The sequence below is a fragment of the Bacillus sp. YBWC18 genome, assembly GCF_002998775.1.
Classification (GTDB): Bacteria; Bacillota; Bacilli; order Bacillales; family Bacillaceae; genus Bacillus.
Genome location: NZ_PVRI01000009.1, coordinates 1 through 55,190 on the forward strand (window position 1 = coordinate 1; position 55,190 = coordinate 55,190).

Consider the following 55,190-nt stretch of genomic DNA (forward strand, 5'->3'; position numbering starts at 1 on the left):
AGGTTACCCACGTGTTACTCACCCGTCCGCCGCTAACATCCGGGAGCAAGCTCCCTTCTGTCCGCTCGACTTGCATGTATTAGGCACGCCGCCAGCGTTCGTCCTGAGCCAGGATCAAACTCTCCGAAAAAGTACAAAACCGAAGTTTTGTTTTTCGCCAGTTTGACTGACTACCTATGATGTTTCATAGGATTTTTTTATAAAAACTCGAATTAACAGGTACGTTTTGTCTTGTTTAGTTTTCAAAGATCATCTTCGCCGTTCTTAGCGGCTTTAATAATATAACATTTCGCTTCATCTTATGTCAACAACTTTTTTCAAGTTTATTTCCCGAAGCGTTTTGTGTTTGTCACTGTGTGTCAGCGACGATTAATAATATATCACGAAAATATTCTATCGGTCAACGCCTTTTCAAAACTTTTTTAAAAATAGTTTTATTGTGCATCTCAAACCCTTGTCCTGCATACAATCAAGTAACAATCTTGGACAAGGCAGGAGTGTTTGAATTGAGTCGACTATATGTGTTGCCTATTAAACGGCTGAAGCAAATTGTCATTATTCTTGTAGCAGCCCTTGCAGCTGCAACCTTTTTTTATGTACAAAAGGCACCGCCGCTGTCGGTATTTAAAACAGAACACGGACCCCGAGCCATTTATAAAGGCGAGACTTCCTCAAAACATGTCTCCCTCACTTTTAATATTGGCTGGGGAGATGAGAAGGCAGTCCCTATTTTAAATGTCCTTCGAGAGTACGATATAAAGAACGCTACTTTCTTTCTGTCTGCTTCTTGGGCCGAGCGTCATCCTGATATCGTCAAACAAATTAGAGAGGACGGTCACCAAATCGGCAGCCTTGGCTATGCTTATAAAAATTATAGCCAGCTTGAAGACAGTGAAATCAAGCGAGATCTTGTCCGGGCACAAAATTCATTTCAAAAGCTTGGACTAGATGACATTCAACTATTAAGACCGCCAACTGGGCAATTTAACGAAAAAGCATTGAAAATTGCCACACAGTACGGTTATACAGTTGTCCATTACAGCGTCAATTCACAGGATTGGCTGAATCCGGGCGTCGACCAGATTGTTCAGAATGTAAATGATCGAATGAAAAGCGGAGACATTGTTCTTCTGCACGCCTCAGATTCAGCAACCCAAACCGCTCAAGCCTTACCAGCTATTTTGAAACAAATCAAAGAAAAGAATTTAAAAAATGTGACGGTTGGCGAACTGATCTCCAATACCAAAACAAAGTCATCGGAAGTTAAGTAGCTTTCGCCTTTGAAAAACGCGGCATAGCTAATAACTGAAACGCATTACAGCCTAATAGCGGAAATAGCATTAAATACAGCCAGTCCTCTTCATTGACTCTGAGCGCCGGGAACCATTCTAACGACGTGATGACGACCATGAGAAACATTGCGGAAACAAATGTTTTCTTAGAGGACTGCTGCTGTTTAAAGTAAGCCACGATCAATGCGAACACACCGATAAAGACGGGCAGCCATAGGTATGGAAGAAATGATTCATTCTCCCCGAAAAACAAAAACCGCAAGTAAGCTAAATCAAACAGCACAAAGATCACTAGAAACAATTGAATGGTATTCCATAAAGAATGAGACCGGAATATCTCTAGCGCAAACCGGTGCACCGTCAAAAAGACAACAAACCCCATCTGGCTAATGACACTAAAAATCATCCCCACACCAATGAACCAAAACAATACAGATGCGATCTCTAGAATTTCAAACGATATAAAAAGCTTCTGATATTTCCCCCACTCCAGCGCAAAGCCTACTACGCTTGTAATGACCGCTCCAACAGCTAGCACAGAGAAGAAAAAACGAACTAAATCCCGACTTTTCATTGAATTGATCCAACCCCTATTTTTGTTATGTATAAATTTACGTGAAACATTCATATTAAAAGTAAGACATGTAACGAAAGGAGCCACAGTATGTCAAAAGGCATCTTGCGTATAATGAGCTGTTTTCTTCTTTTATCTCTAACAGCTTGTGCTCCCAAAACCCAATCCTCATCTAATATGGACTATGACGAAACAAAGAAAATGGTCGTCGATATATTGAAGACAGATGACGGTAAAAAGGCCATTCAACAGTTATTAAATGACGAGGCAATGAATGAAGCTTTGGTAATGGATGAACAAACTGTGAAAAAAACGATAGAGAAAACACTGACTTCTGATAAAGGCAAAGAGTTCTGGAAGAAGGTCTTTGAGGATTCTAAATTTGCCGAGACTTTCGCTAAATCCATGCAGCAACAGCATGAAAAGATGTTAAAACAGTTAATGAAGGACCCTGACTATCAACAGCTGATGATGGATATTCTCAAGGATCCTGAAATGGAAAAGAAATACGGTGAACTGGTGAAAAGCAAAGAGTTCAGAAAGCACTTAGAAAAAGTCATTACAGAAACATTAAGCAGTCCTCTTTATAAGAAGAAATTCGAAGATGAGCTCAAAAAAGCAGCATCTGAAAGCAGTGATTCCGGTTCAAAAGGCAGCGAAGAAAGCGGCAGTTAAATATCACCCGAGTGGAACTACATCCACTCGGGCTTTCATTATGCTTTTACTGCTAACTGTTCAATGACTTTATTCGCAATGTGTTGATACACTTCTCCTGTTGGATGGCTCGCATCATAGACGGATGGAGCAAAATCATCTTCATTCCAATCAGGCTGCCTTAGAGGAATTTGACCAAGGACCGATACTCGCAGCTCTTCCGCCAGCTTATCCCCGCCTCCTTTTCCAAAGACATATTCTTTCTCACCTGTTTTTTTGCTTTCATAATAGCTCATATTCTCAACGACACCCAGCACCTCGTGATCTGTTTGCAGTGCCATTGCGCCCGCTCTAGCAGCAACGAAAGCAGCTGTTGGATGCGGTGTTGTGACAATGATTTCTTTACAGCTTGGAAGCATTGTATGAATATCAAGCGCCACATCTCCCGTTCCAGGCGGAAGGTCTAATAGTAAGTAATCTAATTCTCCCCACTCGACTTCGTGGAAGAAGTTATTCAGCATTTTACCAAGCATCGGTCCTCTCCAAATGACCGGTGCATTTTCTTCAACAAAAAAGCCCATTGAAATCACTTTGACACCAAAGCGTTCCACAGGAATAATTTTTTCCCCTTTAACAGTTGGTCTGACGGTGATTCCCATCATATCCGGTACACTAAAGCCATAAATATCTGCATCAATCAGTCCGACTTTTTTCCCTAGACGAGCCAGTGCTACAGCAAGGTTAACAGACACGGTGGATTTACCAACGCCGCCCTTTCCACTCGCAATCGCTAAGAACTCAGGCGGATTTTTAGAGTTGAGCAAATTTTCTTCCTCATCTTGTGAAGGCATAAACCTTTCAAGTGTTTCCTGAGGCAATTCTTCAAAACGTAGCCCTACTGTGTTAGCGCCAGCTGCTTTCAGGGCTTGTACGATGTCTTGCTGCAGCTTCATCTGCTCAGCAGTACCCGTTTTGGCAATGGCCACCTTTAAGCTCACATGCTCTTTTTCAGGCTTTAGGCTAATTTCCTTGATGGCATCCAGCTCACCAAGCGGTATATGAAGGAAAGGTTCGTCCATCTTCCCAATTAATTTTCTCACATCGTCTTGTCCGATCATAGCAGAACCTCACCCTTTATTGAATTCGTTTACAATCCAAGTATATCATACATATCCTTACAATGTCTGTCCTGTTTGCTTGCGATCAAAAGGAAAAAGCCCCTTATTCAGGCGGCTCTTTTTGCTCTGTTAAATATCTGAGAATGCCTTTATAAATGGAGGCAGCAATTTGATCCTGATATTTAGGTGTTGCCAGCTGTCCTGCCTCTTTCGGGTTGGAGAGAAAGCCAATTTCCACAAGGGCTCCTGGCTTTGTGACATTTTGCATTAAATAAATGCCATTGATCCGTTTCGCCTTTCGATCTGTGTTTTCAAGATTCCTGCGTAATTCATCTTGGATGAACTTCGCTGCCTTTTCATTCTCTTCATACTTTCCGTAAAAAAACGTCTGCGCTCCGCTCCATTTGTTCGATGGGATCGCATTTAAATGAATACTTAAGTAGAAATCCGCTTCAGACTCATTAATGACTTTTACGCGGTTCCTCAAATCCTCCGCTTTCTTCCGGGCATATCCCTTTGTATTCTTTGATGATAAATCAGAATCATCCTCTCGGGTCATAAGAACAAGCGCTCCCTGCTCCTGTAAATAGTCACGTATCTTCATGGATACATCCAGTGCAATCTCTTTTTCAAGCAGCTCTCCTCCTACGGCCCCGCCATCTGGACCACCATGACCCGGATCTAGATAGATGATCTTCCCGCTTAGAGGCAAATTCCACGATTTCCACGAATCATCATTTAGAAATTGAAACCTGAATAAGAATAAGAGGACAATAAACCCGATTAAAAACCCTGTCCATTTCAGCTTTCTTTTCATCCCTGTCCCTCCCATACACCATTATTTTATAGATATGGGACAAGGGCTGGAAATATGCTTAGTGCAGCCGAAGCTTATGCCTTTTTTCTGATTCTCGAAAGCCTTCCTGCCACCACATGCTTAAAAAATCCCTCGCAAATGGATAAAAACATGACATCTCCCGCTCCATTCGGAACATATTTCCCCACGATTGCAAACACCCTGCCAGCTCTTCAATCAGCTCAGCTTCCTCCTGGGAGGACCGCTTCTTGATATCGTCGAACGATTCGCCGTATTTACTCGACTCACCGTATCTCCCGCCAGCTAAAAAAGCTTCAATGGCGAAATCGATGCAGCCATCACTCATAATACCCGCTGGATCATCTGCAAATGGAAACAGCTTCTTTGTGAATTTCTCGGAAGCGACCGTCACTTGTTGAAGAGACAATGTACGCAACAGCTTCTTTTCAAGCGTGACATCTCGTTTTGTTTTCAGTTGATAAAATGAAAGAACTTCTGCCATGGACTGAACTCCTTTTTTCTTTGTATTGTTCGTTGGTTTGAACAAAACATGCAGTTCAGTAAATGGAAATCAATGATCTATCGTAATGGAAAATTGTGATAAAATAAACACTTATATAGAAAGAATGGAAAAGGGGCAAAATCAATGAAGAAATGGATGTATATCCTGCTGCTATTAACAGTCGTCCTATCTGCATGCAGCAGTCAAGCTACCGAGCAGAAGAGCGACATGAAAGGAATAGAAGACATATCCTTAAAACAGCTTTCCAAGCATAAAAGCACGTATCTAGGTAACAACTCAGCCATTCGTGACATCTTATCAGAGCTTCCTGGAGGCATGATTCGAGAATTTGAAATCGTTGATGGGAAATCATTAGACGTCACGTACGGCGTAAAAGAAAATGCCGGCTACACAGAAGAACAATTTGACGCCTTCTGGTTTGATCAAAAGGACACGATTGAGAAAACGTATTTATACAACGCAATTGCACTTTTTATCCTTGTCGATAACGTAGAGCAAGTGACACTTAACATGAGCTCTAAAGACGAGCCATCCGTCACGTTTAAAAGACAACTGCTAGAAAAGAAGCTGCCTCACTCTTTTAAAGAGCACAAAGATGATGCAGTTCTTTGGCAAAAGGAGATTGTAGATGGAGTTGTGAAGTCAAAAGAAAAACGCCAAGATGTATACAAAGCGTTTCCCATGCAGAATTAATAAAACAGAGGGGTGTCTCCCTCTGTTTTTTTGATGATTATTTAGTAAAAGCTTGAATCAATCTTTGTCGGAAGTTTTGATCCACTGCTGCAGTAAGCATAAATTCATTGAATGCTCCCCCAATCCAATGAGAATTGTTAACTTTCGGATCATTGATAAAAAGAGAGATGGACATAGATGATGTATCTGTTTTTCGATATAAAGCAGCTGTGAAAACAAACAATGTTGAACCGCCTTTATACCAAATATATTGGTCTTTTTCCGTCTTCAATGTTTCTCCCAGTACGATTTGGCTAAAAAGACGCTTTTCTTCTTTTGTTAACAGCTCATCCTGCAGACGTTTCATAAAATGTGCATATTCATTGGTTGTAGACTTTGTCATCTTTTGCGTCAGTAATGATTGAATACGAAAGCTTAATAAGTTCTTTTTCGTCATTTTTTCTTCTAACGCCTTTTTATGCTCTGGGTCATTTTTCATGATATTGAAAATCTCATTCATCAAAGATTTGTATTGTTTATCGGATACACCACTCATTTGCTTGAATGCATCCCGCCGATGATCAGATACATAAGCGGACCACAATAGCATTGGCGTCAGCGGCATGAGTTCATCATGTTCTGTAAGACCTGCTTGTTTCATCCGATCATTGAGCTTTTCTAAGCCCAGCCGGTCAATCAAATAATCAGTACAAGCATTCGAACTGACTTGCATCATCCCTATGGCAACATCTAATAAAGTCGCATGCTCAGAAAAATCGTTGACCTCGAGCCAGTACGTGTGTGCACCACCGTCTGTTCTATCAATATAAAACCGCTCTATATCAGACAATGCCACTTTTTCATCTAGCTTGATGCCGCCGCTGGATACAGCTTTAACAAAATGAAATAAAACCACTAATTTCACCGTACTCGCAAGTGGTGTTTTTTGATCACCATTCCAATCTAACACCACGTCATCATTTTCAATGATTGTCACTGATACGTCCTTTTTGTTTTTTGCGACAAATGTCAAAAGATCTTCCTTCGTTTTCTTCATATCTCTTTTATACAGCAAGATTTGAACCACCACGTAAAGTATGGCTACACCAATAACAACGAGACCGATTTTGAGTAACATGTTTCTCCTTTCCAAATAACAGAGGATTTACATATTCAATATAACAAATATTTCAAATAAAGGCGCAAAAAAGCAGAGGTTCGCGAATCCCTCCACTTCTTGATGTTCTTATTGATGGGGCAGATGCAGTTTCATCCCATCATGCGTAGCTTCAAACCCTAATTTTTCATAAAAACGGTGTGCATCTGGTCTCTGTTTGTCTGTTGTTAGCTGAATCATATGACAGCCGCGGTCGCTTGCGTGTTGAATAGCCCTTTTTATCAACATCGTGCCAATTCCTTTTCCTCTATGAGTCGAGGCTGTACGAACTCCTTCTATTGAAGCTCTCCATCCTCCTTGATGTGTAAGAAATGGCGTCATGGTTAATTGAAGAACACCGACAGCTTCTTCCTGATCACACGCAACAATGAGTTCAATATTTGGATTAGCATCTATTGAATGAAAGGCTTCAATATAGCATTCTAATAATGGTTGCATGTAACGCTCTCTTTTTTGACCTAACATGTCATCCGCGAGCATGAAGACGATTTTGTCGAGATCATCCAGCTTGGCTTCTCTGAATGTCAGTTGACTGAATCCCATTGAACACACACCTCCTATGAAATTATTGACCAAAATACCATTGATGTGCGTTCTTATATAAGATGTGATCAGCAGCTTTTTCATCAAAAAGCTGTTGAATCAACTCAACATCACCGTATTCAAATGGACGCTTTGCCCTTGTAGATGGAAGGTCTGTACCAAACATCAGTGCATCAGGGTTCGTTTGATAAATAGACGTCAGCGCATGTTCGACGTTTAAATCAACACGTCCAAAACCTGTTGCTTTCACACGAACCCCTTTTTCAACCAGCTTTAGCAAATGCGGCAAGCCTTCTTCCGATAAGCCTAAATGGTCAATTGAAACGGCCGGCAGCTTTTCAAGCATAGATGAGATGTCAGGGAGATGCTTAGCGTCTATGTAGAGCTCACTATGCCAGCCTGCCAGCTCATACACCCTTCTCGCAAAATAATCGAGCTTCGAAATATCCTCCGAACCGCCCCGCTTCACATTAAAACGTAAAGCCTTCACCCCATGTTGATCCAAATGAACAATTTCATCATCAGTTGCCGTAAAAGGTAATTGAGTTACGCCGCAAAAAGCTGGGCCCAGTTCATCTAGCGCTTTCAACAAATAGCCTTGGTCAAAGCCTTGAAATGATCCTGACACGATTGTCCCACCTAAAATCCCAAAATCAGCCGTCTCTCTCCTATAATCATTCACCACATAACTATGCGGTGTATATCCTTGGTTTTCTTGAATGGGAAAATCAAAATCAATGATATGAAAATGTGCATCAAAGATCCTCATGCCCGCGCCCCTCTTCTGCTTATTTGATCTGATTATATCAATAGCGAAAGCGAAGGGATATTTGGAATGACGAATTACTTCATATCATGAAAACTTATCAAGTCTTCTTCATGAACCATTCATTTTGTAAAATGGCATAGTAAAACTCATCCCACCACTCGTTTCCTTGTGGTATACACTTTTTAAAATACCCTTCTCTTCTCATCCCCATTTTCTCCATCACTCTCCACGATGGCACATTTTCAGGCTGACAAGTGGCAATGATTCGATGTAAATTCATTGTGTGAAAGCCATAATTTAGTACAGCATAAGCCGCTTCTGATGCATAGCCTTTGTTTTGATATGCAGGATTGAAGACCCACCCAATTTCATATGTGTGCTCACCAAAGTACGGATGAAACGCGATATGCCCAATGCATGTATGATCTTCTTTTAATAGGACAGCGACATACTTAGCATTTTCATGACGATTATTTTTGATAAATTCCTTCGCATCTTCTTTAGAAAATACATCTTCCGGAATATACTTCATCACTGCCGGATCAGATGTATATGCATAAACATCCTGCCAATCATCATCAGTAAATGGTCGAATGAGACACCTTTCTGTCGTTAGATTCATAGGACAACCTCCATAAATAATCTTCTTTTAAACAGAAAACTTTCTATACTCATATTTTATACGTATCCAAAAGGAAGTGACCAGTCATTATTTATTAAATAAAAAGCACAAAAAAAAGCACCAGCAGGATGCTGATGCTTTTAATATATGGTTTGTCTGTAACAAACCTTTGTAAAACGTCCATACAATATAAAATTGATTAACGTTTTGAGAACTGAGGAGCTCTACGTGCGCCTTTAAGACCGTATTTCTTACGCTCTTTCATACGAGGGTCACGAGTAAGAAGTCCAGCACGTTTAAGTGATGTACGGTACTCAGGATCTACTTCTAGAAGAGCACGAGAGATACCGTGACGAATTGCTCCAGCTTGACCAGAGAATCCACCACCGTGAACAGTTACAAGAACATCGTAGCTGTTAGCTGTTTCTGTGATGTTCAAAGGCTGTTTCACGTCTTCGATTAAAGCAGCGAATGGAATGTATTCAGTAATTTCACGATTATTAACGACGATACGGCCTTCACCTGGAACTAAGCGAACGCGCGCTACAGAACTTTTACGACGACCTGTACCGTAATATTGAACCTGTGCCAAATTGTTAACCTCCCTTATAATTAACCGCGAAGTTCGTAAACTTCAGGTTGTTGTGCTTGATGTGGATGCTCAGAACCACGGTACACATTTAATTTTTTGAACATTTGACGGCCTAATGGACCCTTTGGAAGCATACCTTTGATAGCAAGCTCCAACATTTTTTCAGGGTAGTTTGTACGCATCTCAAGAGCAGTTCTTTGTTTCAAACCACCTGGGTGCATTGTGTGACGGTAGTAAATTTTGTCCGTCAATTTCTTACCTGTTAATTCGATTTTCTCAGCATTGATGATGATGACGTGATCACCTGTATCAACGTGTGGTGTATAAGTTGGTTTGTGCTTACCGCGCAAAAGTGATGCTACTTCAGTAGAAAGACGACCTAGAGTCTTGCCTGCCGCATCAACAACTAGCCATTTGCGCTCAATTGTGCTTGCGTTCGCCATTGGTGTTGTACGCATGAGTTTCCCTCCTAAATAAATCAATGATTTTTCCTTGAATCAAATGCTACGTTCTATTTCAAAACACAAGATAAGTCTTCCGGGGCTTATTTGTGGGGTTGAAATACATACCATATGATATCTTATAACTTTCTGCTTCCTGTGTCAAGAACATGTTACACCTGGTTTAGTTGTCATAGAAAACTTCCCATAAATACAGTCCGTGACTAGGCGCAGTCTTGCCTGCCGCTTCGCGATTTCGGGCGGCAAGCATGGCTTTTATCTCCTCAGGGTGAAATTTCCCAGATCCGATTTCAAGTAACGTTCCAGCGATAATTCGCACCATGTTGTATAAAAAGCCATTTCCTCTCACACGCATTTCAAGCCCGTCTGAGACGTTTTCCCACTCAAGGGTGTAAATATCCCTCACCTTGTCCTGAACCTCTGTATTGGCCGCACAAAAGCTTGTGAAATCATGTGTGCCAATGAGGTGCCCAGCGGCTTCTCTCATTTTGCCTGCATCCAGCCGGTAAGGAAAGTGGCAGGCATACTGTCTCGTGAACACATTTTGGTGCGTTTCCGTTGAGACCTTATAACGGTACTCCTTCGAAACGACACTAAAACGTGCATGAAACGACTCATCCACTTCCTCAGCCTTTAGAACCCGGATATCATCCGGCAGGAGACTGTTGAGGGCAAAAGGCCATCTCTCCATCGGGATCGAGAGCGGGGTATCAAAATGGATGACCTGCCCTTTCGCATGCACACCGCTGTCCGTGCGGCCAGAAGCCACGATCGGAATCAGTTCATCCTGTTTGTGCATTCTTGCAAGAGCCGACTCGATCTCCGTCTGAACAGTCCGCTGCCCAGGCTGCACCTGATAGCCTTTAAAATGTGTCCCATCGTAGGAGACGGTACATTTGACCTTCATCTAGGAATCACCTAATTTCTCAGAAGCACAAGGAGTGCTGTTAACAGGATGAATAGGAGCAGCGTGAACGTGTCTTTCATGCCCCAGACAAGCTGACGGTATTTCGTCCGCCCTTCTCCACCGCGGTAGCCTCTCGCTTCCATTGCTGTCGCCAGTTCCTCTGCACGCTTAAACGCACTGACGAAAAGCGGAACAAGCAAAGGAACAATTGCTTTCATGCGGTCCTTTAGAGGTCCGCTTGTAAAATCAACACCTCTTGCCATTTGTGCCTTCATGATTTTGTCCGTCTCTTCTAGTAAAGTTGGAATAAACCGAAGAGAGATGGACATCATGAGAGCAAGCTCGTGAACAGGCAGTTTGATTTTACGGAATGGATGAAGCAATTTTTCCATACCGTCTGTCACTTCTATAGGCGTTGTGGTTAACGTCAGAAGTGTCGTCATCATGATGAGATAGACAAAACGGAGTGAAATGAAAATCCCCTGCTTTAGACCTTCTTCATAAATATTTAAAAAACCAAAGTGAAATAGCAAGGCGCCATCCTTTGTCATGAAGATATGCAGAATAAAGGTAAACAGGACAATCCATAGGATCGGCTTCATTCCTTTGAGAATAAAGTATAGCGGCACCTGAGAAACCATCACCACAAGGAGGGTAAAGACACCTAAAAGTCCGTAAGTGATGTAATTATTAGCAAAAAAGACAATAAAGACAAAAAAGAAAATTGATAACAGCTTTGTCCTTGGATCAAGACGATGGACAAAGGATGAACCTGGCACATATTTGCCGATAATCATACTATCCATCATGATGTCGTGTCCTCCTGATAAAGAGCTGTTAAGGCTTCTGCCATTTCATCCATGGTCAGAAGCGGCCTTGGAAACGTAATGCCCAGCTTTTCTTCTACAGTCTGCTGGAATTTAATCGTTTCTGGGAGGTCGAGACCAAATGAAGACATGTCTGTACGATTGGCAAACAATTCTCTCGGCGTACCTGTCGCCTTCACTGTTCCTTTATGCATCACAATCATTTGATCCGCATAATGAGCGGCGTCCTCCATACTGTGTGTAACCAGAATCGTGGTGAGGTTTGCCTTTTGATGAAGTTCATAGAACATGTCCATGATTTCCTTCCGTCCGCGTGGATCTAACCCTGCAGTCGGTTCATCCAGCACAAGCACTTCTGGCTCCATCGCTAGAACACCTGCAATCGCCACACGTCTCATTTGACCGCCGCTTAGTTCAAAGGGAGATCGAGATAATAGAGATTCAGGAAGACCAACCAGCTTCAGCATTTCCTTTGCCTTCGCTTCTGCCTTCTCCTGAGGAACGCCAAAATTCATCGGACCAAAGCAGATATCCTTTAGGATCGTTTCTTCAAAGAGCTGATGCTCAGGAAACTGAAACACGATGCCTACTTTTTTCCGGAGGGATTTTAAATCCTTCTGCTTTTTATTGGCTTGTAAGACGGTATCTCCAAGCGCAATGCTCCCCTTCGTTGGTTTGAGCAATCCATTTAAGTGCTGCAGCAATGTGGACTTGCCTGAGCCTGTATGACCAATGACAGCGACATAGCTGCCCTCTTGGATGGAAGCATTGACATCATACAAAGCGAGACGCTCAAACGGCGTTTTCATTTGATAACGATGCTCTAGTTCTTTGATCGTAATGTCCATAGCTCTTTCACCAATCCTTCTTGTGTCAAATGGGCATTTGCAAGCGGCACACCTTGCTGCTTCAATTGTTTGCTCAACCGATAGGAGAATGGCAGATCAAGTCCAATCTGAACCAGCTGTTCATCTAGTTCAAATACTTCCTCTGGGGTTCCCTCAGCAAATTTTTTCCCGCCATTCATGACAATGACCCGGTCTGCCTTAGCGGCCTCGTCTAAATCATGTGTGATGGAAATGACTGTGACCGTTCCTTGTTCCTTCAATAGTCTCACAGTCTCTAACACTTCTTCACGGCCAATCGGATCAAGCATCGATGTTGCTTCATCCAAGATCATGATGTCAGGGCTTGCGGCAAGTACACCTGCAATGGCGACTCTCTGCTTTTGCCCGCCTGATAGATGGTGCGGCTCTTGATCAAGAAACTCCTGCATATTGACCTGTTTGACAGCCCAATCTACACGCTCTATCATCAATTCCCGCTCAACCCCGTTATTTTCTAAACCAAAAGCCACATCATCACGAACCGTTGAGCCAACGAATTGGTTATCTGGGTTTTGAAAGACCATTCCGATCTTTTTGCGAATATCCCAAACGCTCTCTTCTTTGAGCTCAATCTCTCCAACCTTGACCGTTCCAGCATCCGGTAAAATGAGCCCATTCAGTACACGGGCAAGTGTGGATTTACCTGAACCGTTATGACCAACAATGGCGAGCCATTCATTTTGATTCACATGCAATGACACTTGATCTAAAGCGGGCTTGTCCGCATCCTTGTGATAACGAAATACAATGTCCTTTACGTCAATTAATGTCTTCCCCATCTCTACCGGACCTCCTCTCAGCTCAATCTCTTCTTTGCTTATTGCTAAAAAGCCGTAGTATCTAAAAAAGGGCATAGATCCAGTTATGAACTGTCCCGCCCTTTCTTAGATACACGCTATGTGATTAAACTAATTCAATGACAGCCATTGGTGCGCCATCGCCGCGACGAGGTCCAAGCTTCATGATACGAGTGTATCCACCTTGGCGATCTTCGTAGCGAGTTGCAACGTCAGCGAATAATTTTTGAAGTGCATCTTGGTTTGTTTCAGCATTAGCTACTTCATTACGAATGTAAGCTGCAGCTTGACGGCGAGCATGAAGATCTCCGCGTTTGCCAAGAGTGATCATTTTTTCAACTACAGAGCGAAGTTCTTTCGCACGTGTTTCAGTTGTTTCGATGCGTTCGTTGATGATCAAATCAGTCGTTAGGTCACGAAGCATTGCTTTACGTTGTGCACTAGTGCGTCCTAGCTTTCTGTATGCCATGTGATGTCCCCTCCTTAGTTAGAGATGCTGTATGAATAAAAAACACACGAAAATCCTAGTTCACAATGAAACTAGTCAATCGTCTTTACGAAGACCCAGTCCAAGTTCTTCTAGTTTCGCTTTCACTTCTTCAAGAGATTTACGTCCAAGGTTACGAACTTTCATCATATCCTCTTCTGTCTTGTTAGCAAGCTCTTGAACAGTGTTAATACCCGCACGCTTCAAACAGTTGTAAGAACGAACAGAAAGATCAAGCTCTTCAATTGTCATTTCAAGCACTTTTTCTTTTTGGTCTTCTTCTTTCTCAACCATGATTTCAGCATGCTGAGCTTCGTCAGTTAACCCAACGAAAATATTCAGGTGTTCAGTTAAAATCTTAGAACCTAGAGCGATCGCTTCTTTCGGTCCTGTGCTTCCATCAGTCCATACATCTAGTGTTAATTTATCATAGTTTGTGATTTGCCCAACACGGGTGTTCTCCACTTGATAAGTCACACGAGATACAGGTGTATAGATTGAGTCGATCGGAATCACACCGATTGGCTGATCGTCTCTTTTGTTTGCATCAGCAGGATTATACCCGCGACCTCTTTGTGCAGTTAAGCGAACACGGAAGCTCGCATTCTTGCCAAGAGTTGCGATGTGGAGATCTGGATTTAAGATTTCAATATCGCTGTCGTGTGTAATATCAGCAGCTGTTACAGTACCTTCATCTTGTACATCAATTTCAAGCGTCTTCTCTTCTTCAGAGTAGATTTTGAGTGCAAGCTTTTTAATGTTTAAGATAATCGTTGTAACATCTTCAACCACGCCTTCGATCGTTGAGAATTCGTGTAAGACACCATCTATCTGGATCGATGTTACAGCTGCACCAGGAAGTGAGGATAAAAGGATACGACGAAGGGAGTTCCCTAAAGTGGTACCATATCCACGCTCAAGTGGCTCTACGACAAACTTGCCATACTTGGCATCGTCGCTGATTTCAACCGTTTCGATTTTTGGTTTTTCAATTTCGATCATCTAATAAAACCCTCCTTCAAAACGTCGAAACCTCGAATAGAATCATATGAGATTCCATCCGAAATTCCTCATTGTTTAGTCCCGTATGTGCTCAGGCAACGAGTCGTGTATTCGTCTCATAAATAACTGTATCATAACCCATTATTGACAGGGACACAAAATCTATACAAACAAATTACACGCGGCGACGTTTTGGTGGACGGCATCCGTTATGAGGAACTGGAGTTACGTCTCTGATTGCAGTAACTTCAAGACCTGCAGCTTGAAGCGCACGAATTGCAGCTTCACGACCAGAACCAGGACCTTTAACAGTTACTTCAAGTGTTTTAAGACCATGTTCGATAGAACCTTTAGCAGCAGTTTCAGCAGCCATTTGTGCAGCGAAAGGAGTAGATTTACGAGAACCTCTGAATCCTAATGCACCAGCACTTGACCAAGAAATTGCGTTTCCATGAACATCAGTAATCGTTACAATCGTGTTGTTGAAAGTGGAACGGATATGAGCGATTCCAGCTTCAATATTCTTTTTCACGCGACGTTTACGCGTATTTGATTTACGAGCAGCAGCCATTCTTTAACTACCTCCTTTACTTATTTTTTCTTGTTAGCTACAGTACGACGCGGACCTTTACGAGTACGCGCGTTGTTTTTTGTGTTTTGTCCACGAACAGGAAGTCCTCTACGATGACGGATTCCGCGGTAGCTTCCGATTTCAATTAGACGCTTAATGTTAAGTGAAACTTCACGACGAAGGTCACCTTCTACTTTAAGTTTGTCAATGATATCACGGATTTTACCAAGTTCGTCTTCAGTTAGATCGCGAACGCGAGTGTCTTCAGAAACACCTGCTTCTTTAAGGACTTGTTGCGCAGTCGTACGACCAATTCCAAAAACATATGTTAAAGAAATGACAACACGTTTATCACGTGGAATATCTACACCAGCAATACGAGCCATGATTTGGGCACCTCCTTGTTATTAGCCTTGTTTTTGTTTATGTTTTGGGTTTTCACAGATCACCATTACTTTTCCTTTTCTGCGAATCACTTTACATTTTTCACAGATAGGTTTAACAGATGGTCTCACTTTCATGTGTTTCCAACCTCCTTCTTCCGGAGTTGCTTTATTTGTAACGGTACGTAATTCTACCACGAGTTAAGTCATATGGAGATAATTCTACCGTAACTTTGTCTCCAGGTAAAATGCGAATGAAGTGCATACGGATTTTTCCTGATACATGAGCCAAAACTGTATGACCATTCTCTAGTTCAACTTTGAACATTGCATTTGGCAAAGTTTCTGCTACAGTACCTTCCACTTCAATTACATCGTCTTTCGCCATTCAAGTGTTCTCCCTTCTTCAAATCAGTAACTTGCTCTCTGACAAATGTCCAAATGAGTTCATCTCAATTGTCCATCTATCACCCGACCTGTTTTGAATATACTGTTCTGAACTTCCGGAGATACGCAACCATAAAAGGTTATATGATTGATATTTTTTCTTAGGAGAATGAAATTAACGCTTTTCTCCGTCTGCGATTAGTACATGGCAGCCACCGAACATGCCGATGACACCTGTATACTGATCTTGTTCTTTCCTTTGGACTATACAGACAACCTGCCCGATTTGGGCCTGAAAGGCTTCAGTGAAGACCTAAATCTTAGTCAGTATATCAAAACCTGTATCTGTAATCGCAATCGTATGCTCAAAGTGAGCACACTTTTTCCCATCAACCGTTACAACCGTCCAGTTATCAGCCAATGTTTTCACATATCGGCTGCCTGCGTTCACCATCGGTTCGATGGCCAACACCATTCCAGGTTTTAGCCGCGGGCCTTTGTTGGGCGGACCATAATGAGGAATTTGAGGGTCCTCATGAAGATCCTGTCCGACCCCATGTCCAACATATTCTCTAACAACTGAGAAATTCTCGTTTTCTACATACGTTTGTATGGCATGGGAAATGTTCGACAGACGTTCGCCTGGCTTTGCTTCCTGTAAGCCTTTATATAGAGATTCCTCTGTGACTTCCAGTAGTTTGCGGTCTTCATCACTGATTACCCCAACTGGATAAGTCCAAGCAGAGTCACCATGATAGCCATTTAACTTTGCACCAATATCGATACTAATGATGTCGCCATCACGTAAAACCCGTTTACCAGGAATACCGTGAACGAGTTCTTCATTCACCGAAACGCAAATGCTCCCGCGAAAACCATTATACCCTTTAAAAGATGGGATTGCACCCTGCTTTGTAATAAAACGTTCGGCAATTTGATCCAATTCTTTTGTCGAAATACCTGGTTTTATGTGTTTCTTCAGCTCTTCATGAGTCAGTGCGACAATGCGTCCAGCTTCTCTCATAATCTCAAGCTCGCGAGGAGTTTTACAGATAATCATTTATTTAATCCCCCAAGCAGGTTCTTGATATCTGCATATACATCGTTAATGTGCTTCGCACCATCAATGTTTGCAAGATACCCTTTTTCTGAATAGAAGTTCAGTAAAGGTTCAGTCTGCTTTAAGTTTACTTCAAGTCTAGTCGAAACGGTTTCTGCATTATCATCTGCACGTTGATAAAGCTCGCCTCCACACTTATCGCAAACATTTTCTTTCGCAGGTGGATTGAATACTAAATGATATGTCGCTCCGCAATTTTTGCAAATTCTTCGGCCAGTCAGACGCTCCATCAAAGCATCTTTATCGACTTTAATATTAATGACATAATCAATCGTTCTGCCAAGGTCCTTTAGAATGTTTTCTAAAGCTTCAGCCTGAGCGACTGTTCGCGGAAATCCGTCCAGAAGAAAACCTTGTTCACAATCATTTTTGCCAAGTCTTTCTCTAACAATACCGATTGTGACCTCATCAGGAACAAGCTCTCCTTTATCGATAAAGGATTTTGCTTCGAGCCCAAGTTGTGTCTCCTCTTTCATAGCAGCGCGGAACATATCTCCTGTTGAGATATGAGGGATCCCATAATCATCAACAATTCGTTCTGCCTGAGTGCCTTTACCAGCACCCGGAAGCCCCATTAAGACTAAGTTCATTTCGGATTTCCCCTTCCTTACTTAGAGAGGTTGGGCAGGAGCCCAGCCCTCTGTTTTATTTCATAAATCCACGGTAGTTTCGTTTCACTAATTGGCTTTCAAGCTGTTTCATTGTTTCAAGTGCAACACCTACAACAATGAGAAGACTTGTGCCGCCAATTTGTGCAGCGGAAGGTAATCCAGCGAATTGAATGAAAAAGATAGGAAGTATTGAAATCACGGCTAAGAAAATGGCGCCCACAAACGTGAGTCGGTACAAAATGCTCGTAATTCTATCTTGAGTCATTTTCCCTGGACGAACTCCCGGGATATAGCCACCCTGCTTTTGCAGATTTTCAGCCATTTGTTCAGGATTCACTTGGACAAAGGCATAAAAATATGTGAAAGCAACAATCAGTGCTACATAAATCGTCATACCGATTGGCTTAGTATAGTCAAAGTTGTTGGTTATCCAAGTTGTCACATTATTGGTTCCGAAGAACGATGCAACCGTCTGCGGAGTAATAATGAAAGAAACGGCAAAGATGACTGGAATCACCCCTGCTGGATTCACTTTCAATGGAAGGTGCGTTGCTTGACTAGCAGACATTTGTGCACGGCCAGTTCCTTTTGAATATTGAATCGCAATCTTTCTCACTGCCATTTGAATGTAAATAACACCGATAACAATGACAAGGATAGCAATAACAATAAGGGCTATTTTCAGGATTTGCATGAACAGCTGTCCATCTCCACCCACAAATTGCTGAGCGTACACTTGTTTTAATGTTTGAGGGATACCTGCGATGATACCGGCAAAGATAATAATCGAAATACCGTTACCAACACCGTGAGCAGTAATCTGCTCTCCTAGCCACATTAAAAATGCTGTTCCCGCAGTGAGTACGACCGCAATTAAGAGGTACGTTGAAACACCTGGGTTTTCAATCAGCATGCCTCCTGCCATATTGTTGAATCCATATGACATTCCTAACGCCTGGATAAAACCTAGAACAATTGTAAAATACCTTGTGAATTGTGCTAATTTTCGGCGGCCAACCTCTCCTTGCTTTGACCACTCAGTGAACTTCGGAACAACATCCATCTGCAAGAGCTGAATGATGATCGAAGCAGTGATATACGGCATAATCCCCATTGCAAGAATGGAGAATTGGAAAAGTGCCCCGCCCCCAAACGTGTTGAGGATCCCGAAAACACTCATTTGATCCTGTGCCTGGAGAACTTCGGCGTTCACATTAGGCACAGGGATGAAAGCACCTATACGAAAGACGATTAACATTAAAAGAGTGAATATAATCTTATTCCGTATATCTTTCACGCGCATAAAATTGGAGATTGTCTTAAACAAGTTAGATCACCTCGGCTGTACCGCCAGCAGCTTCAATAGCTTCTTTCGCAGAAGCAGAGAATTTATTGGCTTTTACAGTTAATTTTTTTTCTAATTTACCGTTGCCAAGAATTTTTACTCCTGCTTTTAACTTGCTTATTGCACCAGTCTCTAGAAGAAGTTCAGGAGTTACTTCCGTTCCTTCGTCAAAACTGTTTAATCTGTCTAAGTTGATAACCGCGTAATCTTTACGGTTGATGTTTGTAAAACCACGTTTTGGAAGACGTTGGAATAAAGGCATTTGACCACCTTCGAAACCAGGGCGTACACCGCCGCCAGAACGAGCGTTTTGACCTTTATGACCTTTACCAGAAGTTTTACCGTTACCTGATCCAATACCACGACCAACACGGTTGCGTACTTTACGTGAACCTTCTGAAGGCTTCAATTCATGAAGTTTCATTTGGGCACCTCCTTATCGATTAAAAATGTTTTATTGTTCTTTAACAGAAACTAAATGAGACACCTTGTTAATCATGCCGCGGATCGCTGCATTGTCTTCATGTACGACTGTTTGGTTTGTTTTCTTAAGACCAAGAGTACGAACAGTGACACGCTGATCTTCTGGGCGACCGATTACACTGCGTTTGAGGGTAATTTCTAATTTATTTGCCATTAATGTTCCCTCCTTATCCTAACAGGTCTTCTACAGATTTTCCACGAAGCTTCGCAACGTCTTCAGCACGTTTAAGTTCACTTAAACCCTGAAGTGTTGCGCGGATCATGTTGATCGGTGTATTAGAACCTAGAGATTTAGAAAGGATATCAGCTAGACCAGCAAGCTCAAGAACCGCACGCACTGGGCCTCCAGCGATAACTCCTGTACCTTCTGAAGCAGGCTTCAATAGAACGTTTCCTGCACCGAATCGACCGATGATTTCATGTGGAATTGTAGTTCCAACCATTGGTACTTCAATTAAATTCTTTTTCGCATCTTCAACAGCTTTGCGGATCGCTTCTGGTACTTCTTGTGCTTTACCAGTACCGAAACCTACATGACCGTTTTTGTCACCGACAACAACTAAAGCTGCAAAACGGAAACGACGTCCACCTTTAACAACTTTCGCTACGCGGTTAACCGTAACTAAGCGTTCTTCTAACTCTAATTTGCTTTGGTCAATACGACTCATTCGGATGTGTCCCTCCTTCTTTTATTAAAATTTAAGTCCAGCCTCACGAGCAGCTTCAGCTAGAGCTTTTACACGTCCATGATATAAGTATCCTCCGCGGTCAAATACCACGTTAGAGATTCCTTTTTCAACAGCACGTTTTGCAACAAGTTCGCCAACTTTAGTAGCAGCTGCAGCGTCAGAACTATTCTCGATCTTTAACTCTTTATCAAGAGTAGAAGCACTTACAAGTGTTACACCGTTAACATCATCAATTACTTGAGCGTAGATGTTCTTGTTAGAACGGAAAACGTTAAGGCGAGGTCTTTCAGCAGTACCTGAAAGTTTCGCACGAACACGAGCGTGTCTTTTAAGACGAGTAGCGTTTTTGCTAGTTTTCGTAATCATCCGAGTCACTCCTTTCTTCACATTAAGCGATCTTACTTACCAGTTTTTCCTTCTTTACGGCGAACGAATTCACCTTCGTAACGAATTCCTTTACCTTTGTAAGGCTCTGGAGAACGGACAGCGCGGATGTTAGAAGCTAGAGCTCCCACACGCTCTTTATCGATACCTTTTATGACTACTTTCGTTTGAGATGGAACTTCGACTTCAACTCCAGCCTCAGGAACGATTTCAACTGGATGAGAGTATCCAACGTTAAGAACAAGTTTGTTTCCAGATTTAGCTGCACGGTAACCGACACCGATAAGTTCTAAACCTCTTTCGAAACCTTTAGATACACCTTCAACCATGTTTGCAATTAAGCTACGTGTTGTACCATGTAAAGCACGGTGTTCTTTATGATCAGACGGACGGCTTACAGTTAAGACGCTGTCCTCAATTTTAATTTCCATATCAGGGTGAAATGTACGAGTTAGTTCACCTTTTGGTCCCTTTACTGTCACTGTGTTATCGTTGTTTGTCACAGTAACTCCTGAAGGGATCTCGATTAGTTTTTTACCTATACGAGACATACCAAGCACCTCCATTCATCTTAAACTTTTTTTACCATACGTAAGCAAGTACTTCTCCACCAGCTTGTTTAGCACGGGCTTCTTTGTCCGATAAAACACCTTGTGATGTAGAAATAATTGCGATTCCAAGTCCGTTAAGTACACGTGGTACTTCATTTGATTTCGCATATACACGTAAACCAGGTTTACTGATTCTTTTTAGACCAGTGATAACACGCTCGTTGTTTTGGCCATATTTAAGGAACATACGGATAATTCCTTGTTTGCTGTCTTCAACATATTCAACGTCACGGATAAAACCTTCACGCTTTAAGATTTCAGCAATTTCTCTTTTGATTTTTGAAGCCGGTACTTCTAGCTTCTCATGACGTACCATGTTCGCATTGCGAATACGAGTCAGCAAATCTGCAATCGGATCTGTCATAACCATTATTTAATAACCTCCTTCCCATTTATGGGGATTACCAGCTGGCTTTTTTAACGCCAGGAATTTGTCCTTTATATGCAAGTTCGCGGAAACAAATACGGCAAAGTTTAAACTTGCGAATTACTGAATGTGGACGTCCACAACGTTCGCAGCGCGTATACTCTTGAACTTTAAACTTTTGTTTGCGTTGTTGTTTCGCAATCATAGACTTTTTAGCCACGATTTCGCCTCCCTTTCATTGATTATTTCTGGAACGGCATACCTACTTGAGTTAATAACTCACGTGCTTCTTCGTCCGTATTGGCAGTCGTAACGATAACGATATCCATACCGCGGACTTTTGTTACTTTATCGTAATCAATTTCTGGGAAGATTAACTGTTCTTTAATACCAAGCGTGTAGTTTCCACGACCGTCGAAAGATTTCTTAGAAATCCCGCGGAAGTCACGTACACGTGGTAAAGATACAGAAATAAGTTTATCAAGGAAATCGTACATGCGCTCTCCGCGAAGTGTTACTTTCGCACCGATTGGCATTCCTTCACGTAGACGGAATCCAGCAATAGACTTCTTCGCACGAGTAACCACAGGTTTTTGACCAGCGATAAACGTTAATTCTTCAACAGCAGTATCGATTGCTTTAGCGTTTTGAACGGCGTCACCAACACCCATGTTGATCACGATTTTTTCGATTTTTGGCACTTGCATTACTGATTTGTATTCAAACTTAGAAACTAATGCAGGTGTAATTTCTTTTACATACTTTTCTTTAAGGCGGTTCATGAGAAAGACCTCCCTTCCTTATTTACTATTTATCTAGAACTTGCCCAGATTTTTTCGCTACACGGACTTTCTTTCCGTCCTCAACTTTATACCCAACACGTGTCACTTCACCCGTTTTAGGATCAAGCGGCATTACGTTTGATACGTGGATCGGCGCTTCTTGTTCAGAAATTCCGCCCTGAGGGTTAGCTTGGGTTGGTTTAGAGTGTTTTTTCACAAGGTTAATACCTTCTACTAAAACACGGTCATTCTTAGGGAAAGCAGCAAGGATGACTCCTTGTTTACCTTTATCTTTACCAGAGATAACCACTACTTTATCGCCCTTTTTAACATGCATTTAATCGCACCTCCTTGAGTCGCGGATTGTATTCATTAAAGTACTTCTGGTGCTAGAGAAACAATTTTCATATAGTTGTTTTCACGAAGTTCACGTGCTACTGGTCCGAAGATACGAGTTCCACGCGGGCTCTTGTCGTCACGGATAATGACACATGCATTTTCATCGAAACTGATGTAAGATCCATCGTTTCTGCGAGCTCCGCTCTTTGTACGAACGATAACTGCTTTCACAACTTCACCTTTTTTGACAACGCCTCCTGGTGTTGCTTGTTTAACCGTACAAACAATGACATCACCGATGTTAGCCGTCTTACGTCCAGAGCCACCAAGAACTTTAATCGTTAGTACTTCGCGTGCGCCAGAGTTGTCAGCTACTTTTAAACGAGTCTCCTGTTGAATCATTAATGTTACCTCCTTTCGGAAAAAGAAATCCGAACTTTATTAGATAATAACGGCTTCTTCGACAACTTCAACTAGACGAAAGCGTTTAGTCGCAGATAAAGGACGAGTTTCCATGACCTTTACGATGTCTCCGATTTTTGCTTGGTTGTTTTCATCATGTGCTTTGAACTTCTTAGAGTATCTTACACGTTTGCCATAAAGTGAATGCTTTTTGTATGTTTCAACTACAACAGTGATGGTTTTATCCATTTTGTCAGAAACAACACGACCTTGATACACTTTACGTTGGTTACGTTCGCTCATGTTTGCGGGGCCTCCCCTCTAATTATTATTTATTAGCAGCGATTTCTCTTTGACGAATCACAGTTTTCATGCGTGCGATTGATTTACGCACTTCACGAATGCGAGCAGTGTTTTCAAGCTGCCCAGTCGCTAATTGGAAACGAAGATTGAAAAGTTCTTCTTTAAGAGACTTTACTTTTTGTTCAATTTCAGCAGTGGTAAGGTCACGAATTTCATTAGCTTTCATTTGATTCACCACCAATTTCTTCACGTTTTACGAACTTCGTTTTAATTGGCAATTTGTGAGATGCAAGACGAAGAGCTTCACGAGCAACTTCTTCAGACACACCAGAAATTTCAAATAAAACTTTGCCCGGTTTTACTACAGCTACCCATCCTTCTGGAGCACCTTTACCGGAACCCATGCGGACTTCTAGAGGTTTAGCTGTGTATGGCTTAGAAGGGAAAATTTTAATCCAAACTTTACCGCCACGTTTCATGTAACGAGTCATAGCAATACGAGCAGCTTCGATTTGACGGTTCGTGATCCAAGAAGCTTCAAGAGCTTGGATACCGTACTCACCGAAATGTACTTCAGTGCCACCTTTTGCACGACCACGCATTTTCCCACGATGTTCTCTGCGATACTTCACGCGTTTTGGCAATAACATATTATTTTCCTCCTTCCGCAGTATTCTTCTTAGTTGGAAGGACTTCTCCACGATAGATCCATACTTTTACGCCAAGCTTACCATAAGTAGTGTCAGCTTCAGCAGTAGCATAGTCGATGTCAGCACGAAGTGTGTGCAACGGAACAGTACCTTCACTGTAATATTCAGAACGAGCAATATCTGCACCGCCAAGACGACCAGAAACCATTGTTTTGATTCCTTGTGCTCCAGCACGCATTGTGCGTTGGATTGTTTGTTTTTGTGCACGACGGAATGAAATACGATTTTCAAGTTGACGAGCGATGTTTTCAGCAACTAGCTGAGCATCAAGATCTGCTCTCTTGATTTCAAGAATGTTGATGTGTACACGTTTGCCAGTTAGGCTGTTAAGAGCTTTACGAAGTGCTTCAACTTCAGATCCGCCTTTACCAATTACCATACCTGGTTTAGCCGTGTGGATTGTGATATTTACGCGGTTTGCAGCACGTTCGATTTCTACTTTAGAAACAGACGCGTCAGACAAACGCTTGCTGATGAATTCACGGATTTTCAAGTCTTCATGTAAGAAGTCAGCGTAATCTTTTCCTGCGAACCATTTAGATTCCCAATCACGAATGACGCCAATACGAAGACCTACTGGATTTACCTTTTGACCCACGGATTATCCCTCCTTCTTTTCTGATACAACGATTGTAATGTGGCTAGTACGTTTGTTAATTGCGCTCGCACGACCCATAGCACGTGGACGGAATCTCTTAAGTGTTGGACCTTCGTCAACGAATGCTTGAGTAATCACTAGGCTGTTAGCGTCCAACTCGTAGTTGTGCTCAGCGTTTGCGATAGCAGATTTTAATACTTTTTCAATAATTGGTGAAGCAGCCTTAGGTGTAAGGTTTAAGATAGAAACTGCTTCTCCTACTTGCTTACCTCGGATCAGGTCCATTACTAGACGTGCTTTACGAGGAGCAATACGGACTGTTCTTGCGACAGCTTTAGCTTGCATTTAAAAGCCTCCTCTCATTAGCGTCTTGTTTTTTTATCGTCACTAGCATGACCTTTGTAAGTACGGCTTGGTGCGAATTCGCCCAATTTGTGACCTACCATATCTTCAGAAATGAAAACAGGTACATGTTTGCGTCCGTCATAGACAGCGATTGTGTGACCGATGAATTGTGGGAAAATTGTAGAACGACGAGACCAAGTTTTTACGACTTGCTTTTTGTCAGTTTCATTCAATTTCTCGACTTTAGCCATCAAATGATCATCAACAAATGGTCCTTTTTTTAAGCTGCGAGCCATTGTGGAACCTCCCTTCGTGATTGAACTACGGTCCTAAATGAACCGTAGACAACCCCGTTACTTGTTTTTACGACGACGTACAATGAATTTATCAGACTTGTTGGTTTTCTTACGAGTCTTGAATCCAAGAGTCGGTTTACCCCATGGAGACATTGGTGATTTACGTCCGATTGGAGCGCGTCCTTCACCACCACCGTGTGGGTGATCGTTAGGGTTCATTACAGAACCACGAACTGTTGGGCGTACGCCTTTCCAGCGAGAACGTCCAGCTTTACCGATGTTAATTAATTCGTGTTGCTCGTTTCCAACTTGACCGATAGTCGCACGGCAAGCAGAAAGAATCATGCGAACTTCTCCTGAGTTCAAACGTACAAGAACGTATTTACCTTCTTTACCAAGAACTTGAGCAGAAGTACCAGCAGAACGAACTAATTGTCCACCTTTACCTGGTTTTAATTCAATGTTATGCACAACTGTACCAACTGGGATGTTGATAAGTGGAAGAGCATTACCTGGTTTGATGTCAGCTTCTGATCCAGAAGTAACTTCAGTACCAACTTGGATTCCTTTCGGAGCAAGAATGTAACGTTTCTCACCATCTGCATAGTTTACAAGAGCGATGTTCGCTGAACGGTTTGGATCATACTCGATTGTAGCAACGCGTCCAGGTATACCGTCTTTATCACGCTTAAAGTCGATGATACGGTATTGACGTTTATGACCGCCACCTTGATGACGAACAGTCAATCTACCTTGGTTGTTACGTCCGCCTTTTCTGTGAAGCGGTGCAAGCAACGATTTTTCTGGTTTGTCAGTCGTGATTTCAGCAAAATCTGAAGTAGTCATGCCACGACGACCATTACTGGTTGGTTTATACTTTTTAATCGCCATTTTGAATTTCCCTCCTTCTTTTTAAGATTTACGCTTCAAAAATTTCGATTTCTTTGCTGTCAGCAGTTAATTTCACGATCGCTTTTCTGCGACGGCTAGTCATACCAGTGTAGCGTCCAACGCGTTTAGATTTTCCTTTGTAGTTTTGAACGTTGACTTTCTCAACTTTCACTCCAAAGATTTCTTCAACAGCGTCTTTCACTTCTGTTTTGTTAGCTCTGACATCAACTTCGAACGTGTACTTCTTCTCTGTCATTAGATCAGCAGAACGTTCAGTAATGATAGGGCGCTTTAGAACATCACGAGGATCTTTCATTATGCAAGTCCCTCCTCTACTTTTTCAACCGCTGCTTTAGTGATCAGAAGTTTGTCGTGGTTGACAACGTCAAGAACGTTGATACCGTTAGCTTCAACAACTGTTACTCCAGGGATGTTACGAGCAGATAAAGCAACTGTTTCGTTTGCATCCGCAGTGACGATCAACGCTTTCTTCTCAACAGATAATCCTTTAAGGATGCCTGCGAATTCTTTCGTTTTCACTGCATCAAGAGTCAAATCTTCAAGAACGATGATGTTGTTGTCGATTACTTTAGAAGACAATACTGACTTGATAGCCAAGCGGCGAACTTTTTTAGGTAATTTATATGAATAACTGCGTGGTGTTGGACCGAATACGATACCGCCTCCGCGCCATTGTGGTGAACGAATAGAACCTTGACGAGCACGACCTGTACCCTTCTGTCTCCAAGGCTTACGACCTCCGCCACGTACTTCAGAACGAGTTTTTACTTTATGAGTTCCTTGACGTAAGGAAGCTCTTTGCATAAGAATAGCATCGAATACTACGCTTTCGTTTGGCTCGATTCCAAACACAGAAGCGTTTAATTCGATTTCACCGTTAGTAGAACCGTTTTGGTTAAATAATGCTACTTTTGGCATGACTTGTTTCCTCCTTTCCTAAGAGAGTTATTTAGATTTAACTGCACTCTTTACAGTTACTAGAGATTTTTTAGCTCCTGGTACATTTCCTTTGATCAATAGTAGATTGCGTTCTGCATCAACTTTAACGATCTCAAGGTTTTGGACAGTGATTTGCTCTCCGCCCATACGACCTGGAAGAAGTTTACCTTTGAATACTCGGTTTGGATCAACAGGTCCCATTGAACCAGGACGACGGTGGTAACGTGAACCGTGAGTCATTGGTCCGCGTGATTGTCCGTGGCGCTTGATAGCCCCTTGGAATCCTTTACCTTTTGATGTTCCTGTTACATCTACGATATCTCCATTTGCGAAAATATCAACTTTGACTTCCTGACCAACTTCATACGCATCTAACTCCGCACCGCGTAATTCTTTTACGAAGCGCTTAGGAGCAGTTTCCGCTTTAGCAACGTGGCCCTTCTCTGGTTTGTTAGAAAGCTTTTCACGTTTGTCGTCAAAACCGATTTGGATTGCTTCATAGCCATCCGTGTCAGTAGTCTTCTTTTGAAGAACAACGTTAGCAGCAGCCTCAACAACAGTTACAGGGATAAGATCACCGTTTTCTGCGAATACTTGCGTCATACCAATTTTTCTACCTAAGATTCCTTTGGTCATTAGTCACACCTCCTATAATATGTGTTTTCTATTTGAATTAAAGTTTGATTTCGATATCTACACCAGATGGTAAATCTAAACGCATAAGTGCATCAACTGTTTGTGGAGTTGGATTCACGATGTCGATTAGACGTTTGTGAGTACGCATCTCAAATTGCTCACGAGAATCTTTGTACTTATGCACCGCACGAAGGATTGTGTAAACTGATTTTTCAGTTGGAAGCGGGATTGGACCAGATACACTAGCACCAGAACGCTTAGCCGTTTCAACAATCTTCTCAGCAGATTGATCAAGAATTCTATGATCATATGCTTTTAAACGAATACGAATTTTTTGTTTTGCCATTATTTTCCCTCCTTTTCGCCTACTTACGTTAGACAGTTCTCCGTGAGAAAAACCTGATCACCTTGCCATGGCAAAGCGGCCGGGTGTGTCAGCAACCTCTCACTTCATCGCAGTCAAAGACCAACATGCACTATTGTACCAAATTGGCCTGCGTGTTGCAATAATAAATCGGATAAATTTATGATTTGCACACTTTTCATATTATACAGGGGTTCAGCCTATAAATCAAGCTTTCCCTGAAGATGATGTACAGCAGTCTTTTTTATGGTACGGATAAATTCTTCTGGTTCTTCTAGATGCGGGGAATGTGCAGATTCTTTAAAGGTGAACCATTCTTTGATTGGTGCTGTTAATTGATCAACATATGGTTTTGATACAGCAGCTGGTGTAATCATGTCATATGCGCCAATGATAAAGTAGCAAGGTATTAATATAGTAGAAACTCGGTATTCAATGCTCTCATTCATCAATTCATCCCATAGCATGTCCTGACTAAACTTCTGTCCTTTAAGGAACTTCCACTTATCTTTCAGTTGATATTCCTTATTAAAAAGAAATCCGCGCAGCATTTGAATAAGCGGCCTCCACCTATGTGTGAGACCTACGCTTCCGAGCTCTTTATAGAGAGAGAACAGAGCATGAGCTGATATTCGTTTCCACGGAGGAGGCGTCAGTAATCGCAGGCACCAAGTAAACAACCGATTCCGATGGTATTTCTCCAAAAGGAGCTCGTACGACACAATATCTTCTTTTAATACATCTACTACCTGACTAATTCCATAATAAGCATGATATAGATCTGGACGCTTATGTACTGCTTGTATGGCGATTAATGATCCCCATGAATATCCTGCGATGTACAATTTTGATTGACCTAGATATGAAAGGACTTTCTCTGTCAGTTCAATCGTATCTTCAATAAATTGCTGAATGGTCATGGAAGTATCGGGGAGATTCTTTTGATATGAAAGTCCCGCGCCTCGCTGATCCCAATGAACTACTGTAAAATCTTGATTAAGTTCCTCATGAAACGAGTCAATATAGCTGATTTGAGCGGAGCCGGGCCCACCGTGTAAAAATAAAAGAACAGGCTTCGCTTCATTTGTGTGATCTTCTTTGATCATAATCCATTGGTCAACCCCGCCGATTAACCATTTCTTCAAATATATCTTCGCCATTCCAGTGATCCTCTCGGTTCCAATTAGATTCTATAGCTTATAGTAGCCGTTCTGATCTGGAAAAGCAAAAAAAGAGACCCTTTTGCAAGGAGTCTCTTTTATATGTTTTATTACTTAATGATAGTTGAAACGACGCCAGAACCTACAGTACGTCCACCCTCACGGATAGAGAAACGAGTTCCTTCTTCGATAGCGATAGTAGAGATAAGTTCAACTTCCATCTCAGTGTTATCGCCAGGCATTACCATTTCAGTACCTTCTGGAAGATGTACGATACCAGTTACGTCAGTTGTACGGAAGTAGAACTGCGGACGGTAGTTAGCGAAGAATGGAGTATGACGTCCACCCTCTTCTTTAGAAAGTACATAAACTTCAGCTTTGAAACGGCTATGTGGAGTGATTGTACCTGGTTTAGCAAGTACTTGACCACGTTGGATATCTTCACGAGATACACCACGAAGTAGTGCACCGATGTTGTCACCAGCTTCAGCATAGTCAAGAAGCTTACGGAACATTTCAACACCTGTAACAGTTGTTTTACCGTTTTCTTCTTGAAGACCGATGATTTCAACTTCGTCACCGACTTTAACTTGTCCACGCTCAACACGACCAGTAGCAACTGTTCCACGACCAGTGATTGAGAATACGTCCTCAACTGGCATCATGAATGGCTTCTCAGTGTCACGCTCTGGAGTTGGGATGTACTCATCAACCGCATCCATAAGTTCAAAGATTTTTGCTTCGTAATCAGCATCACCTTCAAGAGCTTTAAGAGCAGAACCTTTGATAACAGGTACATCGTCACCAGGGAAGTCATAGTCAGAAAGAAGGTCACGAACTTCCATTTCAACAAGTTCAAGTAACTCTTCATCGTCAACCATGTCACATTTGTTAAGGAATACTACGATGTATGGTACACCTACGTTACGAGAAAGTAGGATGTGCTCACGTGTTTGTGGCATTGGACCATCAGCAGCAGATACTACTAAGATCGCGCCGTCCATTTGAGCAGCACCAGTGATCATGTTTTTAACATAGTCAGCGTGTCCTGGGCAGTCTACGTGTGCATAGTGACGAGTTTCAGTTTCATACTCAACGTGTGCTGTTGAGATTGTGATTCCACGCTCGCGCTCTTCTGGAGCACCATCGATTTGGTCATAAGCCATAGCCGTACCTTTACCAGATTTCTTATGAAGAACTGTTGAGATAGCAGCAGTTAGAGTTGTTTTACCATGGTCAACGTGTCCAATTGTACCAATGTTAGCATGCGATTTGGAACGGTCGAATTTTTCTTTAGCCATTCTAAAAATCCTCCTTAAAGGTTCATTGTATTTGGTATAGAGTGATAGAAAGTGAAGAGTTACCTCTCACTTTCTGATCTTCAATAGTAGTTATACTTTAGTTTAAAGGCAAAATCAATTATTCACCTTTATTTTTTTTGATGATTTCTTCACTGATGCTCTTAGGCACTTCTTCGTAGTGATCCATGTGCATAGTGAAAGTACCGCGTCCTTGTGTATTAGAACGGAGTGCAGTTGCATATCCGAACATTTCAGAAAGTGGAACCATTGCGCGAACAACTTGAGCGTTACCGCGAGCTTCCATACCTTCTACACGTCCACGACGAGATGTGATATCACCCATGATGTCTCCCATGTATTCTTCAGGGATAACGACTTCCACTTTCATCATTGGCTCAAGTAGAACTGGGTTACATTTGCTGACAGCATTTTTCAATGCCATAGATGCAGCAATTTTAAACGCCATTTCGTTAGAGTCAACATCGTGGTAAGATCCATCAAATAATTTTGCTTTGATGTCGATTAATGGGAATCCAGCTAATACACCATTTTCAAGTGAATCTTCAAGACCTGCTTGAATAGCTGGAATGTATTCACGAGGAACAACCCCACCGACGATTGCATTTTGGAATTCGAAGCCTGCGCCTTCTTCGTTTGGTTCGAATTCGATCCAAACGTGTCCGAACTGACCGCGTCCACCAGACTGACGTACGAATTTACCTTCAACTTTTGCACCAGAACGGAATGTTTCACGGTACGCAACTTGAGGAGCTCCTACGTTAGCTTCAACCTTGAACTCACGCTTCATACGGTCAACAATGATATCAAGGTGAAGCTCACCCATACCAGAGATGATCGTTTGACCAGTTTCAGTGTTTGTTTGTGTACGGAATGTTGGATCCTCTTCAGCTAGTTTAGCTAAAGCGATACCCATTTTATCTTGGTCAGCCTTAGACTTAGGCTCGATTGCTACATCGATAACTGGCTCTGGGAATTCCATAGACTCAAGGATAACAAGACTTTTCTCGTCACAAAGAGTGTCACCAGTTGATGTATCTTTAAGACCTACAGCTGCTGCGATATCCCCTGCATATACAGTAGAGATTTCTTCACGGCTGTTTGCGTGCATTTGAAGGATACGTCCAACACGCTCACGCTTGTTCTTAGAAGAGTTCTTCACGTAAGAACCAGAATCAAGTGTTCCAGAGTATACACGGAAGAAAGTTAGTTTCCCAACATAAGGGTCAGTCATTACTTTAAAAGCAAGGGCTGCGAATGGTGCGTCATCAGTAGACTCACGTACAACCTCTTCATTTGAATCTGGCAAGGTACCTTTGATTGCAGCAACATCAGTTGGTGCAGGAAGGTAATCAAGCACAGCGTCAAGTACAAGCTGAACACCTTTGTTTTTGAAAGCAGATCCAACAAGAACTGGATAGAATTCAACATTCAACGTTCCTTTACGGATTGCAGCTTTCAATTCAGGAATTGTAATTTCTTCACCCTCAAGGTATTTTTCCATAAGCTCTTCGTCAAGCTCAGCGACAGCTTCAATTAGGCTGTTGCGAAGCTCTTCAGCTTTGTCTTTATACTCAGCAGGGATTTCTTGTGCATCAGAGCGAGTTCCAAGGTCATCTTCGTAGAAGTATGCTACGTTTTCTACAAGGTCGATGATTCCTTCGAATTGATCTTCAGCGCCGATCGGCAATTGAATTGCATGAGCGTTCGCTTGAAGACGATCTCTTAATGTGCCTACAGAGTAAAGGAAGTCCGCACCTGTTTTATCCATTTTGTTAATGAATACGATACGAGGTACTCCGTAAGTTGTTGCTTGGCGCCAAACTGTTTCAGTTTGTGGCTCTACACCTGATTGTGCATCTAGAACAGTAACCGCACCATCAAGTACACGTAAAGAACGTTCAACTTCAACTGTGAAGTCTACGTGTCCTGGTGTATCGATGATGTTTACACGGTAACCTTTCCATTGTGCTGTAGTAGCAGCAGAAGTGATTGTAATACCACGTTCTTGCTCCTGCTCCATCCAGTCCATTTGGGAAGCTCCTTCGTGAGTTTCGCCAATTTTATGGATACGACCAGTGTAGTATAAGATACGCTCAGTCGTTGTCGTTTTACCGGCATCGATGTGAGCCATGATACCAATATTACGAGTTTTGTCTAAGGAGAACTCTCTTGCCATTGGGTAATTTCTCCTTCCTTATTAGGGAATAGTTTTTTTAGTTTGGTATAAATCCTACCAGCGGTAGTGAGCGAATGCTTTGTTCGCTTCTGCCATTTTGTGTGTATCTTCACGTTTCTTAACAGCAGCACCAGTGTTGTTAGCTGCGTCAAGGATTTCGTTAGCAAGACGCTCTTCCATCGTTTTTTCTCCACGAAGACGAGCGTAGTTTACTAACCAGCGAAGACCTAAAGTAGTACGACGGTCTGGGCGAACTTCTACAGGAACTTGGTAGTTGGCTCCACCTACACGACGTGCTTTAACTTCAAGAACTGGCATGATGTTTTTCAAGGCTTGTTCGAAAACCTCCATCGCTTCATTACCAGTACGTTCTTTGATGATATCAAATGACTTGTAGAGAATTGTTTGTGACTTTCCTCTTTTACCGTCGATCATCATTTTGTTGATCAAACGAGATACAAGTTTAGAATTGTAAATTGGATCTGGCAATACGTCTCTTTTTGCTACAGGACCTTTACGTGGCATCTGATAGCCTCCCTTCTCATTTAAAAGGATTTCTATCTGTCTCTCATCTCAATATCATTGTCAGTTGCCTGACTCCACTGATCTGATATCAACTTCTAAAAACCCTTATGTTTGTTTGTATTATTTGCTTTGTTTAGGGCGTTTTGTTCCGTATTTAGAACGTCCTTGCATACGACCGTCAACTCCGGCAGTATCAAGCGCACCACGAACGATGTGGTAACGTACACCCGGTAAGTCTTTTACACGTCCGCCACGGATAAGTACTACACTGTGCTCTTGTAGATTATGTCCGATACCAGGAATGTAAGCTGTTACCTCAATCAGGTTAGACAAACGTACACGAGCATATTTACGTAGTGCTGAGTTTGGTTTTTTCGGTGTCATTGTACCGACACGAGTACAAACCCCGCGCTTCTGTGGAGATGTTACGTTAGTGTGCTCTTTTTTGAAACTGTTGTATCCTTTGTTAAGTGCAGGAGACTTTGAGTTTTCAACTTTACTCACGCGTCCTTTGCGTATTAGCTGATTAATTGTAGGCATGTTGTTATTCCTCCCTTCGTTGCTTTTTTTATAACCCACATACCCAGGTGGTTCATCAAAAGGCAAAAAACAATGCTTTTGCATTTACACATGCAAAAACAAAACAAGTACGCTATAACATAATGGCAACAGCTGCTGCCCCAACTTCAATTCCGCAGGCTTTGCCGAGCTTTTTCATGGAATCTACCACTAAAATGTCTACACCCTTCTCTTGCGCTAGTTTTATTACACTAGCTGTTAAAGCAGGATCAGCATCTTTCGCTACGACGATTTCCTTTACTGAATCTCGTTTCAGAGCTTTTACTGTTTGCTTCGTACCAATAATAATGGATTGAGCCTGTGATACTTTATCATAAGACATCGAATATCCTCCAAAGTAACAGGTTTTATTTTGAGCACCTTGGTTATATTATCATCATGGCAGAAGGATGTCAATATCATATGACAGATTATCTTGACATCCTTCACCATTTTTTGATGATTTTATAGGAATCTCACGAGAAAGATTACTCTACAGGAACCATATCGTCAGACGGCTGCACTTGTGAAACCGGCTTAACTTTGCGGTAGTTTGGCATTCCTGTTCCAGCTGGAACAAGTTTACCGATGATAACATTCTCTTTCAAGCCAAGCAGTTCATCACGTTTTCCTTTGATCGCCGCATCTGTTAGGACACGAGTCGTTTCTTGGAAGGATGCCGCAGACAAGAATGAGTCTGTTTCAAGCGATGCTTTTGTAATACCAAGAAGAACTGGACGACCTGTTGCAGGACGTTTGCCTTCGAATAGTACTTTTTTGTTCGCTTCAGTGAATTGATGTACATCAAGAAGTGTGCCTGGTAATACATCTGTATCCCCTGCATCAGCGACACGCACTTTACGAAGCATTTGGCGAACCATTACCTCAACGTGCTTATCTCCGATTTCTACCCCTTGCATACGGTATACTTTTTGTACTTCATGAAGCAGATATTCTTGAACAGCTGTCATGTCAGTCACTTTAAGAAGTTCTTTCGGATCGATCGAACCTTCTGTCAGTACTTGACCACGAGTGACTTTGTCACCTTCAACAACTTTCAGACGCGCATTGTAAGGAGCTGTGTAAGAACGAGTTTCAACGTCGCCTTGAACCACAATTTCCTGCTGCTTGTCACGAACATCGTTAATTTCAGCAACGACACCATCAATTTCAGAAATGGTCGCTTGCCCTTTCGGATTACGTGCTTCAAATAGCTCTTGGATACGAGGTAAACCTTGTGTGATATCGTCTCCTGCTACCCCGCCGGTGTGGAACGTACGCATTGTAAGCTGTGTTCCTGGCTCACCGATTGATTGAGCAGCAATGATTCCAACTGCTTCACCGACTTCAACGTCAGTACCAGTTGCAAGGTTACGGCCGTAGCATCGTTTACATACACCATGAGGCGTGTTACATGTAAATGCAGAACGGATCCATACTTCCTCAATTCCTGCTTCAACTACTTCAAGTGCTTTATCTTCATCAATTAGTTCGTTTTCGTCCACAATGACTTCGCCCGTTTCAGGATGAACAATTGGTTTTCTTGCAAAACGTCCGATCAGACGTTCTTCAAGCTTCTCAATAATTTCATTTCCTTCTCTAATGGACTTCGCCAAGATACCACGGTCTGTACCGCAATCTGTTTCACGGATGATAACATCCTGTGCAACGTCGACGAGACGACGCGTGAGGTAACCTGAGTCAGCTGTTTTAAGGGCTGTATCGGCAAGACCTTTACGCGCTCCGTGAGTGGAAATAAAGTATTCCAATACGGTTAAACCTTCACGGAAACTAGATTTAATCGGAAGTTCAATGATACGTCCAGCCGGGTTGGCCATCAGACCACGCATACCAGCCAGCTGAGTGAAGTTAGATGCGTTACCACGCGCTCCAGAGTCACTCATCATGTAGATTGGGTTGACTTCATCAAGGGACTTCATCAGTTTACCTTGGATGACATCTTTAGAAGAACTCCAGATCGAAATGACTCTCTCGTAACGCTCTTCTTCAGTAATCAAACCACGTCTGAATTGCTTCAAGACGTTATCTACTTTTGCTTGTGCTTCTTCGAGGATCTTCTGCTTATCATCTAATACGACGATGTCAGACACACCAACCGTAATACCCGCTTTAGTAGAGTATTTGAAACCAAGATTTTTCATGCGGTCAAGCATTTTAGATGTCTCAGTGATATGGAATCTCTTAAAGATTTCCGCAATGATTTTACCTAAAATACCTTTTTTGAACGGCGCATTGATTTCTTGTTTCTCGATCGCAACTTTGACATCCTCACCTTTTTCAAGGAAGAAGCGGTCAGGCGTTTTTTCTTCAATATTGCTCTTTGTCGGCTCATTCATGTAAGGGAATGATTCCGGTAAGATTTCGTTAAAGATCAGTTTTCCAACTGTTGTAATCAACAATTTAGAACGCTGTTCATCAGTGAATGTCACATTCTTCAACGAGCTAGCTGCAACAGCTACACGTGTATGAAGATGCACATACCCATTTTGATAAGCTAGAAGGGCTTCGTCAGTATCTTTGAAGACCATACCTTCTCCGATAGCACCTTTACGCTCAAGTGTAAGGTAGTAGTTACCAAGCACCATATCCTGAGATGGCGTAACAACAGGTTTTCCATCTTTCGGGTTCAAAATGTTTTGAGCAGCAAGCATTAAGATACGAGCTTCAGCTTGAGCCTCAGCAGATAATGGTACGTGAACCGCCATTTGGTCACCGTCAAAGTCAGCGTTGTAGGCTGTACATACAAGTGGATGCAGACGAATTGCGCGTCCTTCCACAAGTGTAGGTTCAAACGCTTGAATACCAAGTCTGTGAAGAGTCGGTGCACGGTTTAGTAAGACTGGGTGCTCACGAATAACTGATTCTAAAACATCCCATACTTCCGGCTGCACGCGCTCAATTTTACGCTTCGCACTCTTGATGTTGTGAGCTAAACCTTTTTCAACAAGCTCCTTCATCACGAATGGTTTGAATAATTCAAGAGCCATTTCTTTTGGAAGTCCACACTGATACATTTTCAAATGTGGTCCTACGACGATAACGGAACGTCCAGAATAGTCAACACGTTTACCGAGCAAGTTTTGACGGAAACGTCCTTGTTTCCCTTTCAGCATATGAGAAAGAGATTTCAATGGTCTATTTCCTGGTCCTGTTACTGGTCGGCCTCTACGTCCATTATCAATCAAGGCATCGACAGCTTCTTGAAGCATACGCTTCTCGTTCTGAACGATGATGCTTGGCGCACCAAGATCTAATAAACGTTTCAGACGATTGTTACGGTTGATAACACGACGATAAAGGTCGTTTAAGTCAGAAGTAGCAAAACGTCCACCATCAAGCTGGACCATTGGACGTAATTCTGGCGGAATAACCGGAAGTACATCAAGAATCATCCATGATGGTTTGTTTCCTGAGTTACGGAAGGCTTCTAGCACTTCAAGGCGTTTAATCGCACGTGTACGACGCTGTCCTTGAGCAGTTTTCAGCTCTTCTTTCAGTGTATCTACTTCTTTTACAAGATCGATATCTTGAAGAAGTTTATTGATTGCTTCTGCACCCATAGCTGCTTGGAACGTATTACCGTATTTATCTAAATACGCACGGAATTCCTTCTCAGAAAGAAGTTGTTTCTTCTCAAGCGGTGTGTTGCCCGGATCTGTCACAACGTAAGAAGCGAAGTAAATCACTTCTTCTAACGCACGTGGTGACATATCAAGAACAAGACCCATACGGCTTGGGATACCTTTGAAATACCAAATGTGGGAAACTGGGGCAGCCAGTTCGATATGCCCCATTCTCTCACGACGGACTTTTGCCCGTGTTACTTCTACACCACAACGGTCACATACAACACCCTTATAACGAACGCGTTTATACTTTCCACAATGACATTCCCAGTCTTTTTGCGGTCCGAAGATACGTTCACAAAAGAGACCATCTTTTTCAGGTTTCAGTGTACGATAGTTAATCGTTTCAGGCTTTTTCACTTCACCAAAAGACCAAGAACGGATTTTATCAGGTGATGCGAGACCGATGTTCATATACTCAAAATTGTTCACATCTAGCAAGGGGCCTACCTCCCTTTTAATCTTCGGGTTATACCCTAGTCACTTGCTCTAATCGTTTCTGCTATTCTTTTGTGACTGCGTCACGTTCAAGATCGACAGGTGCGAGGTCTGCAGCATCTTCGTCATTAGATAACGCTAATCCGTCTGCTTTCTTCGTTTCCTCATCGTCTTCTAAATCTCTCATTTCTATCTCTTCTTCATCGCCAGATAGGATTTTGACATCCATACCTAAACTTTGAAGTTCTTTAATTAACACTTTGAATGATTCAGGGACACCTGGTTCAGGGACGTTATCCCCTTTGACGATGGCCTCGTATGTTTTCACACGACCTACAACGTCATCCGATTTAACTGTTAAGATCTCTTGAAGTGTGTATGCTGCACCGTAAGCTTCAAGCGCCCATACTTCCATCTCTCCGAAACGCTGACCACCAAACTGTGCTTTACCGCCAAGTGGCTGCTGCGTAACAAGTGAGTATGGTCCAGTTGAACGAGCGTGAAGTTTATCGTCAACCATGTGAGCCAGTTTGATCATGTACATGATTCCGACTGATACACGGTTATCGAATGGTTCACCAGTTCGACCGTCATAAAGGACTGTTTTCGCATCACGGGACATACCTGCTTCTTCAAGCGTTTCCCAAACATCTTCCTCGCGCGCACCATCAAATACTGGTGACGCAATGTGGATGCCAAGGTAACGTGCAGCCATACCCATATGAAGCTCAAGTACCTGACCGATGTTCATTCGAGATGGTACCCCTAGAGGGTTTAACATGATATCAATCGGTGTTCCATCTGGAAGATACGGCATATCTTCTTCTGGAAGGATTTTAGAGATAACCCCTTTGTTACCATGTCGTCCGGCCATTTTGTCACCTTCAGAAATTTTACGCTTCTGAACGATGTATACGCGGACTAACTGGTTTACACCTGGAGGTAATTCATCTCCATCTTCACGGTTAAAGACTTTGACGTCGTGGATAATTCCGCCGCCGCCGTGTGGAACACGTAGAGACGTATCACGCACTTCACGAGCCTTTTCACCGAAGATTGCATGTAATAGACGTTCTTCAGCTGTTAGTTCTGTTACACCTTTAGGCGTTACTTTCCCTACAAGAAGGTCTCCGTCTTTTACTTCTGCACCAATACGGATGATTCCGCGCTCGTCAAGGTTGCGTAAAGCATCTTCCCCAACGTTTGGAATATCACGAGTGATTTCTTCCGGTCCAAGCTTTGTATCACGAGCTTCTGATTCATATTCTTCAATATGAATAGACGTGTAGACGTCATCTTTTACAAGGCGCTCACTCATGATGATCGCATCCTCGTAGTTATAACCGTCCCAAGTCATGAAGCCGACCATGACGTTACGTCCTAGAGCCAATTCACCTTTTTCCATTGAAGGACCGTCTGCAAGGATTTCTCCTTTTACGACTTCATCTCCAACACTTACGATTGGACGCTGGTTGTAGCAAGTCCCTTGGTTAGAGCGGACAAATTTCAGCAAGCTGTATTTGTCTAGATTTCCTTTGACTTGTTGTCCGTCAACGTCTTCATAGCGACGAACCCAAATATTTTTCGCTTCAACACGTTCTACAACACCAGGGTAGCGGCAGATAACAGCAGCACCAGAGTCTTTCCCTGATACATACTCCATACCTGTACCAACAATCGGTGATTCCGGCTGCATCAAAGGCACAGCCTGACGTTGCATGTTCGCTCCCATTAGAGCACGGTTAGAGTCATCGTTTTCTAAGAATGGGATACATGCTGTCGCTGCAGAAACAACCTGCTTTGGCGAAACGTCCATGTAGTCAACGCGGTTTCGAGGAACAACTGTGTTTTCCCCTCTGAAACGAGCAATGATATTATCATCGATAAACGAACCATCTTCACCTAATATAGCATTCGCTTGTGCTACAACGTAGTTATCCTCTTCATCAGCAGTTAAGTAATCGATTCTCGGTGTCACTTTACCTGTTTCAGGGTCAACCCGGCGGTAAGGTGTTTCAATAAAGCCGAAGCGATTCACTTTTGCAAATGAAGATAGAGAGTTGATCAAACCGATGTTTGGACCCTCTGGTGTTTCAATCGGACACATACGGCCATAGTGAGAGTAGTGAACGTCACGAACTTCCATTCCTGCACGCTCACGTGTCAAACCACCCGGTCCAAGCGCCGACAGACGACGTTTGTGCGTCAATTCAGCAAGCGGGTTTGTTTGATCCATGAACTGAGAAAGCTGAGAGCTACCAAAGAACTCTTTGATAGAAGCGATCACAGGACGGATGTTGATCAGTTGCTGAGGTGTGATCGTGTTTGTGTCTTGGATCGACATTCTTTCACGAACAACACGCTCCATTCTGCTTAAACCAATACGGAATTGGTTTTGCAGAAGCTCACCTACAGAACGCAGGCGACGGTTACCAAGGTGATCGATATCATCTGTGTCACCTACACCATGAAGAAGGTTGAAGAAGTAACTGATCGATGCAATGATGTCAGAAGGCGTGATGTTTTTCACAGCTTCCTCTACGTATGCATTCCCGATCACGTTGATCACTTGCTCGCCTTCTTGATCAGACGGTGCATAAATCTTAATAGATTGAAGTTCTACTTCATCTTCTACTACGCCACCATTTGGATAAAGCTTTCTAAATCCGATGCCGTTTTCTAAGTATGGAAGAACTTTATCAAGAACTCTTCTGTCTAAAATTTGACCTTTTTCTGCTAGAATTTCACCTGTTTCAGGGTCAACTAACGTTTCAGCCAATTTTTGATTGAACAGTCTATTTTTAATATGAAGCTTTTTATTAATCTTGTAGCGTCCAACATTAGCTAGGTCATATCTCTTCGGATCGAAGAAGCGAGAGTCTAGCAGGCTTTTCGCATTTTCAACAGTTGGCGGCTCTCCAGGACGGAGGCGCTCGTAGATTTCGAGAAGTGCTTTATCCGCATTCTCTGTATTGTCTTTTTCCAGCGTGTTGCGTAAGTATTCATTCTCGCCAATGAGGTCAAGAATCTCTTGATCAGAGCTGAAGCCGAGAGCACGCAAAAGAACCGTAACCGGCAACTTACGTGTGCGATCGATGCGTACATAGACTACATCCTTCGCATCAGTTTCGTATTCTAACCATGCGCCACGGTTTGGAATGACAGTCGCAGTAAAACCTTTTTTACCGTTTTTGTCTACTTTACCACTGAAATATACACTTGGAGAACGCACTAACTGAGAAACGATTACACGTTCCGCACCGTTAATGATAAAAGTACCTGTGTCTGTCATGATTGGGAAATCACCCATGAACACATCTTGGTCTTTTACTTCTCCAGTTTCTTTGTTAATTAAACGAACTTTTACTCTTAGTGGAGCAGAGTAAGTTACATCACGTTCTTTTGATTCTGCTACAGGATACTTAGGATCCCCTAGGCTGTAATCAATGAATTCAAGAGAAAGGTTACCAGTAAAATCCTCAATTGGGGATATATCTTGAAACATCTCTCTAAGACCCTCATCAAGAAACCACTGATAAGAAGAGGTTTGAATTTCAATGAGATTTGGTAATTCTAACACTTCGCTTATGCGTGCGTAGCTTCTGCGCTGGCGGTGTCGTCCATACTGAACTAGTTGACCTGTCAACTGATTCACCCCTCAAATCATGCGTATTATATGTGTAAAAAGTATTTCAGCCTTTCAAATGTCAGTAAAGAAATACTTTTACAAGACAAAAGAAAAAAGGGTTTCTAAAATAAGAAAACCACATCCAAAAACAAATACCGATTTTATTAGTTTTCCCAAGTATGCATAATTTATACAAAATAGTTGTTTTTTAAGCCTATCAAGCAAAATATACACATTGGCATTTTATAATGTTAACACAGCTAGGAAACTGCGTCAAACTTTTTTAGCTTTGATAATATAGTAGCCCTTTTTTTTCAATACAACCTCGACTTCTCCAAAGAGCTGTTCTAATTTTTCAATCGCAGATGGTCCGCCCTGCTTTTTCTGAATAACCACCCACAACTCACCTTCCGGCAATAAATGATCAGCACTTTTTTCAAAGATCGCATGTACAACTTTCTTCCCTGCCCGTATTGGGGGATTGGTCAGTATAGAGGCAAAAGCAGCTGATGAATGAACATTCGAGAACAAATCACTTTGATAGATGCGGACATTATCAATGCGATTATGTTTAGCGTTTTCCTTTGAAAGTTCGACTGCTCTTTCGTTCACATCAATCATATGAATGGTGCGGCTCGTCATTTCGTTTGCTAACGATAAGCCAATCGGTCCATAACCGCAACCGACATCTAAGACATCGCCATCCACGTCAGGTTCTTCAAAAGCTTCAATTAAAAGCCTTGAACCAAAGTCGACTTCTTTCTTAGAAAACACTCCACTGTCACTTGTAAAAGTAAAGGTACGGTTTCTCAAGGTGAAGTCCCATGTCTGTTTATTGCTTTTCACTGATGGCTTTTCCGTATAATAGTGGTCACTCATGATGAATGGACCTCCTCTGGATTCAATCGTTTCAGGAGAATAGAAAAGAAAAAGCCCGCCAGTAAAAGCGAGCTTTCCCAAAAGATTAGGCGAAGATTACTTAACTTCTACAGAAGCGCCAACTTCTTCAAGCTTAGCTTTAAGTTCTTCAGCTTCTTCTTTAGCAATACCTTCTTTAAGTGGTTTTGGAGTGTTGTCAACAAGTTCTTTAGCCTCTTTCAAGCCAAGACCAGTGATTTCACGAACCACTTTGATAACTTTGATTTTTTGGTCTCCAGCACCAGCAAGTACTAGATCAAAATCAGTTTTCTCTTCAGCAGCGGCACCACCAGCTGCAGCTACAGCTACAGGAGCAGCAGCAGTTACGCCAAATTCTTCTTCGATTGCTTTTACTAAGTCGTTTAACTCAAGTACAGTTGCTTCTTTAACTGAAGCAATGATTTCTTCGATATTTAAAGCCATTTGTAATTCCTCCATTTTAAGTTTTTTACGTTAAGTACGCATTAAGCGCCTTGTTCTTCTTTTTGTTCTGCAACTGCTTTAGTAGCAAGAGCAAGGTTACGAACTGGAGCTTGAAGAACGCTAAGCAACATAGAAAGTAAGCCTTCGCGAGACGGAAGTTCCGCAAGAGCCTTCACTTCTTCTACAGTCGCTACGTTTCCTTCGATGACACCAGCTTTGATTTCTAAAGCTTCGTGGCTTTTCGCAAATTCGTTGATGATTTTCGCAGGTGCGATAACATCTTCGTTACTGAATGCGATAGCGTTTGGACCTGTTAAGAAATCGTTTAAACCCGTTAGTTCAACTTGTTCAACTGCACGGCGAGTCAAAGTATTTTTGTAAACTTTGAATTCTACGCCAGCATCACGAAGCTGTTTACGAAGTTCAGTCACTTCAGAAACTGAAAGACCACGGTAATCTACAATTACAGTAGACATACTGTCTTTAAATTTAGAAGTAATTTCATCAACGACAACTTTTTTAGTATCGATTGCATTGCTCATGGTTACACCTCCTGTACATTCTTTGTGTAACACTTATACCGATCAGGCCATCACGTTCCTAACGAACGGTTCTCCATATAAAAAGCCTCCATTAAGACATGGAGGCTGTATATACAAGCATACGTTAACGTAAGACTGTGACATATACACCTCGGCGGGTTAATTAAGCCATAAGGCCCCTGCTGTCTACGGTATAAATGGACATATTCTATTTTACAACATTTTGATATTATCAAAACGATTGTGATAAGTCAAGATTTATTTTGCAGAGAAAGAAGATGGATCCACTTTCACGCCAGGGCCCATAGTAGTTGTAACAGAAACATTTTTCACGTATACACCTTTAGCCGCTGCAGGTTTTGCTTTAAGGATTGTATCATAGATTGTTGCAAAGTTCTCAACAAGCTTTTCGTCCTCGAAAGAAACCTTTCCGATTGGCGCGTGGATGTTACCAGCTTTATCAACGCGGTATTCTACTTTACCAGCTTTGATTTCATTGATTGCTTTTTCTACTTCGAATGTAACAGTTCCTGTTTTAGGGTTTGGCATAAGACCTTTTGGTCCAAGTACACGACCGATCTTACCAACTTCACCCATCATGTCAGGTGTTGCTACGATTACATCGAATTCGAACCAGCCTTGTTGGATTTTAGTGATGTAATCAGAATCTCCAACGTAGTCTGCTCCAGCAGCTTCTGCTTCTTTTGCTTTTTCGCCTTTAGCGAACACAAGAACGCGTTGAGTTTTACCAGTTCCGTTAGGAAGTACAACTGCACCGCGGATTTGTTGATCGTTTTTACGAGGGTCTACGCCCAAACGAAAAGCAACTTCTACAGTCGCATCAAATTTCGCTGTATTTGCTTTTTTTGTAAGAGAAACAGCTTCAGCTACATCATACGCTTTAGTACGTTCGATCAGCTTAGCAGCTTCTACATACTTTTTACCTTTTTTAGCCATTATAAAAATCCTCCTTATGTGGTTTTAGCGGAATAACCTCCCACGAATAAGGGTTGCGAACTTGTCAAAACCAAACTCGCAACCCAACAAGACAATAAATTAATCTTCGATGACAATACCCATACTGCGTGCAGTACCTTCAACCATGCGCATAGCTGATTCAACGCTAGCAGCGTTTAAGTCAGGCATTTTTGTTTCCGCGATTTCGCGTACTTTATCACGCTTAACAGTTGCCACTTTATTACGGTTAGGTTCACCAGAACCAGACTCAATACCAGCTGCTTTTTTAAGTAAAACTGCAGCAGGTGGAGTTTTAGTAATAAATGTAAATGAACGGTCTTCAAAAACCGAAATTTCAACAGGAATGATAAGACCAGCTTGGTCAGCTGTACGAGCATTAAACTCCTTACAGAATCCCATGATATTAACACCGGCTTGACCTAGTGCAGGTCCAACTGGTGGAGCTGGGTTAGCTTTTCCAGCAGGAATTTGCAATTTAACAACTTTAACTACTTTTTTAGCCACGAGACACACCTCCTTAAAGTCCGTGATGTGGTAATAGGGGAATCCCCCTCCCACTCAACAACTTCATTCTTTATATGAATGACGAAATAACTAGCTAGCGATCTTGAGCGAACTCAAGACGTACCTTTGCTATATTACCACTTCTATACACTCATTTCAAGCTCTTTTGAATTACAATTTATCGATCTGCGTGAACTCAAGTTCCACGGGTGTTTCTCTACCAAACATATTAACGAATACTTTGACTTTGCTTTTATCGTAATCAATCTCTTCGATAGAGCCTGTGAAGTTAGCAAATGGTCCGTCGATTACCTTGACTGTTTCTTTCAATTCAAAGTCGATTTCTGTTTTGCGTTCTTCAAGACCCATTCTCTTCAGAATGGTTTCGGCTTCGCCTGGCAGCAGCGCTGTCGGCTTTGAGCCTGATCCAGCTGATCCAACGAATCCTGTGACACCTGGTGTATTACGAACAACATACCAAGAGTCGTCAGTCATCACGATTTCCACTAGGACATAGCCAGGGAATACTTTCTTTTTGACGACTTTTTTCTTACCATTTTTAATATCTGTTTCTTCTTCTTCTGGTACGACAACGCGGAAGATTTTATCCTGCATGCCCATTGATTCAACACGCTTTTCCAAGTTTGCTTTTACTTTGTTTTCATAGCCAGAGTACGTATGCACAACATACCAATTCTTTTCCATTTCGTTCAGGACTATTCAGTCCTTCCCTCCCCACATTTCGTAATGTCTATTTGACGAATCTCGAGTACCGGTAAATATTTTCAAGCAATTGAAAAAACCCGTAAAACGGGTTTTTTGGCAAGTCATATTATGATCTATTATAGCACGTTCAGCAGACCATTATTCAAGTATTAATGAATTAATTCGATTAATTGTGAGATTCCTATATCAAGAAAAGAGAAAAAGATTGCAAAGAATACGACTGTTAAAATAACCGTGATTGTGTAGCGAATCATTTCGTTTTTCTTTGGCCAGCTGACCTTTTTCATTTCTTTCCCGACACTTTTTAAGAAACTGATAATACGCATGTAAAAGACCTCCACAGATTAAAGAACGCAAATCTTACTTCGTTTCTAAATGTGTTTTATGTGAATTACAAGTCTTGCAATATTTCTTAACTTCTAATCTTTCAGCTGCTGAAGCATCACTTTTCATTGTCGTATAATTGCGGCTTCCGCAGTCTTTACAGGCTAGAGTAATCTTTTTCCTCATATTTACACCTATTTTCTCAACATCATTTCCTTAGTACCTTATCACAGTGTCGAAAAAGCTGTCAATATAGGTTTGATTAGAGACTAATCTCGCGAAGCTCTAAATATTTCTCTAATTTTCTCTTTACTCTTTGGAGTGCGTTATCAATTGATTTCACATGACGGTTTAAATCTTCAGAAATCTCTTGATAGGATCTGCCATCAAGGTAAAGCACAAGCACCTTTCTTTCCAGCTCACTTAGTAGTTCCCCCATTTTCATTTCAATATCATCAAATTCTTCTTTGCTAATGATTAAATCTTCTGGGTTAAGCGCTTTAGCACCGGAAATGACGTCCAACAATGTTCTGTCTGATTCTTCATCATATATTGGCTTGTCTAATGATACATAGGAATTTAACGGGATATGTTTTTGGCGAGTAGCTGTTTTAATTGCGGTGATAATTTGGCGGGTAATACATAATTCTGCAAAAGCCTTAAATGAAGTAAGCTTGTCCTCTCTGAAATCGCGGATAGACTTATAAAGTCCGATCATCCCCTCTTGGACAATGTCCTCTCGATCCGCTCCAATCAAGAAATAAGATCTTGCTTTTGCACGTACAAAATTGCGGTATTTCGTTATTAAGTAATCTAGCGCATCACTATCTCCGACATGAACCCTTTCAATGACTTGTTCATCTTCCAACTGGCAAAATTGCTCTCTGATGGATTTATCCTTGCTGTTGTTTAGATTCACTTCGATCCCCCCGACCGCACCTAGATAGAAATATTATACATTAATGGTTGAAATATCGTCAAGCTATTCCAGATTCCCACGCCGCCATTTTTCAAACGTTTTCAATACATCTTCTGACAATTCAATCTTGGATACTGGTTTATCAGAAGTAATCTTTTTGACTCTCGTCTCTATCTTTCGTTCGATCACTTCAATCTCTCTCAAAAGCTCTCGAGCCGACTTCCGAAGAGCTCCTTGTCCAAAAATTGCCCATTGTTCTGTGAAGTCTGAGGTCGCCACATGAATTTGCGTCCGAACATTATTCAAATCCTGGGCCAGCTTTTCAATCCGCTCATCAGCTGTTTCATTCTCTCTCGTAAAGATGACCTCTACTCGGTGGTTGATCCGCTTTTTTTCGATTCCTTTGACCATATGGGCATCGAATACGACAATGACTCGATACCCTGTGTATGCTTGATATTCTGCTAAATTTTGAATCAGCACGTCTCTGGCTTCTTCAAAGCTGTTTTCCTTTAAGTGCTGCAGCCGAGGCCATGCACCTATCATGTTGTATCCATCGACTAAGAGGATGTCCATCTCTATTCTCCTAACGGATAACGTTTTCGATACACTTCATACATCAATAGACTAGCGGCAACTGATGCGTTTAACGAAGTGACCTTCCCGGCCATAGGCAACTTAATCAGAAAATCACACTTTTCCTTGATCAATCGGCCAATCCCTTTTCCTTCACTGCCAATCACAAGAGCAAGCGGCATCGTACCATCAAATTGTCTGTAATCCTGTTTGGCAGACGCATCTGTTCCCGCGACCCAGATTCCTCTTTCTTTCATCTCATCAAGAGCTCTTGAAAGATTGGTGACCTTGGCAACAGGAATATGTTCAATTGCCCCAGTAGATGCTTTGGCAACGGTTGTCGTTAAGCCGACCGCTCTCCTTTTCGGAATGACAATCCCGTGTGCACCTACAGCATCTGCTGTACGCATAATGGATCCTAAATTATGAGGATCTTCAATTTCATCTAAAATAAGAAAAAACGGCTGTTCATTCCGCTTTTCGGCGATTTGATACAGGTCGTCCAATTCCGCATATTCATATGCTGCTACTTGTGCAACGATTCCCTGGTGCTGACCTGTTACCATTTGATCAAGCTTTTTCCTCGGAACATACTGAATGGTGATATTTTGTTTTTTAGCGAGTTCAATGACCTGCTGGGCTTGTCCTTTTACAGTGTTTTCTGCCATCCAGAGCTTGTATAACTCCCGATCTGACTTCAGTGTTTCAATCACTGCATTTTTCCCAATCACATAATCATGTTGCTGACTCATTTGTCTTCCTCCCTGACGTTCCGATTTCAATCGCCTGACTAATCAGCTCTTCTAAGCGTTCGTCCTGCTTTTCAATAAATAAATAACCCATGAGCGCTTCAAGCGCCGTACTATAACGATACGTTTGAACGTCTGTGTTTTTAGGCACTGTGCCTGATTTTGCATTTCTTCCTCTTTTCAGCACTGCTTCTTCTGCTTCAGTGAAAAAGCCTTGCTGCTGAAGCGTAAATAAAATAGCTGCCTGAGATTTAGCAGAAACAATCTTGCTTGCTCGTTTGTGCAGCTCATTTGGTTTTGTCGCCCCCGTTTGGAGGAGGTGATGCCTCACATAGACTTCAAAAATGGCATCACCCATATAAGCAAGCGCAAGTCCGTTCAACTGTTTACCGTCTTTCAGCTTTTCAAAATTCAACATGACCTATTCTCCTCTTTTCCAGCGAGTACCTTGAGGAGTGTCCTCCAATACAATATTCATGCTCTTTAACTGGTCACGAATTTGATCAGATAGCGCAAAGTCACGATTTCTTCTAGCCTCATTGCGTTTTTCAATTAACGCTTCTACTTCTTCGTCAAGCGTGAGCTTTTCTTCTAATGAGAAGCCAAGAACAGACGTGATTTCTTGGAATAAGCCGATAAATGCCTTGATCACTTCCTCCGAAGTATGATCATTTTCCATATAATAATTCGCCTGTTTCGCAAGTTCGAATAAAACAGAAATTGCATTTGCCGTATTAAAGTCATCATTCATTTCAGAAATAAATGTCGCACGCTGCTCCTCAACCTTCGCCAGCCATTCAGTATTGTCTTCTGTGATATTCGTGCTGCTCTCGAGGCGATGATGTAAATTAGCATACGACGTTTTGAGTCGGTTAAACGCACTCTTTGTACTCTCTAGTAAATCCATTGAGTAGTTAATTGGATGACGGTAGTGAACCGACAACATAAAGAAGCGTAGCACATCAGGATCTTGTTCTTTCACAATGTCATGCACGAGCACAAAGTTTCCAAGTGATTTTGACATTTTTTCATTCTCAATATTAATATATCCGTTATGCATCCAATACTTCGCAAAAGGTTTCCCTGTCAAAGCCTCGGATTGAGCGATTTCATTTTCATGGTGAGGGAAGGTTAAATCCTGTCCGCCAGCATGAATGTCGATCGTATCACCTAAATATTTTTTAACCATGGCCGAGCATTCGATGTGCCAGCCTGGGCGTCCTTCGCCCCACGGGCTATCCCATGAGATTTCTTGATCCTTTGCAGCCTTCCATAAAGCAAAGTCTAGTGCATCTCGTTTCTTCTCACCTACACGAATACGAGCACCTGTCTTCAGTTCATCAATCGACTGGTGAGAAAGCTTTCCGTAGCCTTCAAATGAGCGTGTGCTGTAATACACGTCGCCATCCGCTTCATAAGCGTAGCCTTTTTCAATCAATGTCGCAATAAATGCAATGATATCATCCATATTTTCCGTCACTCGCGGGTGAAGGTCAGCTTTTTTGCAGCCTAGTGCACTGACGTCTTCAAAGTAGGCTTGGATAAAGCGGTCAGCAATCGTCGGAACATCTTCTCCGAGTTCATTGGCTGCTTTGATGAGTTTATCATCCACATCTGTAAAGTTTGATACAAAGTTCACATCATAGCCGCTGTATTCTAAATACTTACGTACAGTGTCATAAACAATAGCAGGTCTGGCATTCCCGATATGAATGTAGTTATAAACGGTTGGTCCGCACACATACATCTTGACCTTTCCTGGTTCAAGCGGGACAAATTCTTCTTTCTTACGTGTCAATGTATTATAAATATTGATTGTCATGATTGTTCTTCCTTTCTGCTCAATGAAGCCAGCTCACCTTTTAGCTTTTCCATTTCTCGTTCCAATTCTTTGAAACGATCGGAAATCGGATCTGGCAAATCTTGATGATTGAGATCACGATTGATTTTCTTCCCATTTTGAACGACGACTCGCCCAGGTATACCGACAACGGTGGAATGGTCTGGTACGTCCTTTAACACAACTGACCCCGCACCAATCTTGGCCCCTTTTCCGACTGTAATGGAACCAAGCACCTTTGCACCTGTCGCAATGAGGGCATCGTCTAAAATGGTCGGGTGCCGCTTTCCCTTTTCTTTCCCTGTTCCCCCTAGTGTCACGCCTTGGAAAACAGTGACGTTGTCTCCAATTTCACATGTTTCCCCAATCACCACTCCCATGCCGTGGTCAATGAAGAAGCGCCTGCCAATGGTTGCCGCAGGGTGAATTTCCACCCCTGTGAAAAACCGGCTGACCTGAGAAATGATCCGCGCAAGAAAGTACAGCTTACGCTTATAAAATGCGTGCGCGATACGATGAGCCCAAATCGCATGAAGCCCTGAATAGGTTAGCACTACTTCAATATAGCTTCTAGCAGCAGGATCTTGATCAAACACAGTATCAATATCTTCTTTCAGCATTTTGAAAAACACATGCTCCCCCCGTTCTTCCCCATCAATCTCTCTTAGGACTTGCTCTCTTTTTTGGACAAATAAAAAACGCCTCTGCCAAATGACAGAGACGTTTTGAAAACGCGGTTCCACTCTGTTTAGAAAGCCCTCATTTTGCAGCCTTCTCAACTTAATCCCATAACGGAGGGTACCGCCCTTGCATACTAACGTACTCGTGTTCCTCAAGGGTCTTGAGGGTGCATTTCCAACGTCTGCCCATAAGTCTCTTTCAGCCGGTGAAGACTCTTTCTGTGATGGACGAAAACATTGTACTTCTCCCTCGCAACGATTTCCTTATATTTGCTTAATGCGGTTTAATACCGTTTCTTTACCTAGTAGTTCAATACTTTGCGGAAGTTCTGGGCCATGCGTTTGTCCTGTGACAGCCACACGAATTGGCATGAATAGTTTCTTGCCTTTATGCCCTGTTTCTTTTTGTACCGCTTTAATAGCAGCCTTGATTTCATCAGGTGTGAAAGATTCAAGTCGTTCAAGCTGACCAGCAAAAGATGCCATGACTTCTGGTACTTGCTCCTCTGCTAAAACTTCCTTCGCCTCTTGATTATACTCAATTTGCTCCTTAAAGAACAACTCTGTTAACTCAACAATTTCTGCTCCATAGCTTAATTGTTCGTGATACAGAGAAATAAGCTTGCGCACCCACGTGTTTTCTTCTTCTGTCAGCTGCTCGCTTACCTTGCCTGCCTTTTGAAGATGCGGAAGCGTTAACGCAACAACCTGATCAAGATCAAGTGCCTTCACATATTGGTTATTTACCCATTTTAGTTTATGCATATCGAATAGAGCTGGTGACTTAGAAAGTCGATTTACATCGAAAATGTCGATGAATTGCTCTTTTGTAAACAGTTCTTCTTCGCCCACCGGAGACCATCCAAGTAGTGCAATGAAGTTGAACAGGGCTTCCGGTAAATAGCCCAAGTTTTTATATTGCTCGATGAATTGAATAATGGATTCATCACGTTTACTTAATTTCTTGCGGTTCTCGTTCACAATCAGCGTCATATGTCCGAATAGCGGAACATCCCAGCCAAATGCGTTGAAGATCATGATTTGTTTAGGCGTATTCGAAATGTGATCCTCTCCGCGGAGAATGTGAGTCATTTTCATCAAATGATCATCCACTGCTACAGCGAAGTTATAAGTTGGCGTACCGTCTTTCTTCACAATGACAAAATCACCGATGCCGTCTGTCTCAAATGAAATATCGCCTTTGACCATGTCGTCAAATTTGATAATTTCTCCTTTTGGCACTCGGAAGCGGATACTTGGCTCTCTTCCTTCAGCGATCAGCTTGTCCTCTTCTTCTTTTGATAAATGGCTGCATTTACCAGAATATCGAGGCATTTCACTGCGGGCGATTTGTGCTTCACGCTCTTCCTCTAGCTCTTCAGCCGTACAATAGCACTTATACGCCAAGTCTTTCTCTAGCAGCTCATCATAATATTTTTTGTAAATCTCATTACGCTCTGATTGTCTGTAAGGACCATAGCCGCCATCTTTATCAATGCTCTCATCCCAATCAATACCGAGCCATTGCAGGTGGCGAAGCTGGCTTTCTTCTCCGCCTTCTACATTACGCTTTTGATCCGTATCTTCGATTCGAATAATAAATTTGCCGCCTTGACTGCGTGCGAACAAATAGTTGAAAAGAGCCGTTCTAGCATTCCCAATATGTAAATGACCAGTTGGACTCGGTGCATAACGAACACGCACTTCATTTCCCATGAGTTTAACTTCCTTTCATCTGCATCATGTTGTCTGACACCAATTTTTTATAAACGTATTTTATCATCAAATCCCATTCTCATCAAAATGGATTTCACTTTTTCTGAAGAAGCACTGTTGCCTGAGAGGCAATTCCTTCGCCTCTTCCTGTAAATCCAAGTTTCTCTGTCGTTGTTGCTTTCACATTCACCTGTGTGACATCTGCCTCAAGCGCTTCTGCAATCTTCTCACACATTGGTTGAATGTAAGGTGCCATTTTGGGCTTTTGCGCCATGATTGTGCAATCAATATTCACAAGTGTGTAGCCTTTTTCCTTTACTAGTGCCCACACATGCTGCAGTAATTTAAAAGAATCCGCATCCTTAAACTCAGGATCTGTGTCTGGGAAATGTCTGCCGATATCTCCTTCAGCAATCGCACCTAGGCAGGCATCTGCCACTGTGTGAAGCAGTACATCAGCGTCTGAATGCCCAAGCAGCCCCTTTTCATAAGGGATGGTGACCCCGCCGATAATCAAAGGTCTTCCCTCTGTTAATTGATGTACATCAAAGCCTTGTCCTATTCTCAACATGATCTAGTACCCTCTTTCCGCATCCATAATTGCCTTGGCAACCAATAAATCATCCGGTGTCGTCAGCTTAATATTGGTGTAATCTCCTTGGACAATATACACGTTTTCACCATGTAATTGTTCCACAAGACTGGCGTCGTCTGTTCCAAGAAAGCCGGTCCGCTCCGCATATTCATGCGCCTCTTTTAAAATAGAATGACGAAAAGCTTGTGGGGTCTGGACTGCCCACAAGCTCTGACGTTCAATGGTTTGTTCCACTTTGCCTTCTTGAACGCGTTTGATTGTGTCTTTCACTGGTACCGCTACAACTGCGGAGCCTTTTTCAATCGCTGCTTTAACGAGCAAGTCAATCTGTGTATGCTTAATAAAAGGCCTTGCCCCATCATGAACAAGCACGATGTCTGCATCTTTCACAGCCTTTAATCCTTCGTATACACTTTGCTGACGTTCTTCACCGCCAGTGACAAGTGAAACAGGCGTTTGAAAAGCGTGTACCTTGAGTAGCCTTTCAAAGTCTTGACGCTCCTCTTCATTGATCGCTAGGATCATGCGTTTGCATTGCGAATGAGCGTCAAACACCTTTAGTGTATGAATAATGACCGGCATTCTTTTCAGCTCAATAAAAAGCTTATTGCGGCCGGCCTTCATTCGTTTCCCCTGCCCCGCAGCCGGAATAACTACTTCATAATACATGTTCGTTCTCCCTTTAGAGCGCCTTCTCCAGAAGTTTTGGCTTCGCAAAAATCATTCTTCCAGCAGCAGTCTGCAGCACACTTGTGACGAGCACATCGATGTCTTTTCCAATGTAATTGCGTCCTTCTTCGACCACAATCATCGTACCGTCATCTAAGTAAGCAACACCTTGGTTATGCTCTTTCCCATCTTTAATGACCTGTACCTTCATTTCTTCCCCAGGTAGCACAACCGGTTTCACCGCATTGGCTAGATCATTGATGTTTAACACTGCTACTTTTTGAAGTTCGCATACTTTATTTAAATTAAAATCATTTGTCACAACAACACCTGAAGTTAATTTAGCGAGCTTCACAAGCTTGCTATCAACCTCTTGAATGTCTTCAAAGTCACCTTCGTAAATTTCAACTTTGATATCTAATTCTTTTTGAATACGATTTAAAATATCAAGACCTCTTCGGCCTCTATTTCTCTTTAATACATCAGAAGAGTCTGCAATATGCTGTAATTCCTCGAGCACAAATTGAGGAATGACCATGACACCTTCTAAGAATCCAGTTTGACAAATATCTGCGATTCTTCCATCAATGATAACACTTGTGTCTAAAATTTTCAGCTTTTTATCTTCTATTTCAGGTTCATCATCAGCTGCTCCTTTTTTCTTGGTGACCTTTGCAGATCGGGAGAACAGCCCCATCATTTCATCCTTCTTCTTAAACCCTACCTGAAATCCAAGGTATCCTAAAAAGAAAGCCAGGAAAATCGGAATAATGGTACCAAAAATATGATATGGGATATTGTTTAGCGGGATCACGTTTACAATAAGATATGCTAGAATAAGTCCAAATACTAATCCGAAACTTCCAGATATAAGATCAGGAAGAGGCGCCTTTAATAGAGAATCCTCGATCCATTTCACCCAATTAACCACATAGCCTGTGCACCATTTGCCGATGATAAAGAACACAGCGGCTCCTATTAGTGCTGAAGAGTAAGCATTTGTTATGAAAGGTATGTCCTTTACATTTAACAGCAGAAATAACTCTGGAATGATAAAAATCCCTACAACTGCACCAAAAATGATAAAAAACGCCTGAACGATTCTTTTTAACATACCTTCACCTCCTTTATTTTTCATCTGTCAATCCACCCTCACCTGACATTGATATATGTTTAAGTTTCCTATCATAATCAACAGAAAACAAAAGCATCATTAATATACCCATATTCATCCATTTTTAACCGTGTTTAAGAAAAATTTCTCTTCTTATAGCTGGCG

74 protein-coding genes, 1 rRNA gene, 1 pseudogene and 2 other annotated features (1 of these 78 running past the window's edge) are annotated in these 55,190 nt (G+C 42.1%); of the genes and pseudogenes, 3 read left to right on the forward strand and 73 right to left on the reverse strand.

Annotated elements, in window-relative coordinates; genetic code table 11:
* Positions 1-130, reverse strand: a 16S ribosomal RNA gene (locus tag C6348_RS17890); the annotation flags it as partial.
* A gap of 376 nt (positions 131-506) precedes the next feature.
* Here C6348_RS17890 and pdaB point away from each other — a divergent pair.
* The gene (gene pdaB / locus C6348_RS17895; RefSeq protein ID WP_034665559.1) at positions 507-1,271 is read left to right on the forward strand and encodes a polysaccharide deacetylase family sporulation protein PdaB; all 765 of its coding nucleotides are present in this window, start codon (positions 507-509) and stop codon (positions 1,269-1,271) included.
* On the opposite strand, the gene kbaA is transcribed toward pdaB, so the two are convergent.
* Positions 1,264-1,866: a KinB-signaling pathway activation protein gene (kbaA, locus tag C6348_RS17900; RefSeq protein ID WP_003217204.1), complete on the reverse strand. Its 603-nt coding sequence runs from the start codon at positions 1,864-1,866 to the stop codon at positions 1,264-1,266. The two genes, pdaB and kbaA, sit on opposite strands and share 8 nt — an antisense overlap.
* 90 nt (positions 1,867-1,956) lie before the next feature.
* On the opposite strand from kbaA, the gene gerD reads away from it, so the two are divergent.
* Entirely contained in the window at positions 1,957-2,541 is a 585-nt protein-coding gene (gerD, locus tag C6348_RS17905; protein WP_003217144.1) for a spore germination lipoprotein GerD, read from the forward strand.
* Between the two features lie 38 nt (positions 2,542-2,579).
* Here the strand turns inward: gerD and C6348_RS17910 are convergent, their stop codons facing one another.
* The 3 genes from C6348_RS17910 to C6348_RS17920 all read right to left on the reverse strand — a co-directional run bounded on the left by C6348_RS17910 (position 2,580) and on the right by C6348_RS17920 (position 4,957).
* Positions 2,580-3,638, reverse strand: a complete 1,059-nt coding sequence (locus C6348_RS17910; protein WP_106031895.1) for an Mrp/NBP35 family ATP-binding protein — start codon at positions 3,636-3,638, stop codon at positions 2,580-2,582.
* Positions 3,639-3,741: 103 nt separating this feature from the next.
* On the reverse strand, positions 3,742-4,455 hold the full coding sequence (cwlD, locus tag C6348_RS17915) for an N-acetylmuramoyl-L-alanine amidase CwlD (protein ID WP_034665571.1): 714 nt from the start codon (positions 4,453-4,455) through the stop codon (positions 3,742-3,744).
* 58 nt (positions 4,456-4,513) lie between these two features.
* Positions 4,514-4,957, reverse strand: coding sequence for a DUF2521 family protein (locus C6348_RS17920; RefSeq protein ID WP_034665574.1), 444 nt, complete (start codon positions 4,955-4,957; stop codon positions 4,514-4,516).
* A 144-nt stretch (positions 4,958-5,101) separates the two neighbouring features.
* Here C6348_RS17920 and C6348_RS17925 point away from each other — a divergent pair, with 144 nt between their 5' ends.
* Positions 5,102-5,671 carry a DUF4825 domain-containing protein gene (locus C6348_RS17925; protein ID WP_106043916.1) on the forward strand — a complete coding sequence of 190 codons (570 nt, stop codon included), beginning with the start codon at positions 5,102-5,104 and terminating at the stop codon, positions 5,669-5,671.
* Positions 5,672-5,708: 37 nt separating this feature from the next.
* Here C6348_RS17925 and C6348_RS17930 read toward each other — a convergent pair whose 3' ends face one another.
* The 68 genes and pseudogenes from C6348_RS17930 to disA all read right to left on the reverse strand — a co-directional run.
* Positions 5,709-6,788: a serine hydrolase gene (locus C6348_RS17930; RefSeq protein ID WP_106043917.1), complete on the reverse strand. Its 1,080-nt coding sequence runs from the start codon at positions 6,786-6,788 to the stop codon at positions 5,709-5,711.
* 108 nt (positions 6,789-6,896) lie between these two features.
* Complete coding sequence (locus C6348_RS17935) at positions 6,897-7,370, reverse strand: GNAT family N-acetyltransferase (protein WP_106043918.1); 474 nt, start codon at positions 7,368-7,370, stop codon at positions 6,897-6,899.
* A gap of 22 nt (positions 7,371-7,392) precedes the next feature.
* Positions 7,393-8,139, reverse strand: a complete 747-nt coding sequence (locus C6348_RS17940; protein WP_106043919.1) for an amidohydrolase family protein — start codon at positions 8,137-8,139, stop codon at positions 7,393-7,395.
* A gap of 97 nt (positions 8,140-8,236) precedes the next feature.
* Positions 8,237-8,761 carry a GNAT family N-acetyltransferase gene (locus C6348_RS17945; RefSeq protein ID WP_106043920.1) on the reverse strand — a complete coding sequence of 175 codons (525 nt, stop codon included), beginning with the start codon at positions 8,759-8,761 and terminating at the stop codon, positions 8,237-8,239.
* Positions 8,762-8,960: 199 nt separating this feature from the next.
* Positions 8,961-9,353, reverse strand: a complete 393-nt coding sequence (gene rpsI, locus C6348_RS17950) for a 30S ribosomal protein S9 (RefSeq protein ID WP_003217273.1) — start codon at positions 9,351-9,353, stop codon at positions 8,961-8,963.
* A 20-nt stretch (positions 9,354-9,373) separates the two neighbouring features.
* Positions 9,374-9,811, reverse strand: coding sequence for a 50S ribosomal protein L13 (rplM, locus tag C6348_RS17955; protein ID WP_003217042.1), 438 nt, complete (start codon positions 9,809-9,811; stop codon positions 9,374-9,376).
* Between the two features lie 166 nt (positions 9,812-9,977).
* Positions 9,978-10,721, reverse strand: a complete 744-nt coding sequence (truA, locus tag C6348_RS17960) for a tRNA pseudouridine(38-40) synthase TruA (RefSeq protein ID WP_106043921.1) — start codon at positions 10,719-10,721, stop codon at positions 9,978-9,980.
* Between the two features lie 11 nt (positions 10,722-10,732).
* Entirely contained in the window at positions 10,733-11,530 is a 798-nt protein-coding gene (locus C6348_RS17965; protein WP_044139647.1) for an energy-coupling factor transporter transmembrane component T family protein, read from the reverse strand.
* Complete coding sequence (locus C6348_RS17970; RefSeq protein ID WP_044139648.1) at positions 11,527-12,396, reverse strand: energy-coupling factor ABC transporter ATP-binding protein; 870 nt, start codon at positions 12,394-12,396, stop codon at positions 11,527-11,529. Before C6348_RS17970 ends, C6348_RS17965 begins: the two co-directional genes overlap by 4 nt.
* Positions 12,372-13,214, reverse strand: coding sequence for an energy-coupling factor ABC transporter ATP-binding protein (locus tag C6348_RS17975; protein ID WP_106043922.1), 843 nt, complete (start codon positions 13,212-13,214; stop codon positions 12,372-12,374). Before C6348_RS17975 ends, C6348_RS17970 begins: the two co-directional genes overlap by 25 nt.
* Positions 13,215-13,338: 124 nt before the next feature.
* Positions 13,339-13,701 (reverse strand): 50S ribosomal protein L17, encoded by a 363-nt coding sequence (gene rplQ / locus C6348_RS17980; protein WP_003216944.1) that lies wholly within the window; start codon positions 13,699-13,701, stop codon positions 13,339-13,341.
* 75 nt (positions 13,702-13,776) lie between these two features.
* Positions 13,777-14,721: a DNA-directed RNA polymerase subunit alpha gene (locus C6348_RS17985; protein WP_003217009.1), complete on the reverse strand. Its 945-nt coding sequence runs from the start codon at positions 14,719-14,721 to the stop codon at positions 13,777-13,779.
* A gap of 175 nt (positions 14,722-14,896) precedes the next feature.
* Positions 14,897-15,292 carry a 30S ribosomal protein S11 gene (gene rpsK / locus C6348_RS17990; protein ID WP_008356548.1) on the reverse strand — a complete coding sequence of 132 codons (396 nt, stop codon included), beginning with the start codon at positions 15,290-15,292 and terminating at the stop codon, positions 14,897-14,899.
* 20 nt (positions 15,293-15,312) lie between these two features.
* Complete coding sequence (rpsM, locus tag C6348_RS17995) at positions 15,313-15,678, reverse strand: 30S ribosomal protein S13 (RefSeq protein ID WP_003217023.1); 366 nt, start codon at positions 15,676-15,678, stop codon at positions 15,313-15,315.
* A gap of 21 nt (positions 15,679-15,699) precedes the next feature.
* Positions 15,700-15,813, reverse strand: coding sequence for a 50S ribosomal protein L36 (gene rpmJ, locus C6348_RS18000; protein WP_003156543.1), 114 nt, complete (start codon positions 15,811-15,813; stop codon positions 15,700-15,702).
* A gap of 31 nt (positions 15,814-15,844) precedes the next feature.
* Complete coding sequence (gene infA, locus C6348_RS18005; RefSeq protein ID WP_003217190.1) at positions 15,845-16,063, reverse strand: translation initiation factor IF-1; 219 nt, start codon at positions 16,061-16,063, stop codon at positions 15,845-15,847.
* A pseudogene (locus C6348_RS19130) lies at positions 16,041-16,348 on the reverse strand (KOW domain-containing RNA-binding protein). The gene infA and the pseudogene C6348_RS19130 overlap by 23 nt, the downstream one beginning before the upstream one ends.
* A gap of 27 nt (positions 16,349-16,375) precedes the next feature.
* Positions 16,376-17,122 carry a type I methionyl aminopeptidase gene (gene map / locus C6348_RS18015; RefSeq protein ID WP_003217210.1) on the reverse strand — a complete coding sequence of 249 codons (747 nt, stop codon included), beginning with the start codon at positions 17,120-17,122 and terminating at the stop codon, positions 16,376-16,378.
* Entirely contained in the window at positions 17,119-17,772 is a 654-nt protein-coding gene (locus C6348_RS18020) for an adenylate kinase (protein WP_106043923.1), read from the reverse strand. The genes map and C6348_RS18020 overlap by 4 nt, the downstream gene beginning before the upstream one ends.
* Positions 17,773-17,827: 55 nt before the next feature.
* Positions 17,828-19,120, reverse strand: a complete 1,293-nt coding sequence (gene secY / locus C6348_RS18025; RefSeq protein ID WP_012008710.1) for a preprotein translocase subunit SecY — start codon at positions 19,118-19,120, stop codon at positions 17,828-17,830.
* Between the two features lies 1 nt (position 19,121).
* Positions 19,122-19,562, reverse strand: a complete 441-nt coding sequence (rplO, locus tag C6348_RS18030) for a 50S ribosomal protein L15 (RefSeq protein ID WP_003216888.1) — start codon at positions 19,560-19,562, stop codon at positions 19,122-19,124.
* A gap of 30 nt (positions 19,563-19,592) precedes the next feature.
* Entirely contained in the window at positions 19,593-19,775 is a 183-nt protein-coding gene (rpmD, locus tag C6348_RS18035; RefSeq protein WP_003217067.1) for a 50S ribosomal protein L30, read from the reverse strand.
* 13 nt (positions 19,776-19,788) lie between these two features.
* A complete protein-coding gene (gene rpsE, locus C6348_RS18040; protein WP_003217179.1) occupies positions 19,789-20,289 on the reverse strand; it encodes a 30S ribosomal protein S5 in 501 nt (166 codons plus the stop codon).
* 24 nt (positions 20,290-20,313) lie between these two features.
* Positions 20,314-20,676 carry a 50S ribosomal protein L18 gene (gene rplR / locus C6348_RS18045; protein WP_003216951.1) on the reverse strand — a complete coding sequence of 121 codons (363 nt, stop codon included), beginning with the start codon at positions 20,674-20,676 and terminating at the stop codon, positions 20,314-20,316.
* Positions 20,677-20,708: 32 nt separating this feature from the next.
* Entirely contained in the window at positions 20,709-21,245 is a 537-nt protein-coding gene (gene rplF / locus C6348_RS18050) for a 50S ribosomal protein L6 (protein WP_003217186.1), read from the reverse strand.
* Between the two features lie 31 nt (positions 21,246-21,276).
* Positions 21,277-21,675: a 30S ribosomal protein S8 gene (gene rpsH / locus C6348_RS18055; RefSeq protein WP_003217040.1), complete on the reverse strand. Its 399-nt coding sequence runs from the start codon at positions 21,673-21,675 to the stop codon at positions 21,277-21,279.
* A 31-nt stretch (positions 21,676-21,706) separates the two neighbouring features.
* Positions 21,707-21,892 (reverse strand): 30S ribosomal protein S14, encoded by a 186-nt coding sequence (gene rpsN, locus C6348_RS18060; protein WP_008356542.1) that lies wholly within the window; start codon positions 21,890-21,892, stop codon positions 21,707-21,709.
* 22 nt (positions 21,893-21,914) lie between these two features.
* Positions 21,915-22,454, reverse strand: coding sequence for a 50S ribosomal protein L5 (gene rplE, locus C6348_RS18065; RefSeq protein ID WP_003217159.1), 540 nt, complete (start codon positions 22,452-22,454; stop codon positions 21,915-21,917).
* Positions 22,455-22,479: 25 nt separating this feature from the next.
* Positions 22,480-22,791 (reverse strand): 50S ribosomal protein L24, encoded by a 312-nt coding sequence (rplX, locus tag C6348_RS18070; protein ID WP_003217151.1) that lies wholly within the window; start codon positions 22,789-22,791, stop codon positions 22,480-22,482.
* A 35-nt stretch (positions 22,792-22,826) separates the two neighbouring features.
* Positions 22,827-23,195, reverse strand: coding sequence for a 50S ribosomal protein L14 (gene rplN, locus C6348_RS18075; protein ID WP_003216882.1), 369 nt, complete (start codon positions 23,193-23,195; stop codon positions 22,827-22,829).
* Between the two features lie 39 nt (positions 23,196-23,234).
* Positions 23,235-23,498: a 30S ribosomal protein S17 gene (rpsQ, locus tag C6348_RS18080; protein WP_003216906.1), complete on the reverse strand. Its 264-nt coding sequence runs from the start codon at positions 23,496-23,498 to the stop codon at positions 23,235-23,237.
* Between the two features lie 25 nt (positions 23,499-23,523).
* Complete coding sequence (gene rpmC / locus C6348_RS18085) at positions 23,524-23,724, reverse strand: 50S ribosomal protein L29 (protein WP_003217155.1); 201 nt, start codon at positions 23,722-23,724, stop codon at positions 23,524-23,526.
* The gene (gene rplP / locus C6348_RS18090; protein ID WP_003156478.1) at positions 23,714-24,148 is read right to left on the reverse strand and encodes a 50S ribosomal protein L16; all 435 of its coding nucleotides are present in this window, start codon (positions 24,146-24,148) and stop codon (positions 23,714-23,716) included. The genes rpmC and rplP overlap by 11 nt, the downstream gene beginning before the upstream one ends.
* Position 24,149: 1 nt before the next feature.
* Entirely contained in the window at positions 24,150-24,806 is a 657-nt protein-coding gene (gene rpsC, locus C6348_RS18095) for a 30S ribosomal protein S3 (protein WP_003217241.1), read from the reverse strand.
* A 3-nt stretch (positions 24,807-24,809) separates the two neighbouring features.
* Positions 24,810-25,151, reverse strand: coding sequence for a 50S ribosomal protein L22 (rplV, locus tag C6348_RS18100; RefSeq protein ID WP_007496316.1), 342 nt, complete (start codon positions 25,149-25,151; stop codon positions 24,810-24,812).
* 17 nt (positions 25,152-25,168) lie between these two features.
* Positions 25,169-25,447: a 30S ribosomal protein S19 gene (rpsS, locus tag C6348_RS18105; RefSeq protein WP_003216920.1), complete on the reverse strand. Its 279-nt coding sequence runs from the start codon at positions 25,445-25,447 to the stop codon at positions 25,169-25,171.
* A gap of 57 nt (positions 25,448-25,504) precedes the next feature.
* Positions 25,505-26,338, reverse strand: a complete 834-nt coding sequence (gene rplB / locus C6348_RS18110; RefSeq protein WP_106043924.1) for a 50S ribosomal protein L2 — start codon at positions 26,336-26,338, stop codon at positions 25,505-25,507.
* Between the two features lie 28 nt (positions 26,339-26,366).
* A complete protein-coding gene (gene rplW, locus C6348_RS18115) occupies positions 26,367-26,654 on the reverse strand; it encodes a 50S ribosomal protein L23 (protein WP_003217016.1) in 288 nt (95 codons plus the stop codon).
* On the reverse strand, positions 26,654-27,277 hold the full coding sequence (rplD, locus tag C6348_RS18120; RefSeq protein ID WP_007496312.1) for a 50S ribosomal protein L4: 624 nt from the start codon (positions 27,275-27,277) through the stop codon (positions 26,654-26,656). Before rplD ends, rplW begins: the two co-directional genes overlap by 1 nt.
* A 27-nt stretch (positions 27,278-27,304) precedes the next feature.
* Complete coding sequence (rplC, locus tag C6348_RS18125; protein ID WP_012008703.1) at positions 27,305-27,934, reverse strand: 50S ribosomal protein L3; 630 nt, start codon at positions 27,932-27,934, stop codon at positions 27,305-27,307.
* Positions 27,935-27,971: 37 nt separating this feature from the next.
* On the reverse strand, positions 27,972-28,280 hold the full coding sequence (gene rpsJ, locus C6348_RS18130) for a 30S ribosomal protein S10 (protein WP_003156464.1): 309 nt from the start codon (positions 28,278-28,280) through the stop codon (positions 27,972-27,974).
* A gap of 218 nt (positions 28,281-28,498) precedes the next feature.
* Positions 28,499-29,458: an alpha/beta fold hydrolase gene (locus C6348_RS18135; protein WP_106043925.1), complete on the reverse strand. Its 960-nt coding sequence runs from the start codon at positions 29,456-29,458 to the stop codon at positions 28,499-28,501.
* 110 nt (positions 29,459-29,568) lie between these two features.
* Positions 29,569-30,759: an elongation factor Tu gene (gene tuf / locus C6348_RS18140; protein WP_034283892.1), complete on the reverse strand. Its 1,191-nt coding sequence runs from the start codon at positions 30,757-30,759 to the stop codon at positions 29,569-29,571.
* A 118-nt stretch (positions 30,760-30,877) separates the two neighbouring features.
* Positions 30,878-32,956, reverse strand: a complete 2,079-nt coding sequence (fusA, locus tag C6348_RS18145; protein ID WP_034665610.1) for an elongation factor G — start codon at positions 32,954-32,956, stop codon at positions 30,878-30,880.
* A 54-nt stretch (positions 32,957-33,010) separates the two neighbouring features.
* Positions 33,011-33,481, reverse strand: coding sequence for a 30S ribosomal protein S7 (gene rpsG, locus C6348_RS18150; protein ID WP_003216884.1), 471 nt, complete (start codon positions 33,479-33,481; stop codon positions 33,011-33,013).
* A 120-nt stretch (positions 33,482-33,601) separates the two neighbouring features.
* The gene (rpsL, locus tag C6348_RS18155) at positions 33,602-34,021 is read right to left on the reverse strand and encodes a 30S ribosomal protein S12 (RefSeq protein WP_003216962.1); all 420 of its coding nucleotides are present in this window, start codon (positions 34,019-34,021) and stop codon (positions 33,602-33,604) included.
* Between the two features lie 112 nt (positions 34,022-34,133).
* Positions 34,134-34,382 (reverse strand): 50S ribosomal protein L7ae-like protein, encoded by a 249-nt coding sequence (locus C6348_RS18160; RefSeq protein WP_034665612.1) that lies wholly within the window; start codon positions 34,380-34,382, stop codon positions 34,134-34,136.
* A gap of 145 nt (positions 34,383-34,527) precedes the next feature.
* Positions 34,528-38,127 (reverse strand): DNA-directed RNA polymerase subunit beta', encoded by a 3,600-nt coding sequence (gene rpoC / locus C6348_RS18165; RefSeq protein ID WP_106043926.1) that lies wholly within the window; start codon positions 38,125-38,127, stop codon positions 34,528-34,530.
* A gap of 61 nt (positions 38,128-38,188) precedes the next feature.
* Positions 38,189-41,770: a DNA-directed RNA polymerase subunit beta gene (rpoB, locus tag C6348_RS18170; protein ID WP_003217223.1), complete on the reverse strand. Its 3,582-nt coding sequence runs from the start codon at positions 41,768-41,770 to the stop codon at positions 38,189-38,191.
* 255 nt (positions 41,771-42,025) lie between these two features.
* Positions 42,026-42,631, reverse strand: a complete 606-nt coding sequence (locus C6348_RS18175; RefSeq protein WP_044139657.1) for a class I SAM-dependent methyltransferase — start codon at positions 42,629-42,631, stop codon at positions 42,026-42,028.
* A 96-nt stretch (positions 42,632-42,727) separates the two neighbouring features.
* Entirely contained in the window at positions 42,728-43,093 is a 366-nt protein-coding gene (rplL, locus tag C6348_RS18180) for a 50S ribosomal protein L7/L12 (protein ID WP_003216952.1), read from the reverse strand.
* 41 nt (positions 43,094-43,134) lie between these two features.
* Positions 43,135-43,635, reverse strand: coding sequence for a 50S ribosomal protein L10 (gene rplJ / locus C6348_RS18185; protein WP_034665618.1), 501 nt, complete (start codon positions 43,633-43,635; stop codon positions 43,135-43,137).
* 69 nt (positions 43,636-43,704) lie between these two features.
* Positions 43,705-43,845 (reverse strand) — a sequence feature (ribosomal protein L10 leader region).
* Positions 43,846-43,893: 48 nt separating this feature from the next.
* Positions 43,894-44,592 carry a 50S ribosomal protein L1 gene (rplA, locus tag C6348_RS18190; protein ID WP_034665623.1) on the reverse strand — a complete coding sequence of 233 codons (699 nt, stop codon included), beginning with the start codon at positions 44,590-44,592 and terminating at the stop codon, positions 43,894-43,896.
* A gap of 99 nt (positions 44,593-44,691) precedes the next feature.
* Positions 44,692-45,117 (reverse strand): 50S ribosomal protein L11, encoded by a 426-nt coding sequence (gene rplK, locus C6348_RS18195; protein WP_003216956.1) that lies wholly within the window; start codon positions 45,115-45,117, stop codon positions 44,692-44,694.
* 171 nt (positions 45,118-45,288) lie between these two features.
* Positions 45,289-45,822, reverse strand: coding sequence for a transcription termination/antitermination protein NusG (gene nusG, locus C6348_RS18200; protein ID WP_003217197.1), 534 nt, complete (start codon positions 45,820-45,822; stop codon positions 45,289-45,291).
* Positions 45,823-45,992: 170 nt separating this feature from the next.
* On the reverse strand, positions 45,993-46,169 hold the full coding sequence (gene secE, locus C6348_RS18205) for a preprotein translocase subunit SecE (RefSeq protein ID WP_003216942.1): 177 nt from the start codon (positions 46,167-46,169) through the stop codon (positions 45,993-45,995).
* Between the two features lie 34 nt (positions 46,170-46,203).
* Positions 46,204-46,353 (reverse strand): 50S ribosomal protein L33, encoded by a 150-nt coding sequence (rpmG, locus tag C6348_RS18210; RefSeq protein ID WP_012008694.1) that lies wholly within the window; start codon positions 46,351-46,353, stop codon positions 46,204-46,206.
* A 76-nt stretch (positions 46,354-46,429) separates the two neighbouring features.
* Positions 46,430-47,086, reverse strand: coding sequence for an RNA polymerase sporulation sigma factor SigH (gene sigH, locus C6348_RS18215; RefSeq protein ID WP_003217132.1), 657 nt, complete (start codon positions 47,084-47,086; stop codon positions 46,430-46,432).
* Positions 47,087-47,149: 63 nt separating this feature from the next.
* A complete protein-coding gene (rae1, locus tag C6348_RS18220) occupies positions 47,150-47,662 on the reverse strand; it encodes a ribosome-dependent mRNA decay endonuclease Rae1/YacP (RefSeq protein ID WP_034665628.1) in 513 nt (170 codons plus the stop codon).
* 2 nt (positions 47,663-47,664) lie between these two features.
* Positions 47,665-48,414, reverse strand: coding sequence for a 23S rRNA (guanosine(2251)-2'-O)-methyltransferase RlmB (rlmB, locus tag C6348_RS18225; protein WP_034665632.1), 750 nt, complete (start codon positions 48,412-48,414; stop codon positions 47,665-47,667).
* The gene (locus C6348_RS18230; RefSeq protein WP_034665636.1) at positions 48,398-48,829 is read right to left on the reverse strand and encodes a Mini-ribonuclease 3; all 432 of its coding nucleotides are present in this window, start codon (positions 48,827-48,829) and stop codon (positions 48,398-48,400) included. The genes rlmB and C6348_RS18230 overlap by 17 nt, the downstream gene beginning before the upstream one ends.
* Positions 48,830-48,832: 3 nt before the next feature.
* Positions 48,833-50,233: a cysteine--tRNA ligase gene (gene cysS, locus C6348_RS18235; RefSeq protein ID WP_106043927.1), complete on the reverse strand. Its 1,401-nt coding sequence runs from the start codon at positions 50,231-50,233 to the stop codon at positions 48,833-48,835.
* Positions 50,230-50,883, reverse strand: a complete 654-nt coding sequence (gene cysE / locus C6348_RS18240) for a serine O-acetyltransferase (protein ID WP_012008691.1) — start codon at positions 50,881-50,883, stop codon at positions 50,230-50,232. The genes cysS and cysE overlap by 4 nt, the downstream gene beginning before the upstream one ends.
* 81 nt (positions 50,884-50,964) lie before the next feature.
* Positions 50,965-51,196, reverse strand: a binding site (T-box leader).
* The gene (gene gltX, locus C6348_RS18245; RefSeq protein ID WP_060595375.1) at positions 51,196-52,647 is read right to left on the reverse strand and encodes a glutamate--tRNA ligase; all 1,452 of its coding nucleotides are present in this window, start codon (positions 52,645-52,647) and stop codon (positions 51,196-51,198) included. (Overlaps the previous feature by 1 nt.)
* A gap of 94 nt (positions 52,648-52,741) precedes the next feature.
* Positions 52,742-53,218 carry a 2-C-methyl-D-erythritol 2,4-cyclodiphosphate synthase gene (ispF, locus tag C6348_RS18250; RefSeq protein ID WP_003216928.1) on the reverse strand — a complete coding sequence of 159 codons (477 nt, stop codon included), beginning with the start codon at positions 53,216-53,218 and terminating at the stop codon, positions 52,742-52,744.
* A 3-nt stretch (positions 53,219-53,221) separates the two neighbouring features.
* Positions 53,222-53,911, reverse strand: a complete 690-nt coding sequence (gene ispD, locus C6348_RS18255) for a 2-C-methyl-D-erythritol 4-phosphate cytidylyltransferase (protein ID WP_034665643.1) — start codon at positions 53,909-53,911, stop codon at positions 53,222-53,224.
* Between the two features lie 13 nt (positions 53,912-53,924).
* Positions 53,925-55,025, reverse strand: coding sequence for a PIN/TRAM domain-containing protein (locus tag C6348_RS18260; protein ID WP_003217214.1), 1,101 nt, complete (start codon positions 55,023-55,025; stop codon positions 53,925-53,927).
* 153 nt (positions 55,026-55,178) lie between these two features.
* On the reverse strand, positions 55,179-55,190 hold the final stretch of the coding sequence (disA, locus tag C6348_RS18265; protein ID WP_012008686.1) for a DNA integrity scanning diadenylate cyclase DisA. The gene runs 1,068 nt beyond the window's last position; the window shows 12 of its 1,080 coding nt (coding positions 1,069-1,080); its start codon lies off the right edge, out of view; its stop codon occupies positions 55,179-55,181.

Coding starts and splice junctions, on each gene's coding strand:
- ispD (WP_034665643.1), bottom strand. CDS start 53,911: ATGTATTATGAAGTAGTTATTCCGGCTGCGGGGCAGGGGAAACGAATG.
- rpmD (WP_003217067.1), bottom strand. CDS start 19,775: ATGGCAAATAAATTAGAAATTACCCTCAAACGCAGTGTAATCGGTCGC.
- rpsM (WP_003217023.1), bottom strand. CDS start 15,678: ATGGCTCGTATTGCTGGTGTAGATATTCCACGTGATAAACGTGTTGTC.
- rplO (WP_003216888.1), bottom strand. CDS start 19,562: ATGAAACTTCATGAATTGAAGCCTTCAGAAGGTTCACGTAAAGTACGC.
- rpsH (WP_003217040.1), bottom strand. CDS start 21,675: ATGGTTATGACAGATCCGATTGCAGATTTGCTGACTCGTATTCGCAAT.
- rplJ (WP_034665618.1), bottom strand. CDS start 43,635: ATGAGCAATGCAATCGATACTAAAAAAGTTGTCGTTGATGAAATTACT.
- C6348_RS18260 (WP_003217214.1), bottom strand. CDS start 55,025: ATGTTAAAAAGAATCGTTCAGGCGTTTTTTATCATTTTTGGTGCAGTT.
- rplC (WP_012008703.1), bottom strand. CDS start 27,934: ATGACCAAAGGAATCTTAGGTAGAAAAATTGGTATGACGCAAGTATTC.
- cysS (WP_106043927.1), bottom strand. CDS start 50,233: ATGACAATCAATATTTATAATACATTGACACGTAAGAAAGAAGAATTT.
- C6348_RS17965 (WP_044139647.1), bottom strand. CDS start 11,530: ATGATGGATAGTATGATTATCGGCAAATATGTGCCAGGTTCATCCTTT.
- rpsE (WP_003217179.1), bottom strand. CDS start 20,289: ATGAGTCGTATTGACCAAAGCAAATTAGAGTTAGAAGAACGCTTAGTT.
- fusA (WP_034665610.1), bottom strand. CDS start 32,956: ATGGCAAGAGAGTTCTCCTTAGACAAAACTCGTAATATTGGTATCATG.
- rplB (WP_106043924.1), bottom strand. CDS start 26,338: ATGGCGATTAAAAAGTATAAACCAACCAGTAATGGTCGTCGTGGCATG.
- rplV (WP_007496316.1), bottom strand. CDS start 25,151: ATGCAAGCTAAAGCTGTCGCAAGAACAGTCCGTATTGCTCCTCGTAAA.
- infA (WP_003217190.1), bottom strand. CDS start 16,063: ATGGCGAAAGACGATGTAATTGAAGTGGAAGGTACTGTAGCAGAAACT.
- C6348_RS17910 (WP_106031895.1), bottom strand. CDS start 3,638: ATGATCGGACAAGACGATGTGAGAAAATTAATTGGGAAGATGGACGAA.
- rplM (WP_003217042.1), bottom strand. CDS start 9,811: ATGCGTACAACACCAATGGCGAACGCAAGCACAATTGAGCGCAAATGG.
- rpsJ (WP_003156464.1), bottom strand. CDS start 28,280: ATGGCAAAACAAAAAATTCGTATTCGTTTAAAAGCATATGATCATAGA.
- rae1 (WP_034665628.1), bottom strand. CDS start 47,662: ATGGACATCCTCTTAGTCGATGGATACAACATGATAGGTGCATGGCCT.
- C6348_RS17930 (WP_106043917.1), bottom strand. CDS start 6,788: ATGTTACTCAAAATCGGTCTCGTTGTTATTGGTGTAGCCATACTTTAC.
- rpmJ (WP_003156543.1), bottom strand. CDS start 15,813: ATGAAAGTGAGACCATCTGTTAAACCTATCTGTGAAAAATGTAAAGTG.
- kbaA (WP_003217204.1), bottom strand. CDS start 1,866: ATGAAAAGTCGGGATTTAGTTCGTTTTTTCTTCTCTGTGCTAGCTGTT.
- rpsG (WP_003216884.1), bottom strand. CDS start 33,481: ATGCCACGTAAAGGTCCTGTAGCAAAAAGAGACGTATTGCCAGATCCA.
- rplN (WP_003216882.1), bottom strand. CDS start 23,195: ATGATTCAACAGGAGACTCGTTTAAAAGTAGCTGACAACTCTGGCGCA.
- C6348_RS17975 (WP_106043922.1), bottom strand. CDS start 13,214: ATGGGGAAGACATTAATTGACGTAAAGGACATTGTATTTCGTTATCAC.
- rlmB (WP_034665632.1), bottom strand. CDS start 48,414: ATGAGTCAGCAACATGATTATGTGATTGGGAAAAATGCAGTGATTGAA.
- truA (WP_106043921.1), bottom strand. CDS start 10,721: ATGAAGGTCAAATGTACCGTCTCCTACGATGGGACACATTTTAAAGGC.
- rplR (WP_003216951.1), bottom strand. CDS start 20,676: ATGATTACGAAAACTAGCAAAAACGCTACTCGTCTTAAAAGACACGCT.
- C6348_RS17935 (WP_106043918.1), bottom strand. CDS start 7,370: ATGGGATTCAGTCAACTGACATTCAGAGAAGCCAAGCTGGATGATCTC.
- C6348_RS18175 (WP_044139657.1), bottom strand. CDS start 42,631: ATGAGTGACCACTATTATACGGAAAAGCCATCAGTGAAAAGCAATAAA.
- nusG (WP_003217197.1), bottom strand. CDS start 45,822: ATGGAAAAGAATTGGTATGTTGTGCATACGTACTCTGGCTATGAAAAC.
- rpsQ (WP_003216906.1), bottom strand. CDS start 23,498: ATGAGCGAACGTAACCAACGTAAAGTGTATCAAGGTCGTGTTGTTTCT.
- map (WP_003217210.1), bottom strand. CDS start 17,122: ATGATTATCTGTAAAACTCCTCGCGAGCTTGAGATTATGAGAGAAGCT.
- C6348_RS18160 (WP_034665612.1), bottom strand. CDS start 34,382: ATGTCTTATGATAAAGTATCACAGGCTCAATCCATTATTATTGGTACG.
- rplX (WP_003217151.1), bottom strand. CDS start 22,791: ATGCATGTTAAAAAGGGCGATAAAGTAGTGGTTATCTCTGGTAAAGAT.
- C6348_RS17985 (WP_003217009.1), bottom strand. CDS start 14,721: ATGATCGAAATTGAAAAACCAAAAATCGAAACGGTTGAAATCAGCGAC.
- rpmC (WP_003217155.1), bottom strand. CDS start 23,724: ATGAAAGCTAATGAAATTCGTGACCTTACCACTGCTGAAATTGAACAA.
- rplD (WP_007496312.1), bottom strand. CDS start 27,277: ATGCCAAAAGTAGCATTATTTAACCAAAACGGTTCTACTAACGGTGAA.
- rpmG (WP_012008694.1), bottom strand. CDS start 46,353: ATGAGGAAAAAGATTACTCTAGCCTGTAAAGACTGCGGAAGCCGCAAT.
- rplE (WP_003217159.1), bottom strand. CDS start 22,454: ATGAACCGCCTTAAAGAAAAGTATGTAAAAGAAATTACACCTGCATTA.
- rpsK (WP_008356548.1), bottom strand. CDS start 15,292: ATGGCTGCTGCTCGTAAATCAAATACGCGTAAACGTCGCGTGAAAAAG.
- rpsL (WP_003216962.1), bottom strand. CDS start 34,021: ATGCCTACAATTAATCAGCTAATACGCAAAGGACGCGTGAGTAAAGTT.
- ispF (WP_003216928.1), bottom strand. CDS start 53,218: ATGTTGAGAATAGGACAAGGCTTTGATGTACATCAATTAACAGAGGGA.
- gltX (WP_060595375.1), bottom strand. CDS start 52,647: ATGGGAAATGAAGTGCGTGTTCGTTATGCACCGAGTCCAACTGGTCAT.
- rplW (WP_003217016.1), bottom strand. CDS start 26,654: ATGAAAGATCCTCGTGATGTTCTAAAGCGCCCTATCATTACTGAACGT.
- rplQ (WP_003216944.1), bottom strand. CDS start 13,701: ATGGCATACAGAAAGCTAGGACGCACTAGTGCACAACGTAAAGCAATG.
- C6348_RS17970 (WP_044139648.1), bottom strand. CDS start 12,396: ATGGACATTACGATCAAAGAACTAGAGCATCGTTATCAAATGAAAACG.
- rpsS (WP_003216920.1), bottom strand. CDS start 25,447: ATGGCTCGCAGCTTAAAAAAAGGACCATTTGTTGATGATCATTTGATG.
- C6348_RS17945 (WP_106043920.1), bottom strand. CDS start 8,761: ATGAATCTAACGACAGAAAGGTGTCTCATTCGACCATTTACTGATGAT.
- C6348_RS17940 (WP_106043919.1), bottom strand. CDS start 8,139: ATGAGGATCTTTGATGCACATTTTCATATCATTGATTTTGATTTTCCC.
- C6348_RS17925 (WP_106043916.1), top strand. CDS start 5,102: ATGAAGAAATGGATGTATATCCTGCTGCTATTAACAGTCGTCCTATCT.
- C6348_RS18230 (WP_034665636.1), bottom strand. CDS start 48,829: ATGTTGAATTTTGAAAAGCTGAAAGACGGTAAACAGTTGAACGGACTT.
- C6348_RS17920 (WP_034665574.1), bottom strand. CDS start 4,957: ATGGCAGAAGTTCTTTCATTTTATCAACTGAAAACAAAACGAGATGTC.
- rplA (WP_034665623.1), bottom strand. CDS start 44,592: ATGGCTAAAAAAGGTAAAAAGTATGTAGAAGCTGCTAAGCTGATCGAA.
- gerD (WP_003217144.1), top strand. CDS start 1,957: ATGTCAAAAGGCATCTTGCGTATAATGAGCTGTTTTCTTCTTTTATCT.
- rplF (WP_003217186.1), bottom strand. CDS start 21,245: ATGTCTCGTATAGGTAAAAAACTAATCGAGATCCCTTCAGGAGTTACT.
- cwlD (WP_034665571.1), bottom strand. CDS start 4,455: ATGAAAAGAAAGCTGAAATGGACAGGGTTTTTAATCGGGTTTATTGTC.
- tuf (WP_034283892.1), bottom strand. CDS start 30,759: ATGGCTAAAGAAAAATTCGACCGTTCCAAATCGCATGCTAACATTGGT.
- secE (WP_003216942.1), bottom strand. CDS start 46,169: ATGCGTATTATCAGTTTCTTAAAAAGTGTCGGGAAAGAAATGAAAAAG.
- rplL (WP_003216952.1), bottom strand. CDS start 43,093: ATGGCTTTAAATATCGAAGAAATCATTGCTTCAGTTAAAGAAGCAACT.
- C6348_RS18020 (WP_106043923.1), bottom strand. CDS start 17,772: ATGAACTTAGTCTTAATGGGGCTTCCGGGTGCTGGTAAAGGCACTCAG.
- C6348_RS18135 (WP_106043925.1), bottom strand. CDS start 29,458: ATGGCGAAGATATATTTGAAGAAATGGTTAATCGGCGGGGTTGACCAA.
- rplP (WP_003156478.1), bottom strand. CDS start 24,148: ATGTTATTGCCAAAACGCGTGAAGTATCGCAGAGAACATCGTGGGAAA.